The following is a 57,671-nucleotide window of genomic DNA, read 5'->3' on the forward strand; positions in this document are numbered from 1 at the left end:
CATTATGCTGTCACTCAAATACCTGACTATAAGCAATTTTTTGTAGCTGTTCGCGGTTCACTTTTCCCTGAGCGTTTCTTGGTAATGTTTCTACTGGCACCCAATATTTAGGGCGTTTAAATTTACTCAATTTATCTTCAATTTCTATTTGTAGAGTATAAGTAGAAATATCTGATTTACTGGGAACATAAACGGCTGTTACAATTTGTCCCCAGTGAGAGTCAGGTAAACCAATTACGCAGATATCAGCAACTAAACCTGTAGCTCGAATTGCAGCTTCTACTTCAGAGGGAAAGACGTTCTCGCCACCCGTGATAATTTTATTACTGCTACGACCGATAATATTTAAATTACCTTGTTTGTCAATAAAGCCTAAGTCATCTACTTGGAAATATTGTTGATTAGGAAATTTTTCGGGATAGTAACCAAGTGTCAAAGAACTAGATTGAATGGTAATAATTCCTACTTGGTTGATTTCTAATATCTCGCTGCTAGAACTACAAATTGTTACTTTGGCATGGGGGAGAATCTGACCGCAATTGTTAGTACCGTTGAGAAAATATTCTGGTTTGAGGGTGGCAATTTGCGAGGCAGTTTCTGTCATGCCATAAGTGGGTGCTAAGCGGATGCTGTGGCTTCTCGCCTCCTCCAGAAGTTCTATCCACGCAGGGGCACCTCCCAAAAGCACTGTCTGAAAGCGCGATAACAAAGCGGTTAACTCTGGATTGTGGAGGAGACGTTGCAGTTGAGTAGGTACTAATGATAGAAAAAAATTAGATGGATCAATCTCGCACTTTTCACTAGATTCTAATTCTTTGAATGGCATAATTGCTATTCTTCCTCCAGAGGTGAAGGAACGCATAAATTGCATCAAACCGCTGACATGATACAGGGGCAATACACAAAAAGAATTTACTGGATTTATTTGAAAATACTGTCTAAAACCTTGTACGGATGCCATTAAGGTTTCCCAGGTGTGGATGGCAAATCGAATCTGCCCTGATGAACCTCCCGTAGGAATCATAATCCAGTTGTTGATAGTTGTAGAGACGCGATTTTTGTCTCTACAAGATGGGGAGGTTAAAGGATAAGGGCAATCTCCCCAAATTAAGTCTGGTTGGACTAAATCAAAAACTTGTTGCCATTCGTCTTTAACCCAATTGGGATTACAAAGAAAAACTGGGCAACCAGTGGCACAGGCAGCGATGAAGCTGGCAATAAATTGGATTGGTTCTCGCTCTGCTAGTAATATTTTCGGTTTATTTTCAGAGTCTGCAAGCGTAGTTAATTGATTCAATAGTTGCTCGTAAATATAAATAAAGTTGCGACTGTCGTAACCAATCAGCCAGTCATCATTAGCACGTTCTTTAAGATAGTCTAGTGGCGATTTCATCAATTCTTAAATCAGATTTATTCATCTTCGTCAAACCAGTGGTTGATGCCAAAACCGACTGCTCGATTGTGACGGGATAATTCTGCTGCTAGTTTTAATGCTGCCTGCCTACCAATCGCGGTTTCAAAGACGGAGGAGAAGACGGCATCAATTTCATGTTGTTGGCAAAATTGGCGCAAACGGGATGGGGAACCGGCGATGCACGGTTTAATCACAAAAATCCCCTGCCAACCATCACGGGACGCAGCTTCCATCTGGTCAATTGTAGCCACGGATTCATCTAAAGCGATCGCAGTGGCGTAGCACATACTTAATTCCGCCATCCCCTTAAACTGAGTTACAGGAAGCGGTTGTTCAAGAAATTCAATTTCTACAGGCAATTCCTCCGCCTTAACATTGTCGAAAGTCCACAGCCACAGGTTTGCTTGCTCGTAACTGAGTCCCCCATTCGCATCCAGGCGCAGTTTTGCCGATTCTGGCAGTGTTTGGGTCAGTTGTTGGAAAATTTTTAGTTCGTCGGCAATTGGGTAAACGCCAATTTTCCATTTGAAGGTGCGGTATCCCTGGTTCCACAGCGTCTGGCATTGGCTTAAGGCAGCTTCGCCAGCCGGTAATAAGCCGCTGTAGCAAATAGATTTAGCGAATGAATTCGCGGCTACACAAACGAAGTCCGCCTTTGCGGACTGTAGAGACGCAAAATTTTGCATCTCTACAAATAGATTTGAAATTTGCCCTTCGCTTTGCTCAAGGCTAAACTCCAGCAGGTTTCGTTCGTATAGCTGCGACTTTAGTTGGCAGGTATCTTCCCAAGCGGACTCGAAGCCAAATTGACAGGCGGGAAGGGCAGATGGGATGGAGAAAATCATCTCATCGGTAATTTCCTCCGACATCTGGCGACAAAATGACAGGGCTTGCTCTAAGGTTTCGGAACCAAACCAGCTCAGGGGGGCAATTTCACCCCAGCCGACTTGCCCGTTCTCATCAGTGAGGCGGAGGATGATGCCCTCTCGAATGTCCCAGATGCCGTGACTGGTTTGCAAGGGACGCACAAATCTCCGCCGGTAAGGACGAAACTCAAACCGATATTGCATCAGCTATAACGGCAGTACAAACCCCAATCCCAACAGCAGTCCACTCCAAAAATGTAGGGATACTGCGATGAATTTACAGTTGCTGACGTTTGCAGGTTGATCGTGATACTGGTGGACGTGTCGGCATAATTTGATAGCAAAAGGCAAACTCGCAAAGGTTAGCAACGTCCAAACGGGGAAAATTTGCAAAACGACAAATAGCCCGGTTAGGGCATAAATGCTGGCGCTAAACCAAGACAATAATTGCGATCCTCTCTGAGTACCCAGGCGGACGATGGGCGATCGCTTCCCTGCTGCCAAATCGTCCGCAACCTGGTGAAAATGGGAGCAAAACAAAATTAAACTCGTGGCAATCCCTACAACAATCGACGCTGCGAGGCTGGTCATCGACCAAGTGCCGGTTTGACTATAATAAGCCGCCGCCACTGCTAGGGGGCCAAAGCAAATAAAGCAGATAATTTCCCCCAAACCCTGGTAGCCTAAGCGAAAGGGAGGCCCCTGGTAGCTGTAGCCCAACGCACAGCTCAGGAGTACCAATCCGATGACTGTGAGGTCTTGTTGCCACCATGCGATCGCTAAGATTCCCAGTACACCAACCCCTAAAAATAGATTTGCCAGCCAAAAAATTAAAGATTTGTTACCTGTTAAGTTAACTAGAGAGTGGGCTTTGTTCTTATCAATACCCGTCTCCGAATCAAACACATCATTGCTGAGATTCAGCCATGCAATAATCAAAATTGCTGACATTAAAAATGTAGAAAATATTGCTCCCTGAAGCACTTGAGTGTCAGCAAAAGCAACAGCTGTTCCCACCCAAATTGGAATAATAGCAACGCTGTACATGGGCGGCTTAATCGCTGCCATCCAAAGCCCGGGGTCGCTGATGTTTGCCCCTCCACTGGTGGGATGATTAATCAATTTTGTATTCATTAGTCTCAATCTATGCTAATGCCAAGAAGCTACCAAATTTTACAACTCTAAAGCCGTGATAAGATATTTGCTACAGACTTTGTTACAAGCCCTTTAGTAGGGAGACAGAGGTTTCCAGTTGTGTCTTGACCTATGGAAGACTAGCCTATGTCAAATCTTAAGCGGGTTCTTTCAAAACTAGCTACTCGTTATGACCTCCCGCATATTCTGCTCTGTCAAATCACACATTTTATCTAAACAGTGTAGATTTAGATACAATGTTTAAGAGTTTTTAAAATCTAATCAATGAAGATGCCCCTGCGGTAATCATCCTGAAATTTAAGTTAAGGAATCATTGAAAGTATGACGACAATCTTAAAAGCAGGCGAAAGTTGTAAACTAGAAATACTACAGAGAAACCAATACATAGGCTTAGCCTTATTCCTCAAAAAATATTTTGGGGGAATTGTTAAGAATTTCAATAAGGTTATTGGTAAGCACACCTTACTTTTAGAAAATAGGGGAAGACTGGCAGATACGACCAGTTTTCAACGGACTGTCATTATTCTATTGGCTCTTAGGATAGGTTTGTTCGATTACTAACAATAAACCAGGAGCCACAGCTAGTTGTATTAACATCAAATTGCCAACCTATCCTCGCTTCCATGCTAGTCACACCCTATCTTAAAAATCTTTTTCAAGACACTCACGAACTGCATCAATTTCTTTTAGCCTTTAAGCAGACTGCTGTACAAAAAAAACAGACACAGCTCCTCAGTATTTCTCAAGAAATCCCAGCAGTCGATCCGTTGGTTGTCCTTCAGGCGATCGCTAGACCCGATCAATTACACTTTTACTTTGAAAAACCAGCACAAGGAGAAGCGATCGCTGCCATCGACACCGCAGCTGCGCTAACACTAGAAAGCCCCAATCGGTTTAACAAATCCCAGGAGTTTATTCAATCTTGCATTGCCAATACCACGAGTATTGGTGAAGTTAATTTACCTTTTTCGGGCGCTCATTTTTTCTGCGCTTTTACATTTTTTAATGAAAATCTAGGAGCGGATTCTCTTTTTCCTTCCGCCACAGTATTCTTACCCCGATGGCAAATCTCTCTAAAAAATCAGACTTCGGTAGTAGTCGCAAATATTCTGATTGATTCAGAGATAAATATTCAAGATTTAACTGAAAGCTTATGGCGTACATTTCAGGCAATCAGAGTTACTAGTTTAGAAAGATTTCATAGTGCATCTTTTCTAGATATCGCAATTGATGCCAGAAAACTATTTAAGAAAAACGATGTTGCAGATGTAAACCATTTTAAATCATCGGTGGTTAAGGCTTTATCATCAATTCAGGAAGAAAAAATTCATAAAATTGTTTTGGCTCACGCCCTTGATGTTATCTCCCCGATTCCTTTCCAGTTAATTCCCTCCGTCAATCATTTACGAACTCGCAATCCTGATTGCAATATTTTTTCCACCAGTAACGGCAAGGGACAAAGTTTTATTGGTGCAAGTCCCGAACGTTTAATTAGTATTCATGACCATGAATTAGTAACGGACGCTCTGGCAGGTTCAGCACCCAGAGGAAAAATAGCAAGTGAAGATGCGGAATTAGCAAATCGGTTACTAACCAGTGAAAAAGAAAGGCGCGAACATCGAGTAGTCATTGATTTTATTCGCGATCGCCTTTCCCAGCTAGGTTTAAATCCTCAAGTATTGTCCCAACCACAGCTATTGAAACTCTTAAATATTCAGCATTTATGGACACCCATTCAGGCGAAAATCCCGGCAGGCGTTCATCCCTTAGAAATCCTGGCTGAACTCCATCCGACACCAGCCGTTGCTGGCGTCCCCAGCGAGAGTGCCCAGAAAGAAATTTGCCGCTATGAAACCTTCAATAGGTCATTATATGCCGCGCCGCTCGGTTGGGTAGATCGCCAAGGAAATAGTGAATTTGTTGTGGGAATTCGCTCAGCACTCATAGATGGCTGTCGTGCCAGACTCTACGCCGGTGCCGGTATCGTTGCTGGTTCCGATCCAGACAAAGAATTAGCAGAAATTCAACTTAAACTCCAGGCACTTCTAAAAGCCTTAGTCTAGCCGGAACTCTCTCTTCTCTCTTTCTTTCTTAGCGTCTTTGCGGTTCATTCTTCTTTTAAATGCCCGTTGATTTTCGTAACACCAACTCCCTCTGGGCTTCCATCCTAACCGAAACATTAAAGCGACTAGGATTAACCACAGCCGTTATTTGTCCAGGTTCTCGTTCAACACCCCTTACTGTTGCTTTCGCTCAAACTGATGAGATAGAAGCCATTCCTGTTTTGGACGAACGATCCGCCGCATTTTTGGCATTAGGAATTGCGAAAAAATCTGGATTGCCGGTGGCGTTAGTTTGCACTTCTGGAACTGCCGGGGCAAATTTTTACCCAGCCGTAATTGAAGCTAGGGAAAGTCGAATTCCGCTTTTAGTTTTAACCGCCGATCGCCCCCCAGAATTGCGAGATTGTCATTCTGGACAGACGATCGATCAGGTGAAATTATTTGGCAATTATCCCAACTGGCAAGCTGAGTTAGCGTTGCCTTCTCTAGAGATGGGAATGCTGGGTTATCTGCGGCAGACAGTGATGTATGCGTGGGAAAGAACGCTCTTTCCGACTCCAGGCTCCGTTCATCTTAACATCCCCTTCCGCGACCCCCTCGCCCCAATTCCCGACGGTGCTGTAGATATGCAAAATGGTGCGTCTCTACTAGAAGAAGATTTCTTTGCAAATTGTCAGCCATTAGGAGCAACTTTCAACCTGCAACCTACCACTTTCAACCCCATACAGGAGTGGCAGCAATGTGACAGAGGAATTATTATCGCTGGGACTGCACAACCGAAAATACCGGAAGAGTATGCGATCGCGATCGCGCACCTCTCCAAATCTTTAAAATGGCCTGTATTGGCTGAGGCGCTATCTCCATTAAGGAACTATAGTCAACTGAACCCTTATCTAATTTCTACCTATGACTTAATCCTGCGTAATCAGCAGTTAGCGCAAAAACTGACACCAGAAATGGTAATTCAAATCGGTGAATTACCTACCAGTAAAGAACTGCGAAACTGGCTAGATAAAACTCAACCGCGCCGATGGGTAATTGACCCCAGCCACCACAATTTAGATCCCTTGCACGGCAATACAACCCACCTGCGAATCTCCATAGAACACCTATTTCAAACCTACCCAAATGAACTTGTAGAGACGCAAGCGATCGCGTCTTATCTCAGCAGTTGGTGTGAAGCCGAATCAAAGGTCAGGAAAGCCATCGACCAAACGATGGCAACAATGGACACACTTTTTGAAGGAAAAGCCGCTTGGTTACTTTCCAAGACGCTACCACCGGGCACTCCTCTGTTTATTTCTAATAGTATGCCGGTGCGAGATGTAGAGTTTTTCTGGGCACCCAACAATTCCGGGATTCAGCCCTTTTTTAATCGAGGCGCGAATGGCATTGATGGCACCTTATCGACTGCTTTAGGCATTGCACATCGCAATCAAAGCACTGTGATGCTGACAGGTGACTTAGCTTTATTGCACGATACTAACGGCTTTTTACTGAGAAGTAAATTTATAGGGCATTTGACCATAATTTTAATTAACAACAATGGCGGCGGCATCTTTGAAATGTTGCCGATTTCCAAATTTAACCCACCCTTTGAAGAATTTTTTGCCACACCACAGGATATAAATTTTGCTCAGCTTTGTGCTACTTACAATGTAGAGCATGAAGTGATTACATCCTGGGAACACCTGAAGCAACGATTAAACCCATTGCCATCGCAGGGACTCCGGGTTTTAGAGTTGCCAACCAATCGCAAGGTAGATGCCAAATGGCGGAAAGAGAATTTGGGAAAATTGGCAGCAGATATCCTGTGAACGTTAACTCTGGTGAATCATTCAGCCTTTCATGCTAATGGATCGTCAGAATCTTTCTCCTGCTGACTCCTGTCATATTCTTCAATAAATCGCGCGATCGCATTTTTCTGTTCTTCTGTTAAACAATCCTTTTCAAGAAGGCTCCTAAGCCGGTTAATCGCTAAAGATACGTCAACGTAGGGTTCAAGTAAATTCGGCTCAAGCCCGTAGCCGGTGGTTTGACCCATATTAGACTCAGGTTTTCTAAATGCTTTTTCAAAAAACTTCTCCAAGAAATCAACTAGCCCTTCGTCGTTTTTAATCGCCTCTTTAACCCACTGTTTGACTTCATCCTCGCTTGTTTGCTCCCGCCAATAATACAGGATATGTGCTAAACCTGGCGTTTGTAATAGGGAGTTTTGCTGCACGGCATCTTGCACCTTATTTAAGGCAACTTCTTCAAGTTCATCAAGGTGCTGTGCGCTGATAAGTCTTTCTTCTTCTAGATTTGATTCACTAGCTCCAAACTTACCGTGTTGTTGACCTAGGACGACTACTTTGTCCACAATTGTTAAAACTGCCTTACCATCTGACATCGCCTGTTTCAACACCTCAAACCGTGCTGGTTCCTCAAGACGACGCAACAGATGTGAGATGATGCGCTCGATTCTGATATCATTTCCAAAATCAAACATTCCGCACGGTTCGTCTTCAGGACGCAAAAGGCGATCGCCCACATCCAATAAAGCTTGCACAATTGAAGGAATGCTATTTAAAGGAATTTCTTTTTCAGTGTAATCCTCAAGTTGTTCCAAAAATATCCGAACTTGCGTCGTACCCTCAGGACGTTTTTGATTAGCGAGTTCTACAAGAGTTTCTCCAAATGCCTTCGCATCGCCTGCCAAAGCAAGGATGGCTTTCATCTCGGTATTCGATAATTCACCTTCTGGTAACGCCAGACGGAAGTAGACTGGAAATACTTCTAAGCTGCACACGCGCAGTTGTCTGCGCCATGTTAACTCTTGTTGTGCAACGTATTGGGTATTATTACCCCAAATCGCTGATAACTTAGGAAAGAGGATCAATAGCAACCGTTTAACTGGCTCTTTATCCTCATCTTGAAGCTGAGCAATCCAAGAATTGTAAAGAGATTTTAGTTCGTCTGCTGTAGCACTTACAAAACCTTTGGTATCCGTGTCTCCTGCAAAAGCTTTAGGATTTTTGCGAATGATGTCATATATCGTTGGGCAAAAGACTCGCAGCGACTCAACAGCGATGAAATCTACTGAGTTTACTTCACCTTGAACTGCCGGGTACGTCATGCTTAAGGTGTTTATCAAACGAGTGATATCGCGAGTGTTGGTAATAAATTGGTCTATCCCTTGATAGTAAATATTTCCCCAATAATTTCTATCTAATAGCTGTGTAGGGGTGTCAGCAAGTACGAAATTCATTTTTTCAAAAAGTAGCCTGCGGAGTAGATTTTTATTGGGAATTGGTAACTCAAAAGGAACTTGAACAAGTTTATCAAGATAGGCTTCTCCAGTTGTCCCCTGCGTGTCTGCAAGTGCTTTGAGGGCAATTTCTTTATCGCAGACTAGGACATAGACAACATTTGTAAAATTTGGAATGGCTTTGACAACGCGAAACAACTGTCTAATTTCGTCAGTGGCAAGCCTGTCAATATCGTCAATTGTTACCACGATTCGCGGATGCTGCTTTAGCAGTGTGTTTTCGACTTCTTCTTTTAAGTCGGAAGTATCCTTTTGCTTATCGTCAAATATTTTTTCTACTACCTTACCCGCTGGAGCGTAAGGAATAGGAATTTCAGAAAACAGTTTACCGAAATCGGCTAGTCGATCTTTTAAGCCTTTCGGTACAGATTTGAATTCACTCAAAACAGCCTGTAATTGGTCAATGAAGCGCCTTGTGATATCTTCGTGTCCCGAAAACAACCAGGGATTAAAGGGTACGATAATTGGTTGCTCGTCCTCTGGTTTTTCCTTTAGATAGTGAACTAAAAAATTCAACAGCGTCGATTTGCCAGAACCCCAGGAACCGTAGACTGCAATCACGAAGCCTTCCGGAAAGCTCATTTTGCAAATACTGTCTGCTAGATATCTTGCAAAGGTTGCATATCCTAATCGATCTGCTTTCGGATTGGTTAAAGCGTTATCTGACGATAAAGCATTAAAATTCTCAGATTCGACTTCGGAATTCTTCTCAGTCTGTCCCATAAAATGCCTTTTCTTAGCCCTGTCGTCATGATGACACAGCGATCGCTCAAGCCTCCTCTCTCTTGAGGTTCTACCTAGTCACCGTAATTTCAAACACTGGGTTAAAATTCTCAAGCCGAAATACTGCACAACTCGAAATACTGCACAACTCTCTATGCAAATCAACTGGCAAACCGCCAAAACCTACGAAGACATCCTCTATCACAAAGGCGACGGTATCGCCAAAATCACGATTAATCGCCCGCACAAACGCAACGCTTTCCGTCCCAAAACCGTCTTTGAACTTTACAACGCCTTCTGCGATGCTCGCGAAGATACTAGCATTGGCGTCGTATTATTTACTGGCGCTGGCCCTCACACCGATGGCAAATACGCCTTCTGCTCTGGTGGCGATCAAAGTGTGCGGGGACAAGCTGGGTATGTAGACGATGAAGGCATCCCCCGCCTAAATGTCCTAGACTTGCAACGCCTAATTCGTTCCATGCCCAAAGTCGTCATTGCGCTTGTGGCAGGTTATGCCATCGGTGGCGGACACGTCCTGCACCTGATTTGCGACCTCACCATCGCCGCAGATAATGCTGTTTTTGGGCAAACTGGCCCTAAAGTCGGCAGCTTCGATGGTGGATTTGGTGCCAGCTATCTTGCCCGGATTGTTGGGCAAAAAAAGGCGCGAGAAATTTGGTTTCTCTGCCGCCAGTACAGCGCACAGCAAGCACTAGAAATGGGCTTAGTGAATTGCGTCGTGCCTGTAGAACAGCTGGAACAAGAAGGCATCCAGTGGGCTAATGAAATTTTAGAAAAAAGCCCGATTGCCATCCGGTGTCTAAAAGCTGCTTTCAACGCCGATTGCGATGGACAAGCTGGTTTGCAAGAACTTGCCGGTAATGCCACCTTGCTTTATTACATGACTGAGGAAGGAGCCGAAGGCAAGCAGGCATTTTTGGAAAAACGTCCACCCGATTTCCGTCAATATCCTTGGCTGCCTTAGTCGTTCGCAAATGGAAAAACCCGTTTTCTGAAAAAAAAACGGGTTTAAAGAGTCATCTTTTGTAAAAAAGTATCCTACAAGGCTCTTAAATCAAAAATCGCACCTTGACTTAAATAAGGTGCGATTCTAAAGCAAATCTTTATTTTTTTAAGAGTTGAAGCAAGTTGCCTTGACAAACTGCAAGGTGAGCTTACTATTCTTTATTTTATTCATACGAGCAGCGCCTCTTCTTCTACTGACTGTTGGGCAGTAGAGACATTCTCGTTAAGCGAGGTAGATTCTTGAGAAGAGTTCAGCGAACATTTGATTGAGAGCGCCTCCGGTGTTTTCAGGGTTTCATCCTGCCAGCGCATCATTACTTCGAGACGTTCCCAAGACGGCGCAAATGCCGGAAGTGCTAAAGAACAGGCTCCCCAGCCGCCTCGAACGGGCACGCCGAGTTGCTGACAAAGACCCCCACGACGCCCTTCGGGCTTGTAATACTGACAATACCGGCAGGCAGAAGTTACAGTATTTAAGGTCTTCATGGGAGTCCTCTTTAGGAGAATTTTTATCTATGCTTTATATTAAAATTCTCTATTAACGGTTGTAGAGTTTGGAATGTTGTAATCTATATTCCCCGTCTATGTTCTAGCGATCCCCAAGTACAAATACTGATTTAGATTTTCTTTAGCTTTGTGTAATAGACAGACACATGAAACATTAAAAACGGACACATCTATCTATAGTAAGTAATCTCATGAACAATACCATTTTTTAACAAAACCCTATGGGGATCAAGACAAACCTTAGACGTATCCGTTCCAGAAAAGACTAAATTTAGCTCATTTATTCAGTCGTTTATCTCTTGATTTAGATGACAAACTTTGCATCTATCGACTAAATTGAGATTTTTGCCTCTAAAATTCTTTGAGTCAGCCTTAGTAGGCAATTAAAATCATTACATTCCCTGTAACTACTTAGGAAGTAAGGATGTCAGCATACGGGCGAAGCAATCGGGAATAGAGATTGATGCCATAAATTCAGGGCATTGGTGGCATACAAGCTTCGCCTGAGAAGACTTTTGTACAGAAGGCTACGCAGGCGTCCAAGTTACAAGATGTAACGGAGAGGAAACTGGCATCTGTAACATACAATACAAAACAACTTCACATTCCGGTCTGAATTAGGAACTAAGCAGATAGACCTAAATAAATTCAAGCGATGCAGATGATTTGTGGGGTTTGAGGGTGCCACCAGAGAAAGCAAGCGTTGCCCGCAACCTAGTACCAATCGCTGTTTCGGCTTAAGGGCACCGAATCTACTGAAAGCTAGCCTTTCCATTGCCTGACAGCACACAGGGCACACACAGCCCAGCGCTGGAGTTCTCCTGGAGGGGTGGGACACTGGCACTGGGGACAAAGCGGTGAATGTTGCGATCGCTCCCGCACACCCTCCGCCCAATGTTGAAAAGCTTCGTGGGGTTCTTTCAGTTGTGCCTTCTGGTTCAACGACGGTGAAGATTTCCCCTCAACAACTCGACTGGGATGCTCTTTCCATGCCACCGATTGTTCCTGTGCATACCAGGAACGATTAGAACCAGGCTTCTTCTGCCACTGAGCCGTCGAAAAGCGAATATCAACCAAATTGCTACCTAGATGGGCATTCAACTTTTGCAGGATTCGCTGACGCTCAAAAGTCAGCGTTTGTGCCCAAGCAGCACTGGATGTAGCAACCGACAAAACGCCCCTCGATATGGAAATCGGTCGCGTTTGAGCCTGCACCGCCACTCCCACCACCGAAGGCCAACACTTGAGTAACCGCTGAAATTCTTGGCTAGCCTGCCACGCCGCCTGATTTTCGATAGCCCCTAAGATATGATGAAGAGATTTAAAAGACATCCAACAAATCCCCAGCTAAATGGCAGAACGATCGATCCTCTTGCTCGATCGTACTCAAAACCAAGACAGCAGATTCGGGTTACGGTTGCCTTCAAGCAGAAAACAACGTGTAATAAAGAGATCCGTCAGCTCTCCAAGATTCGTCAGTAGCTAAAGCTATGAGTCAAGGTCATTCGGTTGAGTCTTCTACTCGCCCCTCCCCCGCCCAGTCCATCAATCCAGCCTTGCAGGCAGCTCTGGGCAGTCTCGACGTGCAGTTAGAAGAAGAATTATCTCGATACCGACGCGAACGAGGGGGACGTGGGGCGTCGCCTGCCCCCCGCATGAATCACGATCGGGTTCGCAACAAACCTATCGACTTAATTTCCGTGAGTGCTACGGGAGGCAGGAATCAATCACCCACCCCAGCAAAGCCGCCCGCCACCCCACCGCCACCGCCACCGCCGCCAGCCAGCCCACCACAGGCAGCAAATCTGGAAGGCAAGGGAGTTGAGACAACGATCCAGAATGAAACAGGGTATACACCGCCCGCACCCGCGCCATCTTTTGATTTATCGGCTCCTGGAGCGGAACTAGCGACTTTCGCCACGCCACCCCAAGAGCCAGCTTGGCATCCAGAACCAGCAGCAGATCCACCAGATTTTGTCAATCCAACTTCAACGCACGTCCCTCCCAATGACTATCTGGAATCTTCCGAACAACTTCTGCGAAGTTTGGTGGAAGAAGAGGCGTCAGCTCCTCGTCGCTCAGAACGCAGTTTTCTGGATACCCTGCTGACTCCCCTAGGAGTTGGTTCCTTGTTGTTGTTGCTATTTTCAACTGCCACCTTGGGCTATTTGGTGACGAATCCTGGCAGCCTCAGTTTTCTAGGTTTAGATCGCTTCCAAAAGTCAGGCACTCCCACCGTTGCTCAAAATCCAACGGCAACAACTCCAACGGCAACAACTCCAACGGCAACAACTCCAACCACCAATGCCCCAGCATCTGGAGCTGCGCCAAGTGGCCCAAACCTGGCGACTGACGAGTTTGTGGACGTAAATTTGGATACCTTAAGCACTTTGCCATCTTCCAGTCCAGCTTCAAGATCCAATGTGGCAGGCTTACCCAAAACCCAAGTAGCGGTGCCAACAATTTCCTCGCTACCCAGTTCACCTGCCCCCGCAAACTCCTCATCTGGGCAATCTGGCTCGGTGCCGCTTCCAGGGCTGCCGCCAGCCGCAACAGTGCCCCTTACACCCGCCAGCCCTCTCCCAGGATTGCCGCAACGCCCCGCCTCTGCACAACCGAGTATACAACCGAGTGTGAAACCCTCCCCGACTGCGGCAACTCCTGCGCCGAATCCAGAGGGCTTCTATTATGTGTTTGTAAAATACAATGGCGAAAGCTCCTTGCAACAGGCGCGAAAGGTTGTTCCCGATGCCTATTTATCACCAGAAGGCACCCAAATTTATCTCGGTGCGTTCAAGAAAGAATCTCAGGCTCAAACATTGGTAAAAGAGCTTCAGACACAGGGGATTTCTGCGGCGGTCGATCAGCCTTAAGCTGGAGGTGGTTGAGTTGGAAAGTAACCTAGCATTCTGTTAACGTTGCTACTGGGACTGCGATGCCCTAAGAGGGCGACTGCTTTTAGGGGTTCGCTGCCGTGTTCGCGATCGAGTGACCGCGCTCCACTGAACCCGTGCGTTGTGAATGGAGAACTGACATGGGATTGATCGACCGCATCTTGCGAGTAATTCGAGCCAACATCAACAGTCTGATTGGACAAGCGGAAGATCCAGAAAAAATCCTGGAAGAAACGGTTATGGAAATGCAGGAGAATTTGATTCAACTGCGGCAGGCGGTGGCTCAAGCGATCGCTACCCAAAAACGGACTGAGCGACAATGCAACCAAGCGCAGTCTACCTCCCAAGAATGGTACAATCGCGCCCAACTGGCACTGCAAAAAGGTGACGAAAACTTAGCCCGCCAAGCCCTCACCAAGCGCAAATCCTATCAGGAAACCGCAGAGGCAATGCAGGCGCAGATCGAGCAGCAAAATCAAGTCGTCGGCAGGCTCAAGCAAGATATGCGATCGCTAGAGAGCAAAATCTCTGAAGCTAAGACGAAAAAAGATATGTACATCGTTCGCGCTCGTTCGGCTCAAGCATCTGCGAAAATTAACGAGATGCTAGGCGGTGTCAACACTGCCAGTTCCCTGACCGCCTTCGAGCGCATGGAAGAAAAAGTCTTGCAACTAGAAGCGCAGTCAGAAGCGATCGCTGAACTCGGAAGCGATGACCTGCAAAAGAAATTTCTCTCCCTGGAAGATGCTGGGGATATTGATACCGAATTAGCTACCATGAAAGCTCAGCTGAACCAAGGCACCGAAGCACCGCAACTGCCGTCTAGTCAGCAGGCACTTGACCCTAGCCAAGATGCCGAATTACAAAAAATTCGCTCCCAACTGGAAAGTTCTTGATCTGGAAACTACCGCTTTGGACTAGAAGTTTCTAGACTAGGAAGAAAAGTGTTGGGTCTTTAACGATTCCTGAAGGTTGCCTAAGTCACTCTTGCCTAGCGCCCTAGACTAGAAATGGTGTTTGGGACAATTGCCGACTACTGCACCGATGGAAAACCTGACCTCCTAAATTGAACTTGCTCAAGGCTACTCTCAAAGCCTGGAAATACCATTAGTACACGCCAAGAGGATAAACAGCGTCATGGGATTATTCGATCGCATTAGCCGAGTCGTCCGAGCCAATCTTAACGATGTGGTCAGCAAAGCTGAAGACCCAGAAAAAATTCTGGAGCAGTCCATCATCGATATGCAGGAAGACCTGGTGCAGTTGCGTCAGGCTGTTGCTAGATCCATTGCCACCCAAAAACGAACTCAGCAACAATACAACCAAGCCCAAACCGAAGCGAACAACTGGCAAAACCGCGCCCAGTTGGCTCTGCAAAAAGGCGATGAAAATCTCGCTAGAGAAGCACTGGTACGCAAGAAGACAAACGCTGACACTGCCGCTACCCTAAAAACTAGCTTGGATGGACAAACCACTCAGGTAGACACCCTCAAGCGCAACTTGATTGCCTTGGAAAGTAAAATTTCCGAAGCCAAGACCAAGAAAGATATGCTCAAGGCACGGGCACAAGCTGCTAAGGCTCAGGAGCAGCTACAAAACACCGTGGGACGCTTGGGAACCAGCACCGCAATGGGTGCATTCGAGCGCATGGAAGAAAAAGTTTTGGAACTAGAAGCCCGATCCACAGCAGCAGCCGAGCTTACTGGCAATAATTTAGATCAGCAATTTGCCATGCTCGAATCCGGCAACGATGTTGATGACGAATTAGCAGCAATGAAAGCGCAGTTGACTGGTTCTTCCACCACCCAAGCGCAACTACCGGCAGGAAACCCAACCACTTCCTCTACCCCTAAATCTAATTCCGCAGTTGATAACGAATTAGAAGACCTGAAAAGACAATTGGATAACCTATAGATTCCTGCACTTTTCGATACCTTATCTACGAATCAAAACTTTGATAGACCGCTCTGCATTCATCTGACACTCGTTGGCGATGGGATTAAGAGGGTCTATCTTGCCATAACTGGCTGACTTAAGGAAAACTGTATTGACGCAAGCAGCCTGAAAATAAATTTCCAGCTTAAAGCTAAAGGAAGCTTTAGCTTCCTAGTAAGCGTTTGAACCCGTTTAGATAGGTTTTGGGTTTTAGCCAAAACTTTAGTTTAGGGCTGAAGTTAGCAAAATTTCTCTGAAGTTTAGTGCTATTTGACACAGATAAGTTTCGCACGTTCAGAAGCGTTGCTAGTTGAAGATTTTAGGATAAATTTTCGCTTGCTGGCGTAGGTTTTAGCGAAAGGGAGCAACATTGATGCCAAAGAGATAAGCCTTGGTGATGCCGAGCGTGCCTAGGTCGATTAGTTAATTTTGAAAAAGTTGTGAATCAGTCGTTATTAATTAGACATAAGTTCGCTAAAAAAATAAAGTTTTTACTACTGGAAATAAGAAAATACAGATACGACTGTCCAGATTACAGTTCTGAATAAAGCTTTTGCACTCATCAAGTGCGATCGCAAATTTCCTTGATGTACCCCCATTCCCAACGAACCGCCTGAGGTACTGTATTACAATCAGTAAGGCGTAAACCTTGATTGCTTTCCTGCCCGCTGGCAACGGTTTTGAATACCGTGTTAAGTAGGTAAAGCAATAATATAAATGTCAATCGGGGGTGACATGAGCAGCACAATCTCAATTAATGATGCAGAGTTTGAAACAGAAGTCCTGAAAGCCACTCAGCCAGTATTAGTGTATTTCTGGGCGTCTTGGTGCGGCCCTTGCCGCCTCGTATCGCCAGTCGTGCAAGCCGCTGCGGAAACTTATGGCGATCGCCTCAAGGTCGTGAAAATGGAAAGCGACCCCAATCCCGAATCTGTGGCAAAGTACAAAGTAGAAGGTCTTCCAGCTCTCAGGCTGTTTAAGGACAGTGAGGTGATTGAATCTTATGAGGGAGCGATTGGGAAGCAGAAATTAATGAGTATCCTGGAAACTCACCTGTAAACAGTCAGTAGTCATTAGTCATTGGTTATCGCTCGGTGAGAGACAAAAAACACCGGACAACAGACTAAAGACTAAGGACTAAAGACTAAGGACTAAAGACTAAATATGCAGTTCGCCAAGCGTTTACAACCCCTGCAAACCAATGTGTTTGCCGATATGGATCGGGCTAAGGCAAAAGCCAGGACGGCGGGACAAAATATCATCGATCTATCGCTGGGTTCTTCCGATTTACCGGCGTCAGATCGGGTTATCGACGCGATCGCCCAATCTTTATCTGACCCCAAAACCCACGGCTATTTGCTGTTTCACGGCACTCAAGCTTTTCGTCAAGCTGCCGCTCGCTGGTACACCCAGAAATACGGGATTCCGGTTGACCCAGAAACCGAGGTGCTAACCCTGATTGGTTCCCAGGAAGGCACCGCTCATTTACCTTTAGCAGTGCTGAATCCAGGGGATTTTGCCTTACTGCTTGACCCAGGTTATCCATCCCATGCTGGGGGAGTTTACCTAGCTGGGGGTCAAATTTACCCAATGCCACTACGGGCGGAAAATGGTTTCTTGCCAGTGTTTGAGGAGATCCCCTTGCCGGTTTTGGCTCAGTCACGAATGATGGTACTGAGCTATCCGCACAACCCCACAACTGCGATCGCGCCCTTATCTTTTTTCCAGACAGCGGTTGATTTTTGCCAGCGTCATAATCTAGTGCTGGTTCACGATTTTCCCTACGCCGATCTCGTATTTGAAGACGTTGCGGTTCCCTCAATCTTACAAGCCGACCCCGAAAAAAGCGTCTCGATTGAGTTTTTTACTTTATCTAAGTCTTACAACATGGGCGGCTTTCGCATCGGCTACGCGATTGGGAATGCAAATCTGATCCGCGCCTTGCGCCAGGTGAAAGCAGCAGTTGATTTCAATCAATACCAAGGAATTTTGAATGGAGCGATCGCAGCCCTGAGTGGCTCTCAAGAAGGCGTTAAGGAGGCAGTTGAAACCTTTCGCCAACGTCGGGATGCCTTTGTTAAAGCGCTTCACAGAATTGGCTGGGAGGTTCCCAACCCATCTGCCACCATGTATGTTTGGGCTAAATTGCCAGAACCGTGGGCACAGGACTCCATTAGCTTTTGCACCCATTTGGTAGAAACTACTGGCGTTGCTGCCTCACCTGGTGCCGGTTTTGGTAAATCTGGAGAAGGATATGTACGGTTTGCGCTGGTACACGATCCAGGCATATTAGAAATGGCGGTTGAAAAGATATCGCCGGTAATGCGTAAGTGAGAAGACTAGCGATCGCTACCTAAAACATCTGCAAGTACAAGACTTGCGCCTAGTCAAATTAAAAGCACAACAGCTGATTAGCTTCGCCTCTAAAAGAGAGCGAAGCAATTTTTTTGCGAACGACATAACCGTAAATTTACGGTTAGTTCATTGAAATCTCCGTCAGTTTCTTGAAATGAGAAACAACTGGAAGTACAAAATCCAGCTAAAAGCAGTAAGTTTTTAAGCAGTTATTGCAGCCTAGATTCAAATAGATGCTTTGTCGTCAGCATTCAGCCCTATGAGAAAGCGGTGGCAACTAACGTATAGATGCGAGATCCGATCGCCTCTGTAACAACTCAAGACTGGCAATGCCCCTAAAGCAAGTTAAATGCTGAAATAGCTTAAGACTCTCATGGAAACTACTCTTGACAGAATTTATATTTTGGATAGTCTTCCTAGTCTTAGGTTTATGTCTACTATTACTGTGTATTTTTACGGTCAGTATACGGGAACATAAAATTGTTTTTTGCCTTCAATCTTTACTCAAACTTTACTAGAAATCATCAAAAGTTTACCGAGTGAGACTGGTTATTTGACTATATTAAATGGAGACAAGCAAATAACAAAGACAAGGCTAAGAAGACGGGCGACTGATTGTTGTCCCTACTTATTTAGAACTGTTAACCCCGATCTAAAACTGACCGCGCCCTAGATACTGTGCGCGTTATCCAGCAAAACTCATCTAGACAGAAAACTTGTGGAGACACACAAAATGACAGGTACTATCAAGAAAATTTTGCTCAGCGCTTCAGTGTTGGCCGCAAGCTTCAGTGCGATCGCTACGGCCCCAGCATCCGCCTTCAGCATATCGGGTTCTGACTACCTGCTCTACGATGTTCAAGGTAGCAGTACCTACATCAACCCCAACGCTAACTTAGATAGCATTCTAGGTGGTAACAGCAGCGCACCAGGTGGCAACATTGAATTATTTGCCAGCAGCGAAACTAAGACTAATGCACAGTTTATGGCATCTAACGCTGTAACTAGCGTTACAGGGACAGTTGCAGGCAAAAACCTCACCCTCAGCAGCCTAACAGCAACTGACTGGTTTGGTGCAGGTTTAAACACCAGTTACGGGCAAAACAACTTTGCAAATACATGGTTTAATGCCTTCTTAACCAATGCTGGTAAAGCAAACTACGTTGGAAATGGTCTCGGAGCTTTGGCTTTTCAAGCTTTCTATAATATTCGTGGTTTTCAGCGCAGCAGTGACCCGAACATTTCCTACGTTACCGCTAGTGGCACCGACATCAATATCGGACTTGCTGGTCACTATGATTTGAAAGCATACTATCAAGCTAAACCAGAATTCGCCTTCTTTGCATCTCAGGTAAAAAATGGATTCCAAGCTAGCGAAGTAGTAAAAGCTACCATCGATGGTCAAAGTCAGTACCTTTACAGCTTTTCGGCTACCAACAGTGGTTTGACTAACAGCGCTGGAAAAGGTGCAGATGGTTCATCTCACAGTGGTAACTACGAAGTTTCACTTAAAGGCGTAATTCCTCCCGCATCTGTGCCAGAACCCTCTACCATGCTTGGTTTGATGGCTGTGGGTGGAATGGTTGCTGCTAGCAAGCGCAAAGCCAACAAAACTGCTTAATAAATTATCTATTTGATTAAAAACCCGGTTTTTTGAAGAAATCGGGTTTTTTTCTGGTTTCCGGTAGGTAATACCCACCCTAGAAATTAAAGTGCTTTCGTATCATGGTGATAGAGCTTGACGGGGTGACAAGAAAGAGGCGGGCCGATTTTTTTTTATACAAACATCACAGTAAATTTACGGTAACTTCACCAACTTCTCCGTAAATACCACTAAATTATGACAGTTCTAGTAAAAAATAGACAGACATACTGAGGGTGCCAAGAAGTCCAGTACCACCTGAAGCGCAAAACCGATAACACGCCTGATAGTCCGGTTGCGGTGGCTGTACGAAAGCACAATCAGAGAACTGATGGAGACACCAAGATGTTAGGAAATGTAAAGTTATCAATCGCTACTGCGGGAGCAGCAGTTGTCACTTTGGGCACAATTGGTATGGCTCCTGTTGAGGCAGCCCAATTGACAAAACTCGATTACTCTGGGAAGGTCAGTGGCACTGTTTCCTTGTTCGGGGCTTTCACCGTGGATGTAGACAAGAGCTACATTATCGATAATCTCAGCGGTAGGCTGCAAGATGCAGGAGATTCAGAACTAACCCTCGATCATCCTTTCGGTTATTTAGGAGATTATTTTGGTAGTTACCTCAGTAATTTGGGTTCCATTGATTCTTTTAGCGGTTTTGGCTCCATCTTCAAGGGTTTAAGTTATAGTCCAACCGATCTTCTTTCTACGTTTAATTTCTCTTACAGCAAGATTACCGATATCTTGACTGTAAAAGGCTATGAGTTCGATAAGATTAAAGTGTGCCTGAGTGGTACCTGTAATATTTCTGGTGAAGGTTTGGCGTTAGGTTCTGTGTCAAGCCCTATTTTTGGAAAAGTCCCTGTTAAAGCATCTGTAAATTTCAAGGTTTCCCAGACAGCAACGCCCCTCGATGTACCCGAACCTTCCGCATTGTTAGGTTTAATTGGTTTGGGTGGGTTCTTTGCTGCTAAGCGCAAGTTGCAAAAAACAGCATGAATTCTGCACCTTCCACAGTCTTAGCCTAAAAAAGTAGGGAGCAGATGGCTCCCTTTTTTTGTTGCAATTTAAGCGTTGTTGCAATCCGGAATGTCACCTAATCCCTTACCGTAAACGGTAAGGAAGAAATTCTATTTTTCCCCCGCTTCTTTTAAGCATTTTTCCAGGTGATACCATTTCACCAATTACGTCTAACAGATACTTCTGTGATGGAGGAACCCCCTCAATCCCCCGTTCGCCGAGCAAGGCAAGATTTACTCTCTCCGTACCCTCTTTAATCTCCCCGCTTTTCGGAGCCAAGACAAGGAAGAATTCTGATTCACGGGAATTAGAGTAGGGTCCTCAATGATAAATAATGTTTTTAAAAACGAGATGCACCCGAAGGCAGTGTCCCTAGAATCCTTGCTCTTGGAGCTTCTGGAGCATTGTGGGAACGAAACAGCTAACTTGTTGAGGAGTCTAGTTTGAACAACTGAGGGATGAAAAGATGCTTTTCAGGAGTCACTCGTCTTGTACTATGCCCCGCTTAATCTAAAGAGTTTGTTTACCCTAGAGACGCCATTAATGACCTCTGGAACAAATCATCAAAATTGTCTTGCCAGAGTACTCGCCTATCTGAATTCATTCCGACTTTGCTGGGAGTGCCATACATTGCAACGCTGCTGAAACTCTTTCAGACACTAGAAATTCCTTTAGCCAGAGATACACTAAGCCATACTGAAAGGATAAGTATCCTGCTAATACCCCAGCACGTCGATTTTTAAGTTCGCCTAAACCTGAACTTCACTCGAATGGCACTTCGTGCCGCTTCGCTAACGCGTCCGTTCGCTGTAGGCGTTCCCGTTCGAGTTAGTATTCCCGAAGGGTAGGGTACTTTAGTTCAGAGGATGTTTGAAAAGTTTCTATTGCAAAGTTTCTATTGCTACATTGCAGCACCTTCGATCCCCCTTGCATCCCCGCGAAGAGAGTGCCGCTATACCGATACCGGGCATCCCTCTCGCAAAGAGAGTGCCGCTACGCGATCGCTAACGCTCGTAAAAAGGGGGACTCATGAGTGGATTCTCCCCCTTTTCAAGGGGCTGGGGGGATCAAAACGACTTTTGACACTTCGCAGACAGTTTCTCAGAGAAAAAGTTAAGTGCCATTCAACTTTGATCTATTGTTAACCGGATAACTTATTAATAAAGTTATAGCTACACTGAGTGCAATGGATTCGGTTAATGCTTATATCACTTTTAACTATCTTCCCAGGTCAATTTAACGGGAGCGGTGAGACTGAACGCTCACAATTCAACCCGAATTCCGACTTTAGTGCTGAAGCATCTCCTAAGCGAATTTTGCTCGTTGAGGATAACCAAACGAATCGACAGCTGCTAAATGACTATCTTGGTTATCTGGGATACCAAGTTTTCTCCCTAGCCGGGGGGGCTGATTTTTTTCAGACGATGGCTGAGTTTCAGCCGCACTTAGTTTTGCTAGACTTAAAATTACCAGACATTGATGGCTATACGCTACTCCAGCAAATCCAAGAAAGGCCAGACTGGCTCCACATCCCCGTGTTTGTCGTTTCCGCCTATGCTTTTCAAGCAGATGAAGAGCGTGCCCTTACTTTGGGGGCACGTCGGTTCTTTGTTAAACCTGTGAATCTAGTTTCTTTGAGACAAGCTATTGCAGAAGAAATTCATTAACGACTTCGTGAATTTCTGGCAATTAAATCAATCGTTATTCACTTTTATTTTCGTTAATGTATTTTTCCACGGTGAGGCTTAGATTTTGCACAGAAGAACTTATTCCCCTAACCTGAGCTTCTACTTGTGCCAATAACAAGATCACTGTCTGGAGTTGGTTGAGCGTGTCATCCATAGCGTTCCGATATTGATTCTCAAACTCTTCCAATTTCATAATTTTAACCAGAGGGAGGTAGTGAGCAAAAAATGTTGTAGCAGCATTTTAAAACCAATTTCAACTTAAAAGCTGAAAGATTAGCATTATTCGTTATAACTTTATCTAACCTGGTAATGACTTCAAGAAAGCTTAACTGATTTCCGGAAAGAGATCTCATGTTTAAAAATTAAAAATAATGCGAATTTTTACTGAGTTGTGAAGTTAGTAAAAAACGTTAATTACGAATTTGCACTGATATTTAGAATTAAATAAAAATGGTGGCTACGAAATTTTACCAGCTAAAAAATCCGTTACTGTTTGTTCAAGGGCGCGACTTAAAAATTAACAATTGCTGCTGTCTAGGAGTGTATTAGGATGACAGATCCGCAAACCCTAAGAAATGGGAACGAATTATTTCCCGCCACAACTCAAGCTGGTTATCTATCGGCTGAAGGAGCGATCGCATCTACAAAAATCCTGCCGCTCCTCAAAGAGCCAGAACGCCTGGAAAGCCGTCTGAAAGAAATTCCGCCAGAACCAGGGGTCTATTTTATGAAGGATGTTAGCGATCGCATCCTCTACATTGGCAAGTCGAAAAAATTGCGATCGCGAGTTCGCTCTTATTTCCGCGACTCTCAAAAATTGAGCGATCGCATTATGATGATGGTGCGGCAAATCGCAGAAATTGAATTCATCGTTACCGACACTGAAGCCGAAGCACTCGCCCTAGAAGCCAACCTAGTTAAGCAGCATCAACCCTACTTTAACGTGCTGCTCAAAGATGATAAGAAATATCCCTACGTCCTGGTTACTTGGTCGGAAGAATATCCCCGCATTTTCATTACTCGCAATCGGCGTTTGGGAAAAGAGAAAGATAAATATTACGGTCCATTTGTCGATGCAGGTTTGCTGAGAAACACGTTACGAATCGCAAAACGGCTCTTCCCAATCCGCCAGCGTCCGCAACCTTTATTTAAAGATCGTCCTTGCCTAAACTACGATTTAGGGCGGTGTCCAGGCGTCTGTCAAAAGTTGATTTCACCAGAAGAATATCGCAAAACAATCCAAAAAATCGCGATGGTTTTCCAAGGACGAGCCGGAGAACTGATTGATATTTTAACGGCGAATATGGAAAAGGCAGCCGAAGAGCTAAACTTTGAGGTAGCAGCGCGGATGCGCGACCAAATCGCCGGGTTAAAGTCTTTGAGTGCCGACCAAAAAGTATCTTTGCCAGATGATACCGTTTCGCGGGATGCGATCGCTCTGGCTGCTGATGCCCAACACGCCTGCATCCAATTGTTCCAGATGCGTGCGGGAAAACTGGTTGGTCGTTTAGGCTTTGTGGCAGAAGCGCAATCAGGTACACCGGGAGCCATCTTGCAGCGGGTGTTAGAGGAACATTACGCAAATGCAGAGTCCGTAGAAATCCCGATAGAAATTCTAGTGCAGCACGAGTTGCCAGAAGGGGAAATGCTCACAGAATTTTTAACGGAGCGAAAAGGACGAAAAGTAACGCTACTTGCCCCCCAGCGACAAACCAAGGCAGAATTGATTGAGATGGTGGAGCGCAACGCCCAGTATGAACTAGCGCGGATGCAACGATTAGGCGATCGCAATACCCAAGCAATGGAAGATTTAGCTGCCATTGTTGACCTACCCGACTTACCCCACCGGATTGAAGGCTACGATATCTCCCACATTCAGGGAGCGAATGCAGTGGCGTCTCAGGTAGTCTTCATTGACGCTATACCCGCAAAACAGCACTATCGCCACTATAAAATTAAGAATCCCACCGTTACTGCCGGTCACTCGGACGACTTCGCCAGTCTTGCGGAAGTTATCCAGCGGCGTTTCCGCAAGTATGCTGAAGATCCGCAAATGCAGCGAGTTGGGAATCCCGATTGGCCCGATTTAGTAATGATTGACGGCGGGAAAGGTCAGCTCTCGTCAGTTGTCGCCGTACTGCAAGAAATGAATTTAATGGAAGACTTGCGAGTTGTTAGTCTTGCCAAGCAGCGAGAGGAGATTTTCTCACCGGGTGAGTCTTCACCGTTACAGACGGATGCAGAACAACCAGGGGTGCAATTGTTGCGACGACTGCGGGATGAGGCGCACCGATTTGCAGTCAGTTTCCACCGTCAGCAGCGCAGCGATAAGCTGAGGCGATCGCGTTTAGATGAAATCCCTGGATTGGGCTTTCAGCGACAGAAACAACTCTTGGCGCATTTTCGTTCCATTGATTATATTCGCGAAGCAACTCCAAAGCAGCTAACTGAGGCTCCTGGTGTTGGCCCTAAATTAGCCCAGGAAATCTACGATTATTTCCATCCGGCTTGAAATGCCAAAAGCGATTCACCCTGATTTCAATAGCAATCTTAAGTGATTCATGAAATCCTCTGCTTTCTCTCCCTCTCTTACTTCGCGTCCTCTGCGTCCTTGGCGGTTCGTTAAAAAAATATCTTACAAATCAAAGAGGATTGCTGTAGACAAAATTTAAACCGCAGAGGACGAAAGAGGTGAAAAGCCGTATCTTCATCGGTCTGCTGATAGTTCTAGCGCCCTTCAAGGTGCTAGCTGACGAAGCACACCCGCGTTTATTTCTAACTCAAAGACGGCTCGAACAAATCCGATCGGCAATTCGGGTGCCGCGATCGCATCATCAGCAAGCATTCGATGCCCTGAAAGCGCGAGTAACCCAGAACAACTGGCGCATTTATGATGGCAACCCGAATGACGGTAACTGGAACTATGCCCGTTCCTATCTGGCACGGGAAGCAGCGCTGCTGTACTTATTGACAAATGAAAATAAGTATGCATATATTGCCTACCAAGCCCTCCATCTCATCCACCGAGATCCAGACCCAGATAACCGCCTGCCGGAAGCGCAATATGGGCTATCTAGGGCGACGGTGGGGCAAAATTTTGCGATCGCCTATGATTGGGCGTATCGCGGTTGGACTCCACAGCAGCGAGATTACATTAAAGACAAAATTAACATCGCCCTCGATATTTGGAAGAATTTCCGCCACCCCAACCTCACTAATCCAGCAATGGCTTCTAACTGGGTAGCAGTCTGTCGAGGCGGGGAACTCGTGATGATGTTGGCTGTGTACGAGGAAGGCAACCGCGCCAAGCGATACAGTCAGCTCAAGGGTTGGCTGAAAACTCACCTAATCAACGCTTACGGTCAGTTGGGTTTAAGTCAGGAAGGAATTGGTTATGACAGTTATGCAGGGATTTTTTTAGTTCCAGCGGTTTATGCCCTCCGGAGTGTTGGGGATACTGACCTTGACGCCGATTTTGCCGCGCGACATTTCTGGAAACTGGTCATGTACGCCGGTGCATTTATGATGAATGAATCGGGCGATCGCTACTTTCTTCAATCTGGCGTATCCGGTGCAGGCATCGGTGACGAAGGCTGGACGAGTCTCCTCCTCGGATCGGTTCCCCCACGCTTATTGCCCTTCTACCGCTACTTTTACGATCGGCACATGGGAATAGATGCCCCAGGCACCCCAGCCGAGAAATTTGACAAACACCGGGGCGCAACGATCTGGTCGCTAATCTATTACCCAGAAAGCGCCCCTTCCTTTAATCCAACAGGTGTGTTTCCCTCGTCTATGGGGGATGAAAAAAGAGGCGCTTACTTTTTCCGCGATCGCTGGCAAGATGAGAACGATATCCTCGTGTCGGTGATGGCAGATAGCGATCGCCACCAGAATGCTTGGGATCAGTCAGAAGCCTTCCAACTTGGCTTACTCGCTTACAACCATCATTTCATCGGAGGGCCTGCCAAAATTTCTGGCAACCCTGCCACTTTTAGCACCCTCTTGGTGGACGGAAAAGCACAGCGCGATCGCGGTACAACGGGAAGGCATGAATTTTTCAATTCCAACCCAGATGGCGGTTACGTCATCATCGACGGTGGGGAGAAATACGCCAGTTTGGGCTTAAGCAGCGCCAAGCGCCACCTCCTGGTCAAGTTTTCTGAAACTGATAATACTGCTGTACTGGCAACGCTCGATCGAATTCGGGATGAGGAGGCGCATACCTACACCTGGCAACTCAACCTCGGAAACGAGAAAGGCGATGGTGGTATCACTGCAACGGTGGGGATGGAAGGCGGGTTGTCAACTTTTTTGCTACGCGGCGGTAGTGATAGCTACCTCAAAGGCTGGGTGCTGCACCCAAAAGCAGCAGTAGTAACTGCGGGCGATCCGTTGCAAGTCAGTATTTCCGGGGCAAATGCCGAAATCTGGATTGCTACCTTTGTAGGCAGGGGAATCCCGCCTGTAGCAACTGTCACGGGTACGGGGATGGCAGCCGTTCTGGAAGTGGGTAATGTGCGACTGCGCTACGACGCTGATACCAATCGAACGATCGCCGAATACAGAGACGACGTGAGAGAGGTCGGCAAGACATTTCCGAAACAATAGCTGCCAGTTGTTGCAGCCACTGGTCCTATGCCACCCTTCTGGGAAGAACTACGATAGACTCAACCTGCTGAATCCTGCCTGGGTATGATCTACTGTCCAAATCCCAATTGCCGCGATCGCCTAAATCCTGACAATTATAAATTTTGCCAAAATTGTGGCTCCCATTTATTACTGAGAAATCGCTACCGTATCCTCAAACCGATTGGTGGTGGCGGATTTGGCAGAACCTATCAGGCAGCAGATACTGACTGTATGAATGCGCCCTGCGTGGTGAAGCAATTTTTACCATCCTCAGAGATTCAAGCCAATCCGAAGGCGCTGGAAAAAGCAACGGCAATGTTTAACCAGGAAGGCGTGCGGTTGTTTCAACTGGGAGAACATCCCCACATTCCCAGACTGCTTGCTTACTTTGAAGAAGATAAGCGCCTGTATCTGGTGCAAGAGTTGATTGCGGGACTCACTTTACGTCAAGAATTGGCTACTCAGGGAGCTTTTAGCGAACAAAAGATTAGACAGCTTTTGGCTGAGTTACTGCCAATTCTCAAATTTATTCACGAACGTGGGGTGATTCACCGGGATATCAAGCTAGAGAATATTATGCGTCGTCACCGAAACGGCAGGTTAGTCCTAATTGATTTTGGCGTCTCCAAACTGGTAACAGAGACGACGATGGGGCAAGTGGGGACAACGGTCGGTACGGTAGGATATACGCCGATGGAACAAATGCACGGTCACGCCTACCCCGCTAGCGATCTCTACAGTTTAGGAGTCACTTGCGTTTGTCTGCTCACCCAATCTCTTCCTACATTAGGTGGTTCTGATGGTCTTTATGAACCGCTAGAGTGTCGCTGGATGTGGCGAGAGCGTCTGCCAGATGGGACAACGATTAGTGAAGAGTTAGGGCAAATTTTAGATAAACTGCTTCAGCCTTTACCGAAGGATCGCTATAAATCGGCTTTGGAGGTGCTGGAAGCCTTGCACTCTAAACTTACTAAACCTTCTGATGTTAGTGTCACGATACCCACGATGGCTTCCTCTCCCGCTCATCTCAGGGCATTGGGGATAAATTACAGCAAACTGCGGGATTTCCTGACCGCCCGCAACTGGAAGGAAGCAGATCGGGAAACACGAATGCTCCTGCTTCAAATTTCCCATCGAGAACCAGAAGGCTGGCTGAGAGTTGAAGATTTTCAAAAGTTTCCCTGCCAACACCTCGGTACGATCGATCGACTCTGGGTAAATTACAGCGACGGACGCTTTGGCTTTAGTGTCCAGAAGCGCATTTGGGAAAAGATTGGCGGAAAACCTAACTTTGACTATGCCACTTGGTGTCGTTTTGGCGACCAAGTGGGTTGGCGTGTCAAAGGCAATTGGTTAAATTACTCGGATCTCACTTTCTCCGGAAATTCTGCCCCATCGGGTCATCTTCCGGCTGGAGGATTAGAAGATACTGGATTGGGTCGCTGGGATTTGGTGTGTTCTTCTCTGGTGGCGAGACTCGCCAAGTGTAAAATTTGCTAATCGCTGATTGGATTTTGATTCATTCTTAGAAACGTCGATTCAATAACTTACACTCATTCGCGTTCTGTAGGGGCATGCACAGAAAAAGCCCCTACAGCCAATACCCCGATAAAAGAAATCGGGGGTTAATCAATCCACACTCCTTAATAAAGCCGACTCAACACGTACTCAGCCATGTCAATGAGCGCTTGACGACACTCCGAGTGCGGTAAATCTGCTAATTGTTGAACGGCGAGTTGGGCATGATGTGCAGCTAATTCGCGCGATCGCTCGATACCCTGACTTTCTTCAATCAGGGCGATCGCTGCTTCTAAATCCCCCTCCTCTGTAAATTCCCGCTCAATGAGCGCCTCCAGGTAAGGTTTTTCTTCTAAGGCAAATAACACGGGTGCTGTTAGATTGCCACTTTTTAGATCCGATCCGGCTGGCTTACCTAAAGCTTCTGTCGAACCCGTGAAGTCAAAAATATCATCCACAATCTGGAAAGCCAAGCCGAGATGACGTCCGTAGCGATACAAATTTTCTGCCGCCTCCTCCGAGACATCACTGAGTAGTCCAGCCGCCTTCGCACTGTTAGCCATCAACGAGGCAGTTTTGTAGTAACTCTTCTCTAAGTAAGCTTCGAGGGACATACTGGCATCAAAGCGATTCAGCCCTTGCTGAATTTCTCCTTCTGCCATATCCATAATCACTTCTGAGAGCAGTTTCACTACTTCTAAATTATTCAAATTTGCCAAATACCAAGAAGATTGGGCAAATAAAAAGTCTCCCGCCAACACAGCGATGCGATTGCCAAACCGGCTATGAACCGTGGCAATACCGCGTCTTACCTCGGATTCATCCACCACATCGTCGTGTACCAGACTAGCGGTGTGAATCATTTCCGTAATTTCTGCGAGACGCCGGTGACGTGGGGTAATGTCTTGATCCAGCATGGTTGCCCGCGATATCAGCAGGACGATAGCGGGTCTAACGCGCTTTCCTCCTGCCCCAAATAAGTGTTCTGCCGCCGCATACAGGATGGGGTGACGGGCACCAACCAGCTTTTTCAAATTCTCCGTCAGAACACGTAGGTCTGATTCAACAGGGGCAAAGAGGGAGGTCACTGAGGTCATGGATCAGCTGACTCTGGCTTAATAGTTACGAAATTTTACATTCCTGTCATTTATTTTAAGCTAATGCTCCCCTACAGGGAAGTTTTGTTCCTTAGAAGATGCCCCCGCAGCCTTTTTTTGAAATTGTATCGACTTGTAAAGTATCTAAAAAAATCCCTCCTAACCCTTGGGGATCTTGTGTTACTCTAATATGTAAGGATTTGAAAAGCTTAATAGAGTTACTGAGCCAAAAAATTACAGAAAACACTTACGTGTTTGTAATGAATTGGTAAAGGATGGCAGATTTTTGGTAGGCGGTAGCATTTCCGGCTTCCTGCATCTTTTTCTAGCGTTAAGGCTCTAGGAAAACTAGCCATCCGAAAATAAAGGACTTTCAATAGGCACTGTGGATTAGCTTGCTATCTACGGGATTGCCGAAAAAATCTCAGATTATTTTTATCAATTTTCTGGGGTTTTAGTTAAATCAAGAATTTTTGGGGCGACAGCGACCTCCAGAATTCCTATGGGCAGACATATTCTCAAGCATTGACTCAAGTCTTGACTTGGGACATTGTCTTGGGAAAAGAACTTGTATAAAAATTTACATTCCGCTACTTGTGATTGTGCGATACCATGACGTATAATGATATGCCTCTGATTATCCCATTTTTAGCCACTGGTTATTTGTTAACGGTTTACCTGCTGTTGATGCTGGCGCAGCGAACTGTGAAAGGTGCGGGTAGGACGAAGTCCATACCCTAGCGATCGCGACAGAAGTATTAGCCGTTTGCAGCACGCTCACCTCATCGATCCGCCATTAGCAGTCAAATCTAGAATTTTGGATTGAAGAACCCATTCTTCAATTGACTGCTACTCGCTTAGCTCTAGCGGTAATTGCCGATGTAGCACTGTCGGTAAATAAACTTTTTCTACCGCAGGCGTACACCCCAGCCACTGTACTGACAGTTGTGCAAACTGTTCGGGACAACCGCTCACGGCAAATCGAGTTGCTAGAGGCGGGCGGGTGTTTCTCAGTCCTAGTAAATCCAGCTCTTGTGCAGCCGCAGCCACTACATGAACTGCCGGATCGCATAGCTTCACCGACCGGGGCAGAATTTTCCTCAGGACGGGTGCTAAGTGGGGATAGTGGGTACAGCCATAAACAAGCGTGTCAATACGATGGTGCAGTAACGGTGCCAAGTACTCCCGCGCCACTTCTAGGGTGTAAGGCTCATGGATGCGGTTTTGCTCAATCACCGGCACAAACTCTGGGCAACCGACTTGCCAAACTTGGGCAGTGGCGTCAACTTCTAAAATCGCGCGACGATAAGCGTTGCTAGCGGCAGTGGCTGGGGTAGCGATGACTCCAATCCGGTTGCCTAGCTCAACAGCCGCGCGGGCACCAGGCAAGATAACTCCCAAAATCGGGAGAGGAAACTCAGACCGCACTGCCTCCAAAGCGAGGGCAGAACTGGTGTTGCACGCCATGATCGCCATTTTGACGCCCTGCTGCATCATCCAGATGAGAATTTCGCGCACAAAGTGCAAAATTTCTGCCTGAGAGCGAGTGCCGTAGGGCAGTCGAGCTGTATCGCCAAAGTAAAGAACGGATTCGGATGGCAGCTGCCGGTAGAGTTCCCTCAATACCGTCAGTCCGCCTACTCCGCTATCAAAAATCCCAATTCTGGCTCGTTGAAGAGCCTCATTTGTTTTTTGTTCCTTATTCATAATTAATCAACCACTCCCCACAAACCGGCATTTAGAGACTTTGTTGAATGTACTGTAGAATACCGCGAGCGATCGCTCTTGCCATCTGGCTCTGGTAATTTGGCGAAGCCAACTTCACAGCCTCTTGTGGGCTGGACACAAAACCAACCTCCACTAAAACAGCGGGCATCGAACTCTTCCTCAGTACATAAAATCTCGCCTGCCGCACTCCTCGATCTCGGATATCAACGTTCTGCAAAATACTATTGTGAATGGTTTGCGCTAAACGCCCACCACTAGAGTAATAGTAAGTCTCCAGCCCCTGCACATCAGGACGCCCACCAATTGAATTGGCGTGGATACTGACGAATAAATCGGCATTGGCTCGCTCAGCCATCGTTACTCGTGGTTGCAAGTCTACAAAATAGTCATCCTTTCGCGTCATCACCGCCTGGATGCCCTGTTGCTCTAGCAATGTCGCTACCTGCTGTGCAATCGGCAAAATTACATCGACCTCTCGCAAACCTCTATAACCGATGGCTCCAGGGTCTTTGCCTCCATGTCCGGCATCTACAACCACAACCAATCGTCCAACACGGGGGCGGGGTCGCGAAGGCGGATTGTTATTCTGAGGCGGCGGCACGTTAACAGAACCCGTGGGCGGAACCCGAATAGGGCCTGTGGGAGGAACAACCGAGCCAAGGCGACTTCGTTGCAGTTGCAGTGCTAAAAGTTGGTCGCTCACCTGATTGAGTTCTCCAACCTGTACCCCTGAGGCTGGTTGCACCAGAATGACGACAGTCCGCGAGTCTTGCTGCTGCAAACGCACCCGCCGCACTGAAGTGGTGGCATCCAGTTGAGGTCCCCTAACTCGGTCAGCTAGTTCAGCGGAAGGAATCGTAATTCGATAAACTCCCTCTCTTGCATCCCATCTGCCGGTGTATCTGACAGACGCATCCGCCCGAATTAATAACTGGGTTCCGGAAGAAGCGAGTTCAACCGATTGAATTGTTGCTAACTGATTATTCGGACGGTTGGTGGGGACGGGTTGGCTGGGTGCAGTTGAAGGCGGTCTAGACCCCCCCGAAATGGGAGAGGGTTGATTTCCAGCTAGTGGTGGGCTTTCAATGTCGCCAGCACTCGTACCCTTCGGCAAGATGACAATACCGCCAAAATCGCTAACACTTGCCAGCCAGTCCGGGCTTTCTCTCCTCACGTTCATCGTGACGCGAACGATTGAGGGTGAAGTATCAACTTGGGACAATAAGATGCGACTGACGCCATAGCGATTCACCGTCGGAGAAGGCGATGTAAGACTGCGGGAAAGGGTCGCTCCTCGCAGGTCAAAAGTAATGTTTTTGCGATCGCTACTCCGGTTCACCTTAATAATCTGCGGGCGACCCCCATTCGTCTTTAGGAAAAACCCATCTCGCGTTACCTGCACATCTTCGATTTGAGCAAGCGACCCAACCGTTACGTTTGGAGGTGTCTGACGAATCGGTGGGCGACTCAGCACTGGAGGCGGCGAAGGATTTCTAGGAGCTTGATTGGGAAGAGGTTGCAAAGGGGGCGGCGGAGAATTTCCCAAATCTAGATCTCTGGGTGCTAGATCTCTGGGTGAAGGATTTGACACCTGCGCTACTCGTTCGGGCTTTGGTAATTGCACCGACCACTGGCTGGGGGAAGCTCCTCGAACTAGCACTTTTTCTGGATCGAGGGTGTAACCAGGGTCTAATTCAATCACCATCCGAGTAGTATTACCTTCAAACTGTCCTACTCGCAGAGAACGCAGCGATCCAGCCAACTGCTGAGTCACCGTTGAGCGCCCCAAGCTGGTACCGGGCAGATCGATTACCACACGGGTCGGATTGGCAAGCAGTTGCGCTCGCGGTTGCACTCCATCATCCGTCCTAAAGTCTAGTCGGTTCTGATTGGCATCAAAACGCCAATACACCAGTCTTGCCGCATTCGCGGGAAGTGAAACGAGAAAAATGCTCAAAAAACTGGGTAATAGCCAGTAAAATCTCACTATCGTTGCTCCTGAAAAAGGCAAAGACCGTAATAATCGGCCTGTACGCTGTAGACCTGTTTCGGATGTTTTCGGTTCACATCCGGTGCATTGCGGTAAACAAAGTAAACGATTTTAGACTGGGTTGAACAATATCACGACTTTGGTCGCAATGCAGAATAATCGACTAGGCATGACTTTTTTCGCTGGAAAAAGCCAATTACCATCGGGAAGATGCCTGGTGTATGGAGTTTCTCATCAGAGATTTTTGTTCTCAGGGCTTGGCAATGATAACGTCTTGATGCTGCCTATTCCCAAGCCGCGCGAGCCAACACTTTTCTCAAAGCGAGAGAAACCTTTTAAATCCGATTAAATCCGATAACCAACCCCAAGGGACGTAGATAAAGTGACTTAAGTTTCACAAAAACCGTTTGCTGTTAGTTTTTTGTCAGTAGGTACTACGGAGTAGGTAGTCGGTGTTGATTGTATACCACCACTACCCACTACCCACACATGAATTAATAACTAATCGCTTTCCTTAGCAGGAACCGATGCAGGCTCTTGAAACACAAACCGTAATAAGGGAGGTGCTAAAAAAGTTGTCAAGATGACCATCATAATAATCGCGGCTTCTGTGGCTTCAGACAAAGCACCGCTGGCAGAACCAACACCGGCAAAGACCAACCCGACTTCGCCTCGTGGAATCATCCCGACGCCAATCGCTAATCGGTTGATCTGAGGTTGACCAAATACGACTAGACCCGTAACAACCTTTCCGAGAATTGCCACGACAATCAGGAACATAGCCATGAACAACCCTTCCCGGTTACTGGGAACCGCTGGATTGAGAACTCCTAGGTCAGTTTTAGCCCCAACCGTTACAAAGAAAATCGGCACCAGCAGATCGGCAATAGGCACTACCTGCTTTTCCAGTTCTTTACGCTTATCCGTTTCGTCTAAGACTAAGCCAGCTGCAAAAGCTCCCAAAATGGCTTCTAGGTGAATAGCGGCTCCCACATAGGCCATCAAGAATGCGAAGATGAAAGCCGGTATGACTAGCCCGCCGCGCGTCTTGAGCTGATCGGCGATCGCTACAAAGGATTTGTTAAAAACCTTACCTAGCAGAATCGCACCTAGTAGAAAACTACTGGCGCTGACGATCAGATAAATGACGTTGCTGACATCTACTTCACCCGTTTTTGCCAAACTAGCTACCACTGCCAAAACGATGATACCCAGAACATCGTCTATAACCGCAGCGCCCAGAATAATCTGACCTTCTCTAGAAGTGAGACGCCCCAATTCTGAGAGAACTTTGGAAGTAATCCCAATGCTGGTTGCAGTCAAAGCCGCACCCGCAAAAATCGCCGGAACCGCTGGCACGCCAAAAAAGAGCATCAGCCCCGCAGTGCCAGCTGCAAAGGGCACCACTACCCCCACCACTGCGACGACGACTGCCTGGATACCGACTGCCATCAGTTCCTTTAAGTTCGACTCCAGACCAATTTCAAATAGCAGTACGATTACGCCCAGTTCTGCTAAAACGGAAATGACTTCGCTCTGGGTTTGAAATACTTCACCAATCGTGTCGAGACTTAAGCCAGAAGTGCCTTGCAAGAAGGACATCAGGACAGAATCAGAAGCGACTGACCCGCTTTCTGGAAATACCAGCAGATGCAGGGCGGAGATACCCACCACTACACCGCCGACCAGTTCGCCTAATACAGGCGGGAAGCCCATCCAGTTTGATATCTCCGCCCCCATTTTGCTAGCGAAGTAAATGATGACTAAAGTCAGTAACACTGCCGCTAAGACCACTGGACTTTTTTCTGCTTCTTGTGTTGCTGTCGCTAAGACAGCAATAGTTTTGCTCGAAAGTGAGAGTGAGAAAGTTGGGCTTAGTAAACTAAGCCAGTGAGCTGCATCTATCGGCATGAGTTCTGCACAAAATCATTCTTTTCAATGTACAAGCTTCTTTACAAAATCAAGCTTTTATCTGGGGATTTAACAAGAGTCAAAGACCTGTCAAGATGATGGCTTGAAAGGGGCGCGGTCAATTTCGCGGCGCGATCGCATAGTTGATCGCATAGTTGAATCTAATCCCTGAAAGCAAAGTATAAATACTTACCATCCCCGATAGGACTGGCGAGCGGGCGATACCCCTTGCATTGCAACTAGCACTATCGCCTGAGTTGCTAAAACGGTAACTGCTGAGATTTTTTGGCTGTGGTAGTGGCAGATTAGGAACATTCCACCGGCACAATGAAAAGCAGCTGGTGCAGTTCTAGTATGAGACAACACGATCTAATGAATCGAACTCCATCTTTCGCAAGTTCCTGGTATCAGCGTCAGGCAATATCTTTCGCCGTGGGTCTTTTAAGTGTAATCATGACGAATCCAGCGATCGCCCAAGAGAAAATGTTGCGAACCATCACTGTCACTGGCAGGGGAGAAGAATCGATTGCAACAACGTTAACGCTGGTGCGGCTGGGGGTTGAGGTTCAGGGTAAAGTAGCTGCGGATGTGCAGCAGGAAGCAGCACGACGCTCTAGCGCAGTGGTGGATTTGCTAAAATCTCGCAATGTCGAAAAATTACAAACCACTGGCATTAGCCTCAACCCGACTTACAGCTATGAAAATAACGTCCAGCGTCTGACTGGGTATACGGCCACCAACATCGTTAGCTTTCGAGTTAATAATCAAACAGCCGGAACGCTTCTGGATGAAGCGGTGAAAGCTGGGGCGACGCGGATTGACGGCATTAGTTTTATTGCTGCTGATAGTGCGATCGCGACCGCTCAAAAGCAAGCTTTGCGCGAAGCGACTCAAGATGCCCAAGAGCAAGCGGATGCTGTTTTGAGTGCCCTAAATCTTACTCGCCGGGAAGTGGTAAACATTCAAGTTAATGGTGCTTCTACGACGCCGCCGCCCCCAATGCCCCTAGCTGACGGGGCTTTGCGATCTGGGAAGGTAGAGGCGTCTACACCCGTGATTGGTGGCGAACAACAGGTAGAGGCATCCGTGACTCTACAAATTACCTATTAGGAATATCTGTGGGCTTTTGCCCACTTGATATTTCTGAGGAATTCGATAACGGATTTTAGGACAACTTGCGATCGCTCCTCACCAACAACGCCTTAATGCTGGTGCTGGTATCCCGCAAGGAACTGAGTGTTTACGCAAGTGAGTATCGCTTTGTCTATGCTTGTTTTTCAACCTAGGTCACGTTCTCAAGTTGGGTGAACTGACTACAGAGTAGGACTTCTAAAAAGGTAATCAGGCAATTTGAAGCGTACTGGGTTCAGGGATGGATTCACCTTCTGCAAGCCATGCTTCTAAGTACATTTCAATCACTTCTTCGCCCTTGTGAATTGCTTCCTCACGAGTTTTGCCGTGAGTGCAAGGCATGACAACGCGATCGCCAACCTCTGGGATAGTGACTAGGAAAAGTTGATCTTCATCTGACCACTGAATAACCATGCTGTATCGATTCATGAATCTTCGTCCTCCCTTAACTCTTCCAGTTCAGCTAATAATTGCGCTAACTGCTTTTGTAGGTAGGGTGGCACATCTTCATTCTGCATTTAGCCCCATCTTGTACCAAGCTGCAATCCGCTGAACACACCCTGGTATCAGCAATTCGAGGACGACCGTCGCAAATTTCCGGTGTGTGGAAAATCAGTGTGCCAATGTCAGTAACAGATTGCATAAACTTTACTTTCCCAATTCTTGAGCAATTGTTGCCCGCCAGTATGCAAGCTTATTTGAATTGGTCGGGGATTGCCCCATCAGCTTTTTCCAAGCACCACCAGCAGTACTAGCAGGATGAGGAAAATCTAGGTGCCGGATACCTAAGTGCAATTTATTTACGGCATTAAAAGCTTCTTTGCCCCACGTTATCACGGCAACTGGCTTTACCACAGCTAATTCTGGTTTGACAAGGCGTAAAAACCTTTGCTGATCAACATTTTGCAGTTTAATTCGCTCATAGCGTTGTTCAGGATTACAAACCCAAATCTTTAGCACGTCTGTCAGATAAACTCGATATCCTAATTCGAGCAAAACCTGAATCATTTCAAAATAAAGTTTGGTAATCCCCAACTCCTCACGAGAGCCTTTGTGATGTAAACCATAAGGCGTACCAACTACTAATTGCTCATAGTCACTGTTATTTTTGGGGTCTTGAGCCATGATAGCAATTGTTTGTTTATCCTCCAGTCCGTCATCCCATTCCATGAGGCTGGGCAAATCCACTGCAATTACAGGGGACTTTTGATAAGTATCCTGAAATGCCTTATCTACGGGCTTGAAAAAGTCTCGTCGTACAAAATGTAAAGGCCAACCTGGCTGCTCAAAAGTGCTGTCAATATCTTGGTACAGTTTCGCCAACTCTCCCGAAGATGTCTCAAACACAGAACACAACAGTTGACAAAGATAGTCAAATTCTTGAGGTCGAAACTTTGAAAATAAAAGGTTCTTTGGAATTACCATACACGTCAATAAATATTGAGATGCCTTTTTCCTGGGTTTTCAAAAACCCAGAACTTTTATTCAACAATAGCTGAATCTATGGCTTTGTAAATAGTCTCAAAATATCGCCCATACCAGGATACAAAGTAGATCCCATTATCCACCTCACTCACTGCCAGCCTTATCTTGTACAGTTAACGTGCTACGCGGTAGTAGAACTGCTCAACTGCGATATGCTGGAAAACAGGCAAGATATTCAGTACCCCAAAAACAACTGCGCGGGATATCAAGGCCATTCTTCCCACTATGCTAGAGCGAGGCGGTAAGTATTTTCGGGAATTGTGGAAAAGTTTGAAAGATAGCGATCGCAACTTACTACAGAGTCTAGTTTACAAAGAAGCGATCGCACACTAAGACACAATGATTTTGCAGACAACAGAGGATGGCTAATGCTTCCAAGCGCCTTTGGTAGAGAAGTTTATCAAACGTGTAGTGATGGAAATTTGATATCTTCTCAACCCTCTAGCCAAGTCAGCATCCTTATAGTTGAGATGACGATCTCAGATGTCTAACCAATCCCATAATTCTTGTTGCTTTTTCTTCATACTTCTGAGATGACGAAGGAGAACAGCCAAAGGATTGATTCCCTGTAATAATAGCAAAGTCATCCAACAGAGAGCCTTGAGTTGACTGAAGGGTGTCGGTCGGGTTAGCGCCTCATGGATGGCGATTCGGGCTTCATCAAGAAAACTGTCATACTCTCCAATAATCGTAGATTCATGGAACACGCCAGCGTTAATGCCATGAATACCACTCACCCAGTCTCTTCCCATCAGAATTCTTTCCAATCGACTAACCTCAAGGTGGTATAAGTCGTGGTAGTGAATCCACCTATCTCGGACTCGGACAGGCTGATCGCCGATTTTGACCAGAATTAGGCTGATACAACCCAGCATTTTCTTGAGGCTGACGATTCTGGGATTGTTTACGCAATAGCTGAAGTACAACCTCACAAAGGTAACTCGGAAAGTGCGATCGCCAAATGAACCAAATTTGTGTTTCTTGTCAGCACGAACTCGGTTGGGAGTTTGAGAGGCTTTCCCTGTGGCTGGTGTTGGCGTGTCAGTGCTGGAAAGGGTCGGACTACAAGCTTCGTCCAGAACTAGAAACAAGTAATAAGGAACTTCAGAATAGCGCTTTTTCAATCTCCACCCTAGCTTATTATCCGCCTGTGAGCCGAGACACTGCTTTAAGCGGCGCTTTAGGTCACAGCGATATTCTTGTAGAGTGCTAGCTGGTAGGTGTTGGCGAGACTTGTGAATGACAAAAGCCCGCAGCAGCAATTGCTTGAGGCGGGCAGCAAAAACGGTATCTTTAGAAATGGAAGCCCCTCCTCCCCACAACGCTTGGTTTAGAGCCATTTTTTGTCGTTTCGAGAGTTGATTTTCTTGAAGCCGCTTCCCCAATGTCTTCTTCATGTTCCGCAATTGGTATCCGAATGCTTAATCACATCTGTATATTTAGTTCGTGACAAGTTCAGATTTTTTTGGGAATTTGAGAAGCATTATTGATATGGCAATACCAGCAAATTAGTTTTTCGGGGTAGCACCTGAGGGACTTACTCCATTTAGGGCGAGTATTATCGGGAATTGTGAAGAAGTTTGTAAGATAGCGATCGCAAATTCCTGCGGTGTCTAGTTTCAGGAAAAACTCCCACCAACTAAAATCCCAGGATTGTCCAAAAACTGGTAAAGAAAGAAGTGTTGCATCAACAAGGCGATAGCGAAGCACTAACTTGTCAGTTCGCATTTTTGTGCCTTTAGTGCAAAAATTTATTGAACAGATGGTAGAAGAGGAAGAATAGGCAAGGGTTTCAGCAAGTTCTCCTGGGTACTTTTATCGATGAGAAGTACCATAAGCGATCGCTTGTGTCAGAAATTCTTACTAATCCGTGGAAGATTATCCAACTACATTTTAAGTTAATTAAACTCTGCGTTATCCTCTGCATACCTTTGCGTTAAAAAACAAAAAAGGTGGGCATCGCCCACCCTACATAAATTAACCCTTAATACAGACAACCTGCTTCAACGTCGCCACAACTTCAACGAGATCCGCTTGATTAGCCATAACTTGCTCGATCGGTTTATAAGCGCCAGGAATTTCATCCAAAACGCCCTCATCCTTGCGGCACTCTACACCATTTGTTTGCTGAATCAAATCATCCAATGTGTAGACATTCTTTGCCTTATTTCGAGACATCAAACGTCCAGCGCCGTGACTGCAAGAACAGTAGCTTTCAGCATTACCTTTACCCTTAACAATGAAGGATTTTGCCCCCATTGAACCGGGAATAATGCCGTAGTCTTCTTCACGTGCCCGGACTGCACCTTTGCGAGTGACATACACATCTTCGCCAAAATGAACTTCTTTTTCGGCGTAGTTGTGGTGACAGTTCACTGACAGCAGCGGCTTTGTTTGTTTACCCCCAGCGAGATGCTTTTCTACAATCCGCTTGAAACGCGCCATCATCACGTCACGGTTGAAACGGGCGTAGTCTTGCGCCCACTGTAGATCGTGCCAGTAGGTGGCAAATTCAGGCGTACCAGCGACAAAGTAAGCTAAGTCTGGATCGGGTAAGCGATCGCCTGCTAGTTTCGCGAGTTCTTTAGCCGTGCCAATATGGTTTTGTGCCAGCATATTGCCGATGTTGCGCGAACCAGAGTGCAGCATTAACCAGACAGAGTTCTCCGTATCTAAGCAAACTTCAATAAAATGATTCCCACCACCGAGAGAACCCATCTGCTTCATGGCTTTACTTTCTAGGCGCTTGACTCCTGAATGTAATTCCTTGAAATCTCGCCAACCTTGCCAGTTAAGGACTGCTTTTTCAACATCTTTGTTTTCATTGAAACCAACCGGAATCGCTGCTTCTAAATCCAGACGAATTTGCTTTAGCTTACCCTCCAATTGTTCGGCAGTAAAGGGTGTTTTAATTGCCATCATCCCGCAGTTGTGGACAAAAACGCCAGCACTTAGGGCAAAGTTACCATATTCTGGCACTGTCAAGCAGTAAACATCTTCTCTTTCTGCCAAGGGAATAATTTCGACTACTTTATGGTTGTAGCCGTGTTGATTCTTTCTGTGATTATGAAGCCCGATTGGACTTTTGACTTCATCTCCACAAGTTTCACAGATGTAAATCCGATTAGCAATTTCCTTGCTCTTGTATCTTCCCTTTTCGCTGGTGTTGTATTGAATTAAAAACTGCCTTCCTCTGGCCCCATTTCCCGATACGGATGCCCTGAAATGTTCTGGACGTTCCTGCATATATTGAAGAATATGTTTCGTCCCTCTTTCAGAATAATATCTGTATCCATCCGGAGTAGTGGCTTTAGCCGCGATCGCTTGCTTTCTTTTTTCCTCAAACTCTAAGGATTGCCAATGGGTATTCTTCTCTACTAATGAGCGGTGATAGGCAGAATGATCTTTATCACCCATGAACTCTAGATTTTCTGGACGATTGTCAGCTTGCTCAAAGTTCTTGTGGTGAATAACAGTTTTCTGACCGTTAAATGAAGGAACTTTCCCTAATAACCCAGACCGAGCAATAACCCAGTGCGCTTTTTGCCATCTACCTGAATAGGGTTGCTGGATTAAAATATATCCATCTTTATCTACTTGGGAATAAAAAGGCATCAACGAAGCACCAGCTTTGAGGTCGCCAGCTTCCTGATAAGTGCCGTTTCTGAGCATGAATTGATGGTCAGGGGTACATTTGATTTCCTCTCCGTTGTCGAGAACTACCTTTAAGAGTTCTGCATTACGACGAGTTAGCTTAGCCGTAGCCTTCGCGGCTACAATTCTTTGAGTCTCGGTGCAGGAATAGACAACAAACTCTTGCTGAGCTTTGGCTAGTTCTCCGATTGGGTAGGATTTACCATCAGCTAAAGGAACCAGAGTGTCACCAGTAAAGCAACCAATATCCACACCGACAGCAGCTGGCATAATTGCTTCTTTAGTCGCCACAACAGAACCTACCAAGGCACCTTTGCCAAGGTGAACGTCTGGCATCAGCGCTACGTGTTTGAATACAAATGGCAGGGAGGCAACATTCTTTGCCATCTTGGTTTCATCGGAACCAAGGGCATGATTTGCCCAAGATAGCACTGGCACTGGGGTTGAAATTTCTAGCTTTTCGTATGGCATAAACGTTTGCCGCTGATATTTGATATTAAAGATCCGTGACGCTGCAAGCCTACTATCGGTCGCGATCGCAATCTGCGCTGAGGTAGCTCTGGCAATAATACTTTATGTATTACTTTTATAATACATAAAGGAGTGCGGGTTTGTCATCTCCCAAAGACATCCGCAGGAAGAGTTTCTGCGTTATAAATAGCATTAAGATTTGTAAAGAGGAGAACGCTCCTCAGGTAATCTACAACAACGCAGATAAAATCCTATGGCGGTTGGCAAGAACTCAATCTATGAGCGCTTCTTAGCACCTGTGGTTCGGCTGTTGATTGATGAAGAGAAGCTGCGGAGTTTCTATGAGAGTGTGGATTGGGAGCAAGAGGGCGATCGCTTCCGTAAACCCAATCTTTCCTATCCTTCCTACTACAGTAGCCAAAACTTCCACGGCATTGAGCGCGGTTATCTCAACTCCGGTGCGGCAGTTTCCTACGACCCGATTACCCAGTACGCCTTGCCTCCCAACGAAACTTGGGTACGCCAAAGCTTAATTAATGCGATTGGAGGGCAACCGCGACGGATTTTAGACTTAGGCTGCGGTACCGGCTCTACAACGCTGATGTTAAAGCAAGCGTTCCCGCAAGCGGAAGTCATTGGTCTAGACTTGTCGCCTTATATGCTGGTGATGGCTGACTACAAAGCCAAAAAAGCACAGCTAAACATCCAATTTTTGCACGGGAATGCTGAAGAAACTGGCTTTCCTGATGCGTCCTTTGACCTGGTAACAGCTTCTTTGTTGTTTCACGAGACACCACCTCCGATATCTCGCGCCATCTTGCGGGAAAGCTTCCGCCTGCTAAAGGCTGGGGGAGAGGTGTTGATTCTCGATGGCAATCAGAAAACGATTCGCCAAGTAGATTGGCTAAGTGATATTTTTGAGGAGCCGTACATCAGAGCTTACGCCGGTGATAGCGTAGATGCCTGGATGGGAACAGCAGGATTTGAAGCGGTGCAAACTCAGGATGTGTTGTGGATACACCAAGTCACTAGAGGCATCAAACCCATCCCAGTTCAAAATCCTGGCTCGGTATCAACATCCCGTATAGCGACCAGTAGCACGGCAGATAATCAGGATTTGGAGGGCTTTGGTGCCCCAGCTTTTGGCACAACGGCATGACTTTGAAGGCAGTTTTGTTTGACTTTAACGGTGTCATTATTAACGATGAGGCAATTCACCGCGAACTAATTGATGAAGTTCTAATTTCAGAGAATCTGCGGTTTAAACCAACAGATTACCGGCAATTTTGTTTAGGCAGGAGCGATCGCGCCTGTCTAAATCAGCTGCTGAAAAATCGTGGTAGGTTTGTCACCGAAAACTATTTAACCGAATTGGTGAACCGCAAGGCGCAAGCCTACCAGCAACGCTTAAAGGCGCTGGAAAAGCTACCTATTTATCCAGGCTTGGAAGACTTCATTAACCGATTGCGGATGCGAGAATTGAAACTGGGTGTAGTCAGTGGCTCCATCCATTCTGAGGTACAACTGGTATTAACTCGCACCGGGGTGGCTGAGTTCTTTAGCGTCATTGTTGCTGGTGACGACATCAGCGCGAGTTCGCCAGAACCCGATGGATATCTTCTGGCAGTGGAACGCCTCAATCAGCAATATCCTCATCTCAACCTACTGCCATCGGAGTGTCTGGCGATTGAAGATACCCTAGCCGGAATTCAAGCTGCAAAGATTGCTGGTGTGCCAGTAGTGGGAGTAGCGCATACTTACCCGTTTCATATGCTGCAACGCTGGGCTAACTGGGCTGTTGATGAGTTTTCTGACTTAGAATTAGAGCGGGTGGAACAAGTCTATTCTCGAAGTACACCCCAGCCAACGATCGGATAAACCACTGACTCTGTACGGATAACGCGATAGTTAGTTGTTTCTGGCTGGATGTTAGAATATTTTAGAATATTGAAGTTCAATAGCTCATAGCTTATGGCTATTAGCTCACAGCTTGGGGAATTAGCTCAGTTGGTAGAGCGCTGCGATCGCACCGCAGAGGTCAGGGATTCGAGTTCCCTATTCTCCATTAACATTAGCAAGTGTCGATTGATGTACGTTCGCAAATTAAATGTCGCGATTTGCAGATTAATGTCGTTTTTCGCACAATCATGTCGTTATTGGCAGTTTGATGTCGCTTTCCCCCCTTGAGCATCTGTTCGCAAATTATTGTCGTTGTTGATTGTGAACAGTCGGTTTGTGCGATCGCAGCGCTCCTTTCAACCCTCCCATTGTTAAATTTGTGGTGATTCTAGATCATAGTTTCTAAATAGGCTTTTCAACTCTCTCTACTAGAGGAGGCTTGATGCAACTCCCTTTTGTAGTAACTATGATTTTGTCATACCTTCCTGTCAACCCACCCCAAGGCGGGAGGTTGATGAAACACGACGATGGCAACCTCTAAGAAGAAAGCAGCAGCAACCTTTCAACCCACCCCAAGGCGGGAGGGTTGATGAAACACAGTTCGTATCTGTAGGCAAATTCCAAGCAGTCCAGCTTTCAACCCACCCCAAGGCGGGAGGGTTGATGAAACCTTTCTGATGACGAAGTTTGTTTCGTAATTTCGCCAACTTTCAACCCACCCCAAGGCGGGAGGGTTGATGAAACTTGAATCTTGCAGAAAAGAAAGTTGTTTCATGTGGCTTTCAACCCACCCCAAGGCGGGAGGGTTGATGAAACATCTGATGTGCTTATCAGCCGCCTCGAAGGACAATTACTTTCAACCCACCCCAAGGCGGGAGGGTTGATGAAACCGCGCCCGATGGAACCCTTGTCTAAACAAGCTGACAAATACATTTTTGTCGGCTGATTTTAAATTGCTCATTTCAGCTCTTTCCCAAAGAGAAGGATTACTGCCGTGAACGTCTAAAATCAAGACTGGACAGGAGTTTTGAACTTCTGACGGCTACTCAAGGATTTTGACCCCACTTTCAGCCGTCAGAAAAAAATTAGGGAGGGCTCCCCCGAAGGGGACGAGTTCGGAGCCACCACTGCGGTAATCCGCACCCTTATTAACAACGGTGAGTAATCTGCACCTTTGTTAACAAGGGCTAGGGCTTTGGGAAAATTTACCTTCTCCTTCAGCCTCACCTCATTTTGCTGGGAGCGCACCTTTCCTGTATAATATATACTCCAGTATTCATACACGGGAATTTCCCGACCTATGAAGAAGGTATTCATAGGGGCAGCATCATGGGCGGGTAGCTACCAGGGTTCAGAAAGTAGGACTGTCTTCCGACAGTCAAACAAACCCTAACTTAACACTGTACAGAGGTAATAAGCATGTACAAGCGGCGCTATTAATCTCTTATTATATTTATATTGTCAAGGTTCAAAATCGGTTGACCTAGCTAGCTGATACTTTACGATTTTCACAAGCAGCTAGGACTAAATTCCTGGCTTTCTCTTGAGGATTGTCCCCATGCGGTTGCTGTGCTTTTTCTGTGGCAATCCCAGCTCTATGGGCTTTAACCTGAATACACTCAGCTAACCTGTTATAACTCCAACGGTGAATGCTGGCTCGATAATCCTTGGCGTAGCAATCTTGAATCTCTTGATAGCCGGGAAATCTTTGTTCGGCTCTGGCTTTCACTTCACTCTCAGCCGCTTCCCGGATATTTCTCAAGTCAGGTAGGACAATACTGCTAGCTCGATACTGTGAAGCCACTTCCACAATCGCTTTTGCCAGCAACCTATCTACATACTCCCCTTGCCTCGATTCTCCAAAGTTACAAGGAGCACCATTTTTTTGAGCTTTGTGGTGTTCGTAGCTGTTGAGGCGTTGTTGCTCTCGCCTACGTTTGAGTTGCTCATACTGAGTTTTTTTCTTCTTAGTTTTCCCTTCCTTGATGGGCTTGCTCAGTAATTGCTTAACATCGCGATATGCCAGAACTTTGCCAGTCTCGATGTTGACAACCGCAACCGTTGCCGGTTTAGTTCTTCCGAAGCTAACCCCAATGACAATTGAGGGATTGCCCTTGTAGCCTGCTTGACTGGGGCGGGAGAAGCCATCAAAGGTTTTGAGTAGCTTTAGAGAAGTTTCATGGGCTGCCAGCTTGTTACTCCGACTGCCTTTTGCTTTCATACTGTCGATAATTTTTTGCGTCTTCGCAATTTTCTCGGCACGTACCTCCTCGGTTCCCTCCGCCGTCCACAAACGAGTTTCAACAGAGCAGTGAAGCAACAGTCGATGCACTTGCCAGGGTTCGCCTTTGCCTTCAACTTCTTGCCAAACTAATCGAGCAGAACGTAAAGTCAGCAATCCAGCAGGAACCTGCTCCTTGTTCTGGGTAAAAATTTTGTAGTCTTGAGCAAGGCGTTCAAACCAATGTAGTTGGCGCTGATCGCAGAAAACCTCAAAAGTATGCTTGCTGATGCCTTTGCCATTGAAACTAACGCAGATGCGTTTGTGTTCATTTCTCGACCATCGCAAGTCGGTGCTGGTTTCGTAGGATATCGAGAAGGGAACTGAGCTTTGTTTTCTGGTAAGACTGGCTTGCACTTCTCTGAATTTCTCGTCATCGAGGATTAGTTCCTGCGCTTGTTCCAGGGCTTCCAGCCACTCTTGGTCAGATAGATTTCTTCCCTTGGGAAGACGGCTCTTGAGCTGTTCGTCGAGGCGGTCGATTTCAATTTCCTTCTTGCGCCGCCGCAGTTGATAAGCTTCGGGGTCTTCTTCTACTTCCCTAACCTCGCAATTATTTTTCAATAAATAGGCGATCGCACAGCGTTGCTGAGGGGCTTTAGCTTTGTCGTAGGCTTGGAAAAGGCTGTTGAATAAGGCTTTTGAATTATCCTTAGGAGCTTGGTCTGATTTTTCTTCTTGATTGCGCTCTAACTCAGCCTTCTTCTTGGTGAGGATTTTCGCGGCTTGAACACGTAGCATTTCTAAACTACAACCGCTTTCTTGTTCTAGTTCCAAATCACTTCTGAGTGTAGAGAACCAGCGTTGTTTTCTCTGGAGACGAAACCTCCGTTTTTCTTGTAGAGCGAACCAGGATTTGTAAATGTATTTGACTAAGTTCTCAGCAGCGTTGGCGAAACGACCTGGCATATCCTGGAAGCGAGATTCAGTTCTGAGATTTTTGCAGAGTCCTTCGATAACGTCGGCTGTAATGTTTCCTTCTTGCAACCAGTTATCTAAATCAGGGTGAGTATTAATCTGCTTCAGGAGTTCATTGACCAGAAGGGTGTTTTTCTCTGCCATTAGGCTCCAGAGATGGCGCAGGGAGTCTTCAGCCGCTTTGAGCTGACATTGAACTGTAATGATGCTCATGGCTTGAGAAAACTAAGAGGGTTTAATTGAGAAGCTCAATGGAAACAGGTGTACTACATAACCCCAGACAAAAACAGTTGTTCTAATTACAAGAGGTGACAGCCGCGATTACCTCCCAGCTTGATAATCGGTAAATATCTTTGGATGAAACCCATTACCATTGCCATTTTTCAGCAAAGACTCTCCAACCAAACCCTTACCCATTGCCCGACCCATTTTCGATAACAGTGCCTGCGTTCTTGCCTCAAAAAATGCATCAAAATCATCGTTGTGCAATGTTGTTGGTTCAATCAGGTGCGATCGCAAAATCTCATCAATCCGTTGCCGCGACATCCCTTGTTCTTCTAATTTCGCCAGATATGCTGATGGTGCTTTCCCCCCTAAGAACTTATTCGTCTTCGCCGTTAAGGGAGTCTTGTTAACGATGCTGTTGTAGCGCCAACGGGGAATCTTCTGCTGCTTGCACCACTCCATAGAAAAGATGTGATGGTTCTCAATCCGTTGTTGGAAGTAACGCACTGCCGTAATCGGTTCGCCACTCAAAAAATCCAACGCTCCATCGCGTCGAAGCAAGGCAGTAATTGCTCTATAAGCCGCCCCTTGAGAACTAACCAAATTCTGCAACCGTGCCGCAAACAGTTCAGCTTCCTGAATCGTGGCAGGCACTTCCCCACCATTGAGCCATTGGGGAATTTCAATTAAATCCTTAGCAGCCGTTGATTGCCGCGAACGGGAGTAAATTCCTGATGCTGCCCCGCAGTAAAACCACTGTTCGATGCGTTGCCGTACCCAGTCGAGCTTCAGGGTTTCGCCCAAGATGACAAACAGCGGCACCATCACCACTAATTGCATCGGGTAGGGCAAGTCATCGGCATCAAATATTGCCTGGGTATGGAGAAAGCGAGCAACTGCCTCAAAGCCCTGAGTAGTCGGTTCCACCCAGCGCTGATACTGGGATAAATCCAGACGCAACACATCCTGGTAATTGCACACCACCGCTGGCAGTCGGTCGGTATCGCTACCTTGGTTGAGAGCTTCAGTTCGCCGTTGGTAATTGACCATCAAAGCGATCGCTTGTAGGAAATCCGTCGCCTTGAGCAGCCGCAACACCCGATGCGTCGCCAAACGCTGTTCTCGTTGCGTCCAATCTTGCCGCAAGTCAAACTCACTAGCAGCAAAGGCAGAGGTTAATAAGTCAAAGTGGGTAAGTTCACTCTGCCGCTTGTTGTTTTCCTCAAAAATGTAACAGACAGCTTCTTTGGGCAGTTCACTTTTCAAGACAAACAACCCCATCTGATAATGCTCGAATTTTTTGATGACCGTCGCTTCAAACTGTTCAATGAGAGCTAACTTCTGTCGGTCGTAATTCCAGTATTGGCAGTATTGAGAGCGCCACTGAGAAAAGTTAAATACCTGGGAGACGGGAAATAAGCCCGATTCAAATTCTTTTTCTGGAGTAGAACAATTAAGCGCCGCTTCTCCTAGCCGATGCAGCATTCTGTTAGCGGTTAAGCCAAAGATGGCATCGCGACGGTCAGTATGGGGGTAGTCTAGGGCTTTGAGGATGTCGATGTAGTACCAGCGCTGTAAAGGGGGATAGCGTTTGCCCTGGTCAATCCAAACGGGTTGGTTGGATAGCAAAGACATGAACAGGCTGGTAAGGCGTTGCTGTCCGTCGAGAATCAAGGCGGTAGGCGTCGGCGGCTGGTCGAGGGCCACGCCCTCAACGAGGCGGGGTTTAAACTTTACGTCTGAGTTGCCTTGCTGGAGTAGCATCACAGCACCGACAGGGAAGCCTAAAGAGACACTGGCGAGTACTCTTTCGATGCGCTCTTCGTCCCAGCACCAGGAACGCTGAAAGTCCACGAGCTGTATTTTGCCCTGTTTGATGTCCCGTAGCAGGTCGAGCAGGGGTTCTTTAGTGATATCGAAGGTTGAAATGGAGGTCATGCCCTTGTTCGTGCTAGAAGTCGGCAGCAGCAACGGAGTACTTCTAACCACCCTAAAACGTTCTTCTCTAGACAAGTGAGGCATGAATTGGATTCCTCTCAATCTGATAGGTTTTTGTTAACTTTGTTTAAATCACTCTTGACTATTGAAGGGAGGGCATAAAAGAGCCTTCAACCTGTCGGGAATTTCTTCAAAATGCTCGATAAACAAATCTGCGAGTGCTAGGTAGCGCAGGTGGTATCTAGTAGGTGGTGAAAAGTTGGTTCCTCGCTCAAACCAGCGTTGGACTGTGGCAAGGGAGCATTGACAGATTGCTGCCATTTGCGATCGCGTTATGTTCCACTTGGCTTCAAAGGCACGGGGAGACATCCCTAACTGGCAGGTGGCGTAGAGACGAATTAACTCCAGTTCTCGTTGTCCGAGGGGACGAGGAGATGTCATGAGTTTGTCTCCAACGGCAGAGGTTCGAGGTGTTCTTCCCAGCAGGTATCAGCGACACAGAACTGAGCGCTGGGAGATTCGGAAGCGAGGAGAATTAGATATTTCCACGCCCACTGGTAGCGATGAGGAGCAAAGGCGTAGAACCGCCCAACGACGATGCCCCTATCAGTTTCGTCTGTATCAGATAGGGGTTTCCACCGAAGGCGATCGCCATACAGAAACCTGGGCGTTTCTGCACTATCCGGGAAATTCGCTGGCAGGCTGACGCTTGGAACTGAAGTATTGAAACTAAGCGAAGGTAAGCCAGAAACTGAATTGTCTAATTGGATGGCTTTGATGAAATCAGAAACCAGTTGTTGATTCAGGCTGTTAACGAGTTGACGGATTACTAGGACAGTTAGTGAGTCGAGTTCTCCTTTGCTTAGAGGGGTTGATTGGCTGAGGTGAGTTAGGCGATCGCACAATTCCAGCACACCAAAGTCTTGTAAGGCTTGCTGGTACGCATCAACGCTGGTGATGCCGTCAGGTTGAGTTTGAGGGAAAGACTGTTGCTCTCCTCTTGATGTCAACGTCATAGCCGTTTTTTTTAGGTAATCTGATTTTAGGCACATAGTCACAAAAATGCAAATAAGAGTGACTATGTGCTTATTTAAGATTGGACAGTTATAATCCAGCGATAATTAAGCACAAATAACCTTGTGCTTAATTGGGATTGGCTGAAGATAAATACGTTTCTGTAAGGCTTTACCTACCTAACGAAGAATTTAAGCGGCGCTTTCAGGCAGCTTGCGCTATGCATGGGCGCAAGATGAGTGATGTGGCGGTAGAACTGATTGATGGATGGCTGGGTGAGAATGAATCGCTAGAACAGTTGCGGCAGTCTCAACAAAGAAAGACTCCTGCCAGCACTGATGTAGTTAGTAGTGTGCCAACGATCGCATCTTTAATTGAAGAAACGCTGAGTAACCGTGATTGGGTACTTGGACGACTTGCGGCGGATGCTGAAATGTCTGTGGAACGGATTAATGAGTTACTGGAAGGCGATCGCCCCTCAGATACAGAACTCCAAAAACTTGCACAACGGTTGGTTAAACCGGATGGCGAACCGTGGGAGGAGGGGGAACTGGTTGATATTCGACTGGCTGAGGATTTGAAGCGGAGACGGCAGCAGAAGCGATAGCGAAGCGTTGTTGCGTTAGCTTTCGCGAGGCTAACGCCTCGCGCAGATCGCGCTGATTGTCTCATGCACTCGATGCGTGGTAACACTATTCCACTTCTGGCACTGCCTGAGCTTAACAGAAGCTAACAATCTGCCATCACACCCTGTTGGTAAAGCTATCGTGTCGAATAAGGCTTCAAAAGAAACTAACTGGGAAGTGGCATGGCGGTAGATTTACGAAAATTTTTTCAGGCGACCGACCCCGGTAAGACGCTGTTTGTAGCAAACCCGGAAGACAAGAAGTTATACATTGACTTTTCTTCTGTCCGAGGCGGCAAGATTATCGAGGAACTGAAGGATAACATCACATTTTTCTCGCCCGATGATCCAACGTGTGTTTTGTTTACTGGGCATATTGGTTGTGGCAAATCCACAGAGTTATTGAGGCTCAAGCTCGAATTGGAACTCGATGGGTTCCATGTGGTTTATTTTGAGTCCAGTGAAGACCTGGAAATGGCGGATGTTGATATTGGCGATGTAATGCTTGCGATCGCACGTCGTGTCAGCCAAAGTTTGGACAAAATAACCCTTGAGGAACCCAGAAAGCTAAAGGAGTTGCTGCAAGGCGCAGTCAATGTTTTAAACTCCGAGGTAACGGGGGTGAAACTTAAGCTTCCCGAAATTTCTGGAGTTCCTAAAATTGGTGATATTGGTATCACTTCGGAAAAGGAAAAGCTTTCTATTGCTTTTGGCATTGGCGAAATCACTACTAAGGTGAAAAGTGACTCCAAACTGCGGGAGAAACTCAACCAATATCTGGGACCACAGAAAACTCAGCTTTTGGAAGCGATTAATAAAGAACTGCTAGAACCTGCGATCGCCAAACTGAAACAGCTAGGCAAAAAAGGACTGGTGGTGATTGTGGATAATCTCGATCGCATTGATAATCGCCAAAAGGGTTGGGGGCGTCCGCAACACGAATACCTGTTTGTCGATCAGGGTGAGTGTTTAACTAAGCTGCATTGTCATCTGGTTTATACAATGCCACTGGCGCTGAAGTTCTCCAATGACTATGGGAACCTCACTCAGCGATTCTCAGAAGACCCCAAGGTGTTGCCGATGGTTCCCGTGCAGCTTCAGGATGGTAGCCAGTGTGAGGCGGGGATGGCACTGCTGCGACAGATGGTGCTGGCAAGAGCCTTTCCTGACTTGGACGAAGACAACCGCCTAGACAATATTACTGAGATTTTTGATAGTCCTGAAACCTTAGACCGCCTGTGTTCTGTCAGTGGAGGGCACGTCCGAGATTTGCTGAGGTTGCTCAATACTTGGATTAGAAAGGGAAGACAATTGCCTCTGTCTCGTGAGACTCTCGAAGAGGTCATTCGTTCTCGCCGTAATGAGATGACGATGCCGATCTCTGATAATGAGTGGGAATTGCTGCGGCAGGTTCGGCAACGGAAAAAGGTCAGCGATGACGACGGATACCAGAAGCTCATCCGTAGTCGGTTAGTGTTTGAGTATCGCGACAACGGCGAGTCTTGGTTTGATATCAATCCGATTTTGGCAGAGGCGAGAGAGTTGCAGCCATGAGCGACCCGCACCAACCTAAAGATGTTGCTGCCTACAACGAGGATGAGTTGGAGGGATTGGCTTGGGCGATTGAGGCGTCTGTTGGGCAGTTCAAGCTGTTTTTGGCTCGTTGTAACTATACCAGCTTGCGATCGCAGTTGGTCGAGCGATTGCAAGAACTAACAACCGTCGAAATCCGTATTCTCGAACTGAAGACATCTGAAAAGACCCTCTACGCTAGGATTCAAGCGGAGTTGGACTCAGAACAGCCAGATGCTTTGATGGTCTTCGGCTTGGAATCGGTGGGCGATCTGGATGAGTTGTTGAGCGCAACCAATCAAGTGCGGGAGGAGTTTCGCAAGAATTTCCATTTTCCACTGGTGCTTTGGCTGAATGATGAAGTCCTGAAAAAACTGCTTCAGCTAGCTCCTGATTTCGAGAGTTGGGCAACAACTACGGAGTTTGTAGTTGCCACTGATGAATTAGTAGGCTTCCTCAGAGAAACAGCCGAGCAATTCTTCGAGGTAAATTTTACCGTTACTTTAGAAGATTGTCGTGAAATCAAACTAGCTTGTCAGGATTTACAAACTCGCGAACAAGCATTAGATCTAGAACTCAGAGCAGTTATAGAATCCTTACTAGGGCTTACTGAAGATGCCAATTATGCCAATCGAAATTTAGATATCGCTCTAGAGCATTATCAAAAAGGATTGAAACTTTGGCAGCAGAGTAACAATTTAGAGCGACAGGGAAAATTACTTAAGAACATCGCATTCTGCTATTACCTTAAAGCACTTCGGCATCGAGAAATAGACCACCCGGATTGGCAATCAACTCAGCATTACATTCGGCAATGTCTAGAAGTTCTCGAACAGGCTCATCGTCCAGATTTAGTTGCTAATTCGATTCTGAGCTTAGGCAGAGTTCTGCGACGGTTAGAAGATTGGGAGCAGTTGCAAACTCTTGCTCAGAAAGCTGTGCAACGGCATCTAACTGAAAATAAACCGATAGAACTAGCTCAGGATTATGGCTTTTTGGCTGAGGTAGCTCTAGCGAAAAAACATTGGAATGAGGCGAAAGAGTTTGCTCAAAAGGCATTAGATGTTTTCTCCGTAGTTCCAAGTTTTCAATCAACTAGTAGTCCAGGAGTTGTATATGACTTACCAGATATATCGGTAATCTCCTACGATCCAAGCCGCTATCATTTTATTCTGGCGCAGTCACAGCAACATCTAGACCAACCTCAAGAGGCTATCCGTAACTTAGAAGTAGCTAAGGAAGTGGGTAGTCCTGAACATGATACCCAACTATATCTCGACATCCTATGCTGTTTGCAGAAACTCTATTTTGAGCAAAAGGAATATTCCGAAGCATTTGAAATCAAGCTAGAACAGCGCTCGATTGAGCAGCAGTATGGATTTCGGGCGTTTGTTGGTGCGGGATCGATACAACCACAACGAAAGGCAAAATTCGCACTGACGCAAGTTAAAAGTCAGGAGACGATTGCCCCAGAGATTACTGCTTCCGGTCGGCAGTTGGATGTGGAGCGCTTGATGGAGCGGATTGGTCGAAATGACTGCAAACTGATCGTAATTCATGGGCAGTCTGGGGTGGGGAAAAGTTCGCTGGTAAATGGGGGATTGTTACCAACACTTAAACAGAAAGCCATTGGCACGCAAGATGTTCTGCCCCTGTCGATGCGCGTTTACACTAGCTGGATTGCGGAATTGGGGCGGTTGTTGGCAGAGGCACTCGTAGAGAAGAAAATACAGTCCACCACGTCACTGGATTCAGTGGCAGCTATTCTGGAGCAGTTGCGTCAAAATGAAGCGCGTAATCTGCGGACAGTGCTGATTTTTGATCAGTTTGAAGAATTCTTCTTTGTCTACACCGACTCAGTCCAAAGACGTGAATTTTTTGAGTTTCTGGGAGACTGCCTCAACATTCTAGCCGTGAAGGTGATTTTGTCGTTGCGAGAAGATTATATACATTATTTGCTAGAGTGCGATCGCCTCGACAGCATGAAGATTATCGGCAATGACATTCTAACTAAAGGTGTCCGCTATCCGTTGGGAAACTTTTCACCCGACGATGCTAAGAGAATCATCAAGCGCTTGACAGAAAATTCTAATTTTCACTTAGAGCCTGCTTTGATTGAAGAACTTATGCGGGATTTAGCAGGTAAGTTAGGGGAAGTGCGCCCGATTGAGTTGCAGGTTGTAGGAGCGCAACTGCAAACGGAGAATATCACTACTCTAGTTCAGTATCGGGAGTGCAATCCACAACCAAAGGAAGAATTAGTCAAGCGCTACCTAGCAGAAGTAGTCAAAGATTGCGGGCAGGAAAACCAGCAGGCGGCTGAGCTGGTCTTGTACTTGCTGACCGATGAAAATAATACTCGTCCGCTTAAGACTCGTGCTGAGCTGGAAGTAGATTTAAAGGTATTAGCAGCAGGTTTAGCAGCAGAAGCTACCAAGTTAAATCTGATTTTAGAGATTTTCAGAAAATCCGGCTTAGTGTTTCTGTTACCAGAATCTCCGGCTGACCGCTATCAACTGGTTCATGATTATTTAGTCTCTTTTATCCGTCAGCAACAGGCACCGGGACTGCTAGCAGAACTAGCACAAGCAAAACAAAAACAGAAATTAACTGAAGCACAACTGAGGCAAGCACTTAGAGAGAAAGAGGAGGCACTGCGTCAAGAACAGCAGGAACGCCAGCGAGCAGCAATCGCTGAGATTGAGGCGCTGAGTTCATTATCCCAAGCGCTGCTTTTATCACACGATCAACTGGGGGCATTAGTAGCAGGTGTCAAGGCAGGCAGAAAATTACAGCAGATAGAAGTGTCATCCGAGAGCAAGACTCTGGCGGCGGGCAAACTATGGCAGGCGGTCTACTCTGTGCAAGAGCGTAATCGCTTTCATGGGCATAGCGATTGGGTCAATAGTGTTAGCTTCAGTCCAGATGGTCAGATGATTGCCTCGGCTAGCAGTGACGGCACAGTGAAACTCTGGCGTCTAGATGGCACTCTGTTGCAAACCTTTCACGGGCATAGCACTTGGGTCAAGAGTATCAGCTTTAGTCCAGATGGTCAGATGATTGCCTCGGCTAGTAAGGACGGCACGGTGAAACTCTGGAATCTTGATGGCACTCAAGTGCAGACCTTTCGGGCGCATAGCGCATTGATCACTAGCGTCAGCTTTAGTCCAGATGGTCAGATGATTGCCTCGGCTAGTAAGGACGGCACAATGAAACTCTGGAATCTTGATGGCACTCAAGTGCGAACCTTTATGGGGCATAGCGGTGAGGTTTGGAGTGTCAGCTTCAATCCGGATGGTCAGACACTTGCTTCGACTAGCGATGACGGCACAGTGAAACTCTGGCGTCTAGATGGCACTCAAGTGCGAACCTTTATGGGACATAGCGGTGAGGTTTGGAGTGTCAGCTTCAATCCGGATGGTCAGACACTTGCCTCGGCTAGCGGTGACGGCACAGTGAAACTCTGGCGTGTAGATGGCACTCTGTTGCAAACCTTTGTGGGACATAACGATGGGGTCAATAGCCTCAGATTCAGTCCGGATAGTCAGACACTTGCCTCGACTAGCGATGACCGTACAGTAAAACTCTGGCGTCTAGATGGCACACTCATGCAAACCTTTGTGGGGCATAGCGGTGGAGTTAGTAGCGTCAACTTCAGTTCCGATGGCAAGATGATTGCCTCGGCAAGTGGTGACGGCACGGTGAAACTCTGGACTCTGGATGGCACTCAAGTGCCAACCTTTCAGGGACATAACAATGGAGCATGGAGTGTCAGCTTCAGCCCGGATGGGCAGATGATTGCCTCAGCTAGCGGTGACGGCACGCTGAAAATATGGTGTCGAGATGGTACTCAAGTCCAAACTTTTGTGGGGCATAGCGATGAGGTCAAAAGCGTTAGCTTCAGTCCCGATGGTCAGATGATTGCCTCGGCTAGCGATGACTGTACGGTGAAACTCTGGTGTACAGATGGCACACTCGTGCAAACCTTTGCAGGACATAGCAATGAGGTCTGGAGTGTCAGCTTCAGTCCCGATGGTCAAACACTTGCCTCGGCTAGCGATGACTGTACGGTGAAACTCTGGCATACAGATGGCACACTCATGCAAACCTTTGTGGGGCATAGCGCTTGGGTTAGTAGTGTCAGCTTCAGTCCCGATGGTCAAACACTTGCCTCAGCTAGCCATGACAACACGGTAAAACTCTGGGGTCTGGATGGCCCACTCATGCAAACTTTTGTGGGGCATAACCGTGAGGTTATGAGCGTCAGCTTCAGTGCCGATGGTCAGATGATTGCCTCGGCTAGCTATGACCGTACAGTGAAACTCTGGCGTAAAGATGGCACACTCGTGCAAACCTTTGTCGGGCATAGCAAGGGAGTCAGTAGTGTCAGCTTCAGTCCAGATGGTCAAACACTTGCCTCGGCTAGCTATGACTGCACAGTGAAACTCTGGGGTCTGGATGGCAGAGAATTGCAAACCTTGGTGGGGCATAGCGCTTGGGTTAGTAGCGTCAGCTTCAGCCCGGATGGTCAGACACTTGCCTCGGCTAGTAAGGACGGTACGGTAATTTTGTGGAATTTGAATCTGGAAGATTTACTGGTACGCGGTTGCAACTGGCTGCGGGATTATCTGAAGACTAATCCAAATGTTAGTGAGAGCGATCGCCATCTCTGTGATGGAATTTGTAATTAGGCGAAGCCTGCCGTAGGCAACGCACCAATCACTCACAACACGCTCCACCCTATCCCAGAAGCGAGCGGGGAGAAACCCTAACACAGTTGACAAAAGCAGTAATTTGTGAATCTAAACTGGGGAGAAGCCGATCGCACCTCTGACATCGAACTCCAAAAACTCGGACAACGGCTGGCTAAACCTAATGGCGAACCGTGGGAGGAGGGGGAACTGGTGGATATTCGACTGGCTGAGGATTTGAAGCGGAGACAACAAAAAAGGCGATCGCGCTAAGTAACTCATGCGATCGC

The 57,671-nt window shown here is 46.6% G+C and carries 42 protein-coding genes, 1 tRNA gene, 1 pseudogene and 1 CRISPR repeat array; of the genes and pseudogenes, 23 read left to right on the forward strand and 21 right to left on the reverse strand.

The features are described 5' to 3' along the window. Positions 1-10: 10 nt before the first annotated feature. The 3 genes from NC997_RS03630 to menA are packed head-to-tail and all read right to left on the reverse strand — an operon-like array spanning position 11 to position 3,414. Entirely contained in the window at positions 11-1,393 is a 1,383-nt protein-coding gene (locus NC997_RS03630) for a 2-succinylbenzoate--CoA ligase (RefSeq protein WP_190528923.1), read from the reverse strand. Positions 1,394-1,410: 17 nt separating this feature from the next. Beyond that, positions 1,411-2,484 carry an o-succinylbenzoate synthase gene (locus tag NC997_RS03635; protein WP_190528925.1) on the reverse strand — a complete coding sequence of 358 codons (1,074 nt, stop codon included), beginning with the start codon at positions 2,482-2,484 and terminating at the stop codon, positions 1,411-1,413. Between the two features lie 3 nt (positions 2,485-2,487). Beyond that, positions 2,488-3,414 (reverse strand): 2-carboxy-1,4-naphthoquinone phytyltransferase, encoded by a 927-nt coding sequence (menA, locus tag NC997_RS03640; RefSeq protein WP_190528927.1) that lies wholly within the window; start codon positions 3,412-3,414, stop codon positions 2,488-2,490. A gap of 644 nt (positions 3,415-4,058) precedes the next feature. Between menA and NC997_RS03645 the strand changes: the two genes are divergently transcribed. Further along, on the forward strand, positions 4,059-5,498 hold the full coding sequence (locus NC997_RS03645) for an isochorismate synthase (protein ID WP_190528929.1): 1,440 nt from the start codon (positions 4,059-4,061) through the stop codon (positions 5,496-5,498). 59 nt (positions 5,499-5,557) lie between these two features. Further along, positions 5,558-7,315: a 2-succinyl-5-enolpyruvyl-6-hydroxy-3-cyclohexene-1-carboxylic-acid synthase gene (gene menD, locus NC997_RS03650; protein WP_190528931.1), complete on the forward strand. Its 1,758-nt coding sequence runs from the start codon at positions 5,558-5,560 to the stop codon at positions 7,313-7,315. A 29-nt stretch (positions 7,316-7,344) separates the two neighbouring features. Here menD and NC997_RS03655 read toward each other — a convergent pair whose 3' ends face one another. Continuing rightward, entirely contained in the window at positions 7,345-9,531 is a 2,187-nt protein-coding gene (locus tag NC997_RS03655; protein ID WP_190528933.1) for a P-loop NTPase fold protein, read from the reverse strand. A 154-nt stretch (positions 9,532-9,685) separates the two neighbouring features. On the opposite strand from NC997_RS03655, the gene menB reads away from it, so the two are divergent. Then, on the forward strand, positions 9,686-10,519 hold the full coding sequence (menB, locus tag NC997_RS03660) for a 1,4-dihydroxy-2-naphthoyl-CoA synthase (protein ID WP_190414934.1): 834 nt from the start codon (positions 9,686-9,688) through the stop codon (positions 10,517-10,519). A 209-nt stretch (positions 10,520-10,728) separates the two neighbouring features. On the opposite strand, the gene NC997_RS03665 is transcribed toward menB, so the two are convergent. Then, complete coding sequence (locus tag NC997_RS03665) at positions 10,729-11,046, reverse strand: hypothetical protein (RefSeq protein ID WP_190414933.1); 318 nt, start codon at positions 11,044-11,046, stop codon at positions 10,729-10,731. 783 nt (positions 11,047-11,829) lie between these two features. After that, positions 11,830-12,399 (reverse strand): DciA family protein, encoded by a 570-nt coding sequence (locus NC997_RS03670; protein WP_190528935.1) that lies wholly within the window; start codon positions 12,397-12,399, stop codon positions 11,830-11,832. A gap of 158 nt (positions 12,400-12,557) precedes the next feature. On the opposite strand from NC997_RS03670, the gene NC997_RS03675 reads away from it, so the two are divergent. The 8 genes from NC997_RS03675 (at position 12,558) to NC997_RS03710 (ending at position 22,580) form a co-directional block, all read left to right on the forward strand. Continuing rightward, positions 12,558-13,940, forward strand: a complete 1,383-nt coding sequence (locus NC997_RS03675) for a hypothetical protein (protein ID WP_190528937.1) — start codon at positions 12,558-12,560, stop codon at positions 13,938-13,940. Positions 13,941-14,101: 161 nt separating this feature from the next. Further along, the gene (locus NC997_RS03680) at positions 14,102-14,857 is read left to right on the forward strand and encodes a PspA/IM30 family protein (protein ID WP_190528939.1); all 756 of its coding nucleotides are present in this window, start codon (positions 14,102-14,104) and stop codon (positions 14,855-14,857) included. A 241-nt stretch (positions 14,858-15,098) separates the two neighbouring features. Then, positions 15,099-15,875 (forward strand): PspA/IM30 family protein, encoded by a 777-nt coding sequence (locus NC997_RS03685; protein ID WP_190430263.1) that lies wholly within the window; start codon positions 15,099-15,101, stop codon positions 15,873-15,875. 756 nt (positions 15,876-16,631) lie between these two features. Further along, a complete protein-coding gene (locus tag NC997_RS03690) occupies positions 16,632-16,955 on the forward strand; it encodes a thioredoxin family protein (RefSeq protein ID WP_190528941.1) in 324 nt (107 codons plus the stop codon). 105 nt (positions 16,956-17,060) lie between these two features. Continuing rightward, entirely contained in the window at positions 17,061-18,230 is a 1,170-nt protein-coding gene (locus NC997_RS03695; protein WP_190528942.1) for an LL-diaminopimelate aminotransferase, read from the forward strand. Positions 18,231-18,984: 754 nt separating this feature from the next. Further along, a complete protein-coding gene (locus NC997_RS03700; protein WP_190414926.1) occupies positions 18,985-19,872 on the forward strand; it encodes an NF038130 family PEP-CTERM protein in 888 nt (295 codons plus the stop codon). Between the two features lie 366 nt (positions 19,873-20,238). Next, positions 20,239-20,892, forward strand: coding sequence for a PEP-CTERM sorting domain-containing protein (locus NC997_RS03705; protein WP_190528944.1), 654 nt, complete (start codon positions 20,239-20,241; stop codon positions 20,890-20,892). A gap of 1,220 nt (positions 20,893-22,112) precedes the next feature. After that, positions 22,113-22,580 (forward strand): response regulator, encoded by a 468-nt coding sequence (locus NC997_RS03710; protein WP_190426574.1) that lies wholly within the window; start codon positions 22,113-22,115, stop codon positions 22,578-22,580. A gap of 34 nt (positions 22,581-22,614) precedes the next feature. Here NC997_RS03710 and NC997_RS03715 read toward each other — a convergent pair whose 3' ends face one another. After that, entirely contained in the window at positions 22,615-22,794 is a 180-nt protein-coding gene (locus NC997_RS03715) for a hypothetical protein (protein ID WP_190414923.1), read from the reverse strand. A 357-nt stretch (positions 22,795-23,151) separates the two neighbouring features. Between NC997_RS03715 and uvrC the strand changes: the two genes are divergently transcribed. The 3 genes from uvrC (at position 23,152) to NC997_RS03730 (ending at position 28,733) form a co-directional block, all read left to right on the forward strand. Further along, positions 23,152-25,113 carry an excinuclease ABC subunit UvrC gene (gene uvrC / locus NC997_RS03720; protein WP_190528946.1) on the forward strand — a complete coding sequence of 654 codons (1,962 nt, stop codon included), beginning with the start codon at positions 23,152-23,154 and terminating at the stop codon, positions 25,111-25,113. Positions 25,114-25,292: 179 nt separating this feature from the next. Then, a complete protein-coding gene (locus tag NC997_RS03725; protein ID WP_190528948.1) occupies positions 25,293-27,212 on the forward strand; it encodes a hypothetical protein in 1,920 nt (639 codons plus the stop codon). An 84-nt stretch (positions 27,213-27,296) separates the two neighbouring features. Continuing rightward, the gene (locus NC997_RS03730; protein ID WP_190528950.1) at positions 27,297-28,733 is read left to right on the forward strand and encodes a serine/threonine-protein kinase; all 1,437 of its coding nucleotides are present in this window, start codon (positions 27,297-27,299) and stop codon (positions 28,731-28,733) included. A gap of 143 nt (positions 28,734-28,876) precedes the next feature. Here NC997_RS03730 and sds read toward each other — a convergent pair whose 3' ends face one another. Further along, complete coding sequence (gene sds / locus NC997_RS03735) at positions 28,877-29,848, reverse strand: solanesyl diphosphate synthase (protein ID WP_190528952.1); 972 nt, start codon at positions 29,846-29,848, stop codon at positions 28,877-28,879. A 612-nt stretch (positions 29,849-30,460) separates the two neighbouring features. On the opposite strand from sds, the gene NC997_RS03740 reads away from it, so the two are divergent. After that, positions 30,461-30,589: a hypothetical protein gene (locus tag NC997_RS03740; RefSeq protein WP_339380387.1), complete on the forward strand. Its 129-nt coding sequence runs from the start codon at positions 30,461-30,463 to the stop codon at positions 30,587-30,589. A gap of 108 nt (positions 30,590-30,697) precedes the next feature. On the opposite strand, the gene murI is transcribed toward NC997_RS03740, so the two are convergent. From murI to NC997_RS03755, 3 genes are all read right to left on the reverse strand, one after another. After that, on the reverse strand, positions 30,698-31,555 hold the full coding sequence (gene murI / locus NC997_RS03745) for a glutamate racemase (protein ID WP_190528954.1): 858 nt from the start codon (positions 31,553-31,555) through the stop codon (positions 30,698-30,700). Positions 31,556-31,586: 31 nt separating this feature from the next. Further along, a complete protein-coding gene (locus tag NC997_RS03750; RefSeq protein ID WP_190528956.1) occupies positions 31,587-33,563 on the reverse strand; it encodes an N-acetylmuramoyl-L-alanine amidase in 1,977 nt (658 codons plus the stop codon). Positions 33,564-34,067: 504 nt separating this feature from the next. Further along, entirely contained in the window at positions 34,068-35,477 is a 1,410-nt protein-coding gene (locus NC997_RS03755; RefSeq protein ID WP_190414916.1) for a cation:proton antiporter, read from the reverse strand. 372 nt (positions 35,478-35,849) lie between these two features. Here NC997_RS03755 and NC997_RS03760 point away from each other — a divergent pair, with 372 nt between their 5' ends. Then, positions 35,850-36,587 (forward strand): SIMPL domain-containing protein, encoded by a 738-nt coding sequence (locus NC997_RS03760; protein ID WP_190528958.1) that lies wholly within the window; start codon positions 35,850-35,852, stop codon positions 36,585-36,587. 231 nt (positions 36,588-36,818) lie between these two features. Here the strand turns inward: NC997_RS03760 and NC997_RS03765 are convergent, their stop codons facing one another. The 6 genes and pseudogenes from NC997_RS03765 to NC997_RS03790 form a co-directional block, all read right to left on the reverse strand. After that, positions 36,819-37,037 (reverse strand): type II toxin-antitoxin system HicB family antitoxin, encoded by a 219-nt coding sequence (locus tag NC997_RS03765; protein ID WP_190528960.1) that lies wholly within the window; start codon positions 37,035-37,037, stop codon positions 36,819-36,821. Between the two features lie 81 nt (positions 37,038-37,118). Beyond that, positions 37,119-37,251: pseudogene (locus NC997_RS03770) on the reverse strand (DUF433 domain-containing protein); the annotation flags it as partial. A 5-nt stretch (positions 37,252-37,256) separates the two neighbouring features. Next, positions 37,257-38,033: a hypothetical protein gene (locus NC997_RS03775; RefSeq protein WP_190528961.1), complete on the reverse strand. Its 777-nt coding sequence runs from the start codon at positions 38,031-38,033 to the stop codon at positions 37,257-37,259. 539 nt (positions 38,034-38,572) lie between these two features. Continuing rightward, the gene (locus NC997_RS03780) at positions 38,573-39,490 is read right to left on the reverse strand and encodes a hypothetical protein (RefSeq protein ID WP_199306253.1); all 918 of its coding nucleotides are present in this window, start codon (positions 39,488-39,490) and stop codon (positions 38,573-38,575) included. Positions 39,491-39,548: 58 nt separating this feature from the next. After that, positions 39,549-39,821, reverse strand: coding sequence for a hypothetical protein (locus NC997_RS03785; protein ID WP_190528963.1), 273 nt, complete (start codon positions 39,819-39,821; stop codon positions 39,549-39,551). A gap of 249 nt (positions 39,822-40,070) precedes the next feature. Continuing rightward, entirely contained in the window at positions 40,071-42,218 is a 2,148-nt protein-coding gene (locus NC997_RS03790; RefSeq protein ID WP_190528965.1) for an RtcB family protein, read from the reverse strand. Positions 42,219-42,471: 253 nt separating this feature from the next. On the opposite strand from NC997_RS03790, the gene NC997_RS03795 reads away from it, so the two are divergent. The 3 genes from NC997_RS03795 (at position 42,472) to NC997_RS03805 (ending at position 44,283) form a co-directional block, all read left to right on the forward strand. Next, a complete protein-coding gene (locus NC997_RS03795; protein ID WP_190528967.1) occupies positions 42,472-43,377 on the forward strand; it encodes a class I SAM-dependent methyltransferase in 906 nt (301 codons plus the stop codon). Beyond that, on the forward strand, positions 43,374-44,096 hold the full coding sequence (locus tag NC997_RS03800) for an HAD family phosphatase (protein WP_190528969.1): 723 nt from the start codon (positions 43,374-43,376) through the stop codon (positions 44,094-44,096). The genes NC997_RS03795 and NC997_RS03800 overlap by 4 nt, the downstream gene beginning before the upstream one ends. A 114-nt stretch (positions 44,097-44,210) precedes the next feature. Next, positions 44,211-44,283: transfer RNA gene (locus tag NC997_RS03805), tRNA-Ala, on the forward strand. A gap of 319 nt (positions 44,284-44,602) precedes the next feature. Continuing rightward, a CRISPR array of direct repeats spans positions 44,603-45,007; the repeat unit is 37 nt; unit sequence CTTTCAACCCACCCCAAGGCGGGAGGGTTGATGAAAC. A gap of 593 nt (positions 45,008-45,600) precedes the next feature. On the opposite strand, the gene cas12k is transcribed toward NC997_RS03805, so the two are convergent. The 4 genes from cas12k to NC997_RS03825 all read right to left on the reverse strand — a co-directional run bounded on the left by cas12k (position 45,601) and on the right by NC997_RS03825 (position 50,495). Then, complete coding sequence (gene cas12k / locus NC997_RS03810) at positions 45,601-47,529, reverse strand: type V CRISPR-associated protein Cas12k (protein ID WP_190528971.1); 1,929 nt, start codon at positions 47,527-47,529, stop codon at positions 45,601-45,603. 108 nt (positions 47,530-47,637) lie between these two features. Then, complete coding sequence (locus NC997_RS03815; RefSeq protein ID WP_190528973.1) at positions 47,638-49,563, reverse strand: DUF262 domain-containing protein; 1,926 nt, start codon at positions 49,561-49,563, stop codon at positions 47,638-47,640. Between the two features lie 48 nt (positions 49,564-49,611). Continuing rightward, positions 49,612-49,920: a helix-turn-helix domain-containing protein gene (locus tag NC997_RS03820; RefSeq protein ID WP_190528975.1), complete on the reverse strand. Its 309-nt coding sequence runs from the start codon at positions 49,918-49,920 to the stop codon at positions 49,612-49,614. Continuing rightward, positions 49,917-50,495, reverse strand: a complete 579-nt coding sequence (locus tag NC997_RS03825; RefSeq protein ID WP_199306254.1) for a hypothetical protein — start codon at positions 50,493-50,495, stop codon at positions 49,917-49,919. The genes NC997_RS03820 and NC997_RS03825 overlap by 4 nt, the downstream gene beginning before the upstream one ends. A gap of 137 nt (positions 50,496-50,632) precedes the next feature. On the opposite strand from NC997_RS03825, the gene NC997_RS03830 reads away from it, so the two are divergent. The 4 genes from NC997_RS03830 to NC997_RS03845 all read left to right on the forward strand — a co-directional run bounded on the left by NC997_RS03830 (position 50,633) and on the right by NC997_RS03845 (position 57,654). Continuing rightward, positions 50,633-51,100: a plasmid partition protein ParG gene (locus NC997_RS03830; RefSeq protein ID WP_242031445.1), complete on the forward strand. Its 468-nt coding sequence runs from the start codon at positions 50,633-50,635 to the stop codon at positions 51,098-51,100. Between the two features lie 201 nt (positions 51,101-51,301). Then, positions 51,302-52,672, forward strand: a complete 1,371-nt coding sequence (locus NC997_RS03835; RefSeq protein ID WP_190528979.1) for a P-loop NTPase fold protein — start codon at positions 51,302-51,304, stop codon at positions 52,670-52,672. Beyond that, positions 52,669-57,381, forward strand: a complete 4,713-nt coding sequence (locus NC997_RS03840; RefSeq protein WP_190528981.1) for a hypothetical protein — start codon at positions 52,669-52,671, stop codon at positions 57,379-57,381. The genes NC997_RS03835 and NC997_RS03840 overlap by 4 nt, the downstream gene beginning before the upstream one ends. 105 nt (positions 57,382-57,486) lie before the next feature. Then, positions 57,487-57,654: a hypothetical protein gene (locus NC997_RS03845; protein ID WP_190528983.1), complete on the forward strand. Its 168-nt coding sequence runs from the start codon at positions 57,487-57,489 to the stop codon at positions 57,652-57,654. Positions 57,655-57,671: the final 17 nt, after the last annotated feature.

This window comes from Trichocoleus sp. DQ-A2, assembly GCF_039961915.1.
Classification (GTDB): Bacteria; Cyanobacteriota; Cyanobacteriia; order Cyanobacteriales; family FACHB-T130; genus FACHB-T130.

Coding starts and splice junctions, on each gene's coding strand:
- menB (WP_190414934.1), top strand. CDS start 9,686: ATGCAAATCAACTGGCAAACCGCCAAAACCTACGAAGACATCCTCTAT.
- NC997_RS03790 (WP_190528965.1), bottom strand. CDS start 42,218: ATGCCATACGAAAAGCTAGAAATTTCAACCCCAGTGCCAGTGCTATCT.
- menD (WP_190528931.1), top strand. CDS start 5,558: ATGCCCGTTGATTTTCGTAACACCAACTCCCTCTGGGCTTCCATCCTA.
- NC997_RS03825 (WP_199306254.1), bottom strand. CDS start 50,495: ATGACGTTGACATCAAGAGGAGAGCAACAGTCTTTCCCTCAAACTCAA.
- NC997_RS03765 (WP_190528960.1), bottom strand. CDS start 37,037: ATGAATCGATACAGCATGGTTATTCAGTGGTCAGATGAAGATCAACTT.
- NC997_RS03785 (WP_190528963.1), bottom strand. CDS start 39,821: ATGCGAACTGACAAGTTAGTGCTTCGCTATCGCCTTGTTGATGCAACA.
- NC997_RS03800 (WP_190528969.1), top strand. CDS start 43,374: ATGACTTTGAAGGCAGTTTTGTTTGACTTTAACGGTGTCATTATTAAC.
- NC997_RS03655 (WP_190528933.1), bottom strand. CDS start 9,531: ATGGGACAGACTGAGAAGAATTCCGAAGTCGAATCTGAGAATTTTAAT.
- NC997_RS03820 (WP_190528975.1), bottom strand. CDS start 49,920: ATGACATCTCCTCGTCCCCTCGGACAACGAGAACTGGAGTTAATTCGT.
- NC997_RS03815 (WP_190528973.1), bottom strand. CDS start 49,563: ATGCCTCACTTGTCTAGAGAAGAACGTTTTAGGGTGGTTAGAAGTACT.
- NC997_RS03635 (WP_190528925.1), bottom strand. CDS start 2,484: ATGCAATATCGGTTTGAGTTTCGTCCTTACCGGCGGAGATTTGTGCGT.
- menA (WP_190528927.1), bottom strand. CDS start 3,414: ATGAATACAAAATTGATTAATCATCCCACCAGTGGAGGGGCAAACATC.
- NC997_RS03695 (WP_190528942.1), top strand. CDS start 17,061: ATGCAGTTCGCCAAGCGTTTACAACCCCTGCAAACCAATGTGTTTGCC.
- NC997_RS03630 (WP_190528923.1), bottom strand. CDS start 1,393: ATGAAATCGCCACTAGACTATCTTAAAGAACGTGCTAATGATGACTGG.
- NC997_RS03690 (WP_190528941.1), top strand. CDS start 16,632: ATGAGCAGCACAATCTCAATTAATGATGCAGAGTTTGAAACAGAAGTC.
- NC997_RS03775 (WP_190528961.1), bottom strand. CDS start 38,033: ATGGTAATTCCAAAGAACCTTTTATTTTCAAAGTTTCGACCTCAAGAA.
- NC997_RS03680 (WP_190528939.1), top strand. CDS start 14,102: ATGGGATTGATCGACCGCATCTTGCGAGTAATTCGAGCCAACATCAAC.
- NC997_RS03670 (WP_190528935.1), bottom strand. CDS start 12,399: ATGTCTTTTAAATCTCTTCATCATATCTTAGGGGCTATCGAAAATCAG.
- NC997_RS03665 (WP_190414933.1), bottom strand. CDS start 11,046: ATGAAGACCTTAAATACTGTAACTTCTGCCTGCCGGTATTGTCAGTAT.
- NC997_RS03755 (WP_190414916.1), bottom strand. CDS start 35,477: ATGCCGATAGATGCAGCTCACTGGCTTAGTTTACTAAGCCCAACTTTC.
- NC997_RS03795 (WP_190528967.1), top strand. CDS start 42,472: ATGGCGGTTGGCAAGAACTCAATCTATGAGCGCTTCTTAGCACCTGTG.
- murI (WP_190528954.1), bottom strand. CDS start 31,555: ATGAATAAGGAACAAAAAACAAATGAGGCTCTTCAACGAGCCAGAATT.
- NC997_RS03835 (WP_190528979.1), top strand. CDS start 51,302: ATGGCGGTAGATTTACGAAAATTTTTTCAGGCGACCGACCCCGGTAAG.
- NC997_RS03685 (WP_190430263.1), top strand. CDS start 15,099: ATGGGATTATTCGATCGCATTAGCCGAGTCGTCCGAGCCAATCTTAAC.
- sds (WP_190528952.1), bottom strand. CDS start 29,848: ATGACCTCAGTGACCTCCCTCTTTGCCCCTGTTGAATCAGACCTACGT.
- NC997_RS03675 (WP_190528937.1), top strand. CDS start 12,558: ATGAGTCAAGGTCATTCGGTTGAGTCTTCTACTCGCCCCTCCCCCGCC.
- NC997_RS03760 (WP_190528958.1), top strand. CDS start 35,850: ATGAATCGAACTCCATCTTTCGCAAGTTCCTGGTATCAGCGTCAGGCA.
- uvrC (WP_190528946.1), top strand. CDS start 23,152: ATGACAGATCCGCAAACCCTAAGAAATGGGAACGAATTATTTCCCGCC.
- NC997_RS03840 (WP_190528981.1), top strand. CDS start 52,669: ATGAGCGACCCGCACCAACCTAAAGATGTTGCTGCCTACAACGAGGAT.
- NC997_RS03710 (WP_190426574.1), top strand. CDS start 22,113: ATGCTTATATCACTTTTAACTATCTTCCCAGGTCAATTTAACGGGAGC.
- NC997_RS03730 (WP_190528950.1), top strand. CDS start 27,297: ATGATCTACTGTCCAAATCCCAATTGCCGCGATCGCCTAAATCCTGAC.
- NC997_RS03645 (WP_190528929.1), top strand. CDS start 4,059: ATGCTAGTCACACCCTATCTTAAAAATCTTTTTCAAGACACTCACGAA.
- NC997_RS03700 (WP_190414926.1), top strand. CDS start 18,985: ATGACAGGTACTATCAAGAAAATTTTGCTCAGCGCTTCAGTGTTGGCC.
- NC997_RS03705 (WP_190528944.1), top strand. CDS start 20,239: ATGTTAGGAAATGTAAAGTTATCAATCGCTACTGCGGGAGCAGCAGTT.
- cas12k (WP_190528971.1), bottom strand. CDS start 47,529: ATGAGCATCATTACAGTTCAATGTCAGCTCAAAGCGGCTGAAGACTCC.
- NC997_RS03740 (WP_339380387.1), top strand. CDS start 30,461: ATGACGTATAATGATATGCCTCTGATTATCCCATTTTTAGCCACTGGT.
- NC997_RS03780 (WP_199306253.1), bottom strand. CDS start 39,490: ATGAAGAAGACATTGGGGAAGCGGCTTCAAGAAAATCAACTCTCGAAA.
- NC997_RS03715 (WP_190414923.1), bottom strand. CDS start 22,794: ATGAAATTGGAAGAGTTTGAGAATCAATATCGGAACGCTATGGATGAC.